This is a genomic window from Paraburkholderia sp. BL21I4N1 (assembly GCF_002973525.1).
GTDB lineage: Bacteria > Pseudomonadota > Gammaproteobacteria > Burkholderiales > Burkholderiaceae > Paraburkholderia.
In genome coordinates, this window is sequence record NZ_PVEN01000005.1 from 115344 (window position 1) to 173014 (window position 57671).

The 57671-nt window shown below is 63.7% G+C and carries 43 protein-coding genes (2 of these 43 cut by a window edge); 15 read left to right on the forward strand and 28 right to left on the reverse strand.

Features of this window, described 5'->3' with window-relative positions:
* The 3 genes from B0G83_RS15160 to aldA form a co-directional block, all read right to left on the reverse strand.
* On the reverse strand, nt 1–1045 hold the 5' portion of the coding sequence (locus B0G83_RS15160) for a mandelate racemase/muconate lactonizing enzyme family protein (RefSeq protein ID WP_105508216.1). It extends 173 nt beyond the left edge of the window; 1045 of the gene's 1218 nt are visible here — the first part of the coding sequence; the start codon lies at nt 1043–1045; its stop codon lies beyond the left edge, outside the window.
* A complete protein-coding gene (locus B0G83_RS15165) occupies nt 1046–2368 on the reverse strand; it encodes a nitrate/nitrite transporter (protein ID WP_374954913.1) in 1323 nt (440 codons plus the stop codon).
* Between the two features lie 134 nt (nt 2369–2502).
* Nucleotides 2503–3939: an aldehyde dehydrogenase gene (gene aldA, locus B0G83_RS15170; protein ID WP_105508217.1), complete on the reverse strand. Its 1437-nt coding sequence runs from the start codon at nt 3937–3939 to the stop codon at nt 2503–2505.
* A 285-nt stretch (nt 3940–4224) separates the two neighbouring features.
* Between aldA and B0G83_RS15175 the strand changes: the two genes are divergently transcribed.
* The 3 genes from B0G83_RS15175 (at nt 4225) to B0G83_RS15185 (ending at nt 7528) form a co-directional block, all read left to right on the forward strand.
* Nucleotides 4225–5400 (forward strand): porin, encoded by a 1176-nt coding sequence (locus tag B0G83_RS15175; protein WP_105508218.1) that lies wholly within the window; start codon nt 4225–4227, stop codon nt 5398–5400.
* 174 nt (nt 5401–5574) lie between these two features.
* On the forward strand, nt 5575–6633 hold the full coding sequence (locus tag B0G83_RS15180) for a type IV toxin-antitoxin system AbiEi family antitoxin (protein WP_105508219.1): 1059 nt from the start codon (nt 5575–5577) through the stop codon (nt 6631–6633).
* Complete coding sequence (locus B0G83_RS15185) at nt 6611–7528, forward strand: nucleotidyl transferase AbiEii/AbiGii toxin family protein (RefSeq protein WP_105508220.1); 918 nt, start codon at nt 6611–6613, stop codon at nt 7526–7528. The genes B0G83_RS15180 and B0G83_RS15185 overlap by 23 nt, the downstream gene beginning before the upstream one ends.
* A gap of 65 nt (nt 7529–7593) precedes the next feature.
* Here the strand turns inward: B0G83_RS15185 and B0G83_RS15190 are convergent, their stop codons facing one another.
* The 5 genes from B0G83_RS15190 to nirB form a co-directional block, all read right to left on the reverse strand.
* Nucleotides 7594–8274, reverse strand: a complete 681-nt coding sequence (locus tag B0G83_RS15190; RefSeq protein WP_105508221.1) for a type IV pili methyl-accepting chemotaxis transducer N-terminal domain-containing protein — start codon at nt 8272–8274, stop codon at nt 7594–7596.
* Between the two features lie 39 nt (nt 8275–8313).
* Complete coding sequence (locus tag B0G83_RS15195) at nt 8314–9681, reverse strand: MFS transporter (RefSeq protein ID WP_105508222.1); 1368 nt, start codon at nt 9679–9681, stop codon at nt 8314–8316.
* 213 nt (nt 9682–9894) lie between these two features.
* Nucleotides 9895–14193 carry a bifunctional nitrate reductase/sulfite reductase flavoprotein subunit alpha gene (locus B0G83_RS15200; protein ID WP_105508223.1) on the reverse strand — a complete coding sequence of 1433 codons (4299 nt, stop codon included), beginning with the start codon at nt 14191–14193 and terminating at the stop codon, nt 9895–9897.
* A 35-nt stretch (nt 14194–14228) separates the two neighbouring features.
* Nucleotides 14229–14582 (reverse strand): nitrite reductase small subunit NirD, encoded by a 354-nt coding sequence (nirD, locus tag B0G83_RS15205; RefSeq protein WP_105508224.1) that lies wholly within the window; start codon nt 14580–14582, stop codon nt 14229–14231.
* Between the two features lie 42 nt (nt 14583–14624).
* Nucleotides 14625–17171: a nitrite reductase large subunit NirB gene (nirB, locus tag B0G83_RS15210; protein WP_105508225.1), complete on the reverse strand. Its 2547-nt coding sequence runs from the start codon at nt 17169–17171 to the stop codon at nt 14625–14627.
* A 705-nt stretch (nt 17172–17876) separates the two neighbouring features.
* On the opposite strand from nirB, the gene B0G83_RS15215 reads away from it, so the two are divergent.
* Complete coding sequence (locus B0G83_RS15215) at nt 17877–18257, forward strand: response regulator (RefSeq protein WP_105508226.1); 381 nt, start codon at nt 17877–17879, stop codon at nt 18255–18257.
* Nucleotides 18258–18287: 30 nt separating this feature from the next.
* On the opposite strand, the gene B0G83_RS15220 is transcribed toward B0G83_RS15215, so the two are convergent.
* A complete protein-coding gene (locus B0G83_RS15220) occupies nt 18288–19175 on the reverse strand; it encodes an MOSC domain-containing protein (RefSeq protein ID WP_105508227.1) in 888 nt (295 codons plus the stop codon).
* Between the two features lie 238 nt (nt 19176–19413).
* On the opposite strand from B0G83_RS15220, the gene B0G83_RS15225 reads away from it, so the two are divergent.
* Together B0G83_RS15225 and B0G83_RS15230 are read left to right on the forward strand one after the other, a co-directional pair.
* Nucleotides 19414–19818 (forward strand): heme-binding protein, encoded by a 405-nt coding sequence (locus tag B0G83_RS15225; RefSeq protein ID WP_105508228.1) that lies wholly within the window; start codon nt 19414–19416, stop codon nt 19816–19818.
* A gap of 68 nt (nt 19819–19886) precedes the next feature.
* A complete protein-coding gene (locus tag B0G83_RS15230; RefSeq protein WP_105508525.1) occupies nt 19887–22058 on the forward strand; it encodes a malate synthase G in 2172 nt (723 codons plus the stop codon).
* A gap of 236 nt (nt 22059–22294) precedes the next feature.
* Here the strand turns inward: B0G83_RS15230 and galU are convergent, their stop codons facing one another.
* A complete protein-coding gene (gene galU / locus B0G83_RS15235) occupies nt 22295–23224 on the reverse strand; it encodes a UTP--glucose-1-phosphate uridylyltransferase GalU (RefSeq protein ID WP_105508229.1) in 930 nt (309 codons plus the stop codon).
* A 307-nt stretch (nt 23225–23531) separates the two neighbouring features.
* Nucleotides 23532–23675: a hypothetical protein gene (locus B0G83_RS38640; RefSeq protein WP_181156884.1), complete on the reverse strand. Its 144-nt coding sequence runs from the start codon at nt 23673–23675 to the stop codon at nt 23532–23534.
* 267 nt (nt 23676–23942) lie between these two features.
* Here B0G83_RS38640 and B0G83_RS15240 point away from each other — a divergent pair, with 267 nt between their 5' ends.
* Entirely contained in the window at nt 23943–25166 is a 1224-nt protein-coding gene (locus tag B0G83_RS15240; protein ID WP_105508230.1) for an acyltransferase, read from the forward strand.
* A 213-nt stretch (nt 25167–25379) separates the two neighbouring features.
* Here B0G83_RS15240 and B0G83_RS15245 read toward each other — a convergent pair whose 3' ends face one another.
* Genes B0G83_RS15245 through B0G83_RS15255 form a run of 3 tightly spaced genes read right to left on the reverse strand, consistent with a single transcriptional unit; the run spans nt 25380 to nt 31550 of the window.
* A complete protein-coding gene (locus tag B0G83_RS15245) occupies nt 25380–27830 on the reverse strand; it encodes a glycosyltransferase family 4 protein (protein WP_105508231.1) in 2451 nt (816 codons plus the stop codon).
* The gene (locus tag B0G83_RS15250; RefSeq protein ID WP_105508232.1) at nt 27827–29293 is read right to left on the reverse strand and encodes a flippase; all 1467 of its coding nucleotides are present in this window, start codon (nt 29291–29293) and stop codon (nt 27827–27829) included. Before B0G83_RS15250 ends, B0G83_RS15245 begins: the two co-directional genes overlap by 4 nt.
* Nucleotides 29294–29348: 55 nt before the next feature.
* Nucleotides 29349–31550 carry a hypothetical protein gene (locus B0G83_RS15255; protein ID WP_105508233.1) on the reverse strand — a complete coding sequence of 734 codons (2202 nt, stop codon included), beginning with the start codon at nt 31548–31550 and terminating at the stop codon, nt 29349–29351.
* Between the two features lie 490 nt (nt 31551–32040).
* Here B0G83_RS15255 and B0G83_RS15260 point away from each other — a divergent pair, with 490 nt between their 5' ends.
* From B0G83_RS15260 to B0G83_RS15275, 4 genes are all read left to right on the forward strand, one after another.
* On the forward strand, nt 32041–33138 hold the full coding sequence (locus tag B0G83_RS15260) for an acyltransferase (protein ID WP_105508234.1): 1098 nt from the start codon (nt 32041–32043) through the stop codon (nt 33136–33138).
* A 44-nt stretch (nt 33139–33182) separates the two neighbouring features.
* Nucleotides 33183–33938: an SGNH/GDSL hydrolase family protein gene (locus tag B0G83_RS15265; RefSeq protein ID WP_374954914.1), complete on the forward strand. Its 756-nt coding sequence runs from the start codon at nt 33183–33185 to the stop codon at nt 33936–33938.
* Nucleotides 33939–34017: 79 nt separating this feature from the next.
* The gene (gene gmd / locus B0G83_RS15270; RefSeq protein WP_105508235.1) at nt 34018–35061 is read left to right on the forward strand and encodes a GDP-mannose 4,6-dehydratase; all 1044 of its coding nucleotides are present in this window, start codon (nt 34018–34020) and stop codon (nt 35059–35061) included.
* A gap of 265 nt (nt 35062–35326) precedes the next feature.
* A complete protein-coding gene (locus B0G83_RS15275; protein ID WP_105508236.1) occupies nt 35327–36829 on the forward strand; it encodes a Fic family protein in 1503 nt (500 codons plus the stop codon).
* A gap of 33 nt (nt 36830–36862) precedes the next feature.
* On the opposite strand, the gene B0G83_RS15280 is transcribed toward B0G83_RS15275, so the two are convergent.
* The 11 genes from B0G83_RS15280 to B0G83_RS38645 all read right to left on the reverse strand — a co-directional run bounded on the left by B0G83_RS15280 (nt 36863) and on the right by B0G83_RS38645 (nt 50034).
* Complete coding sequence (locus B0G83_RS15280; RefSeq protein WP_105508237.1) at nt 36863–38029, reverse strand: glycosyltransferase family 4 protein; 1167 nt, start codon at nt 38027–38029, stop codon at nt 36863–36865.
* Complete coding sequence (locus B0G83_RS15285) at nt 38026–39294, reverse strand: glycosyltransferase family 4 protein (protein WP_105508238.1); 1269 nt, start codon at nt 39292–39294, stop codon at nt 38026–38028. The genes B0G83_RS15280 and B0G83_RS15285 overlap by 4 nt, the downstream gene beginning before the upstream one ends.
* Nucleotides 39291–40763 (reverse strand): glucose-6-phosphate isomerase, encoded by a 1473-nt coding sequence (locus B0G83_RS15290; RefSeq protein WP_105508239.1) that lies wholly within the window; start codon nt 40761–40763, stop codon nt 39291–39293. Before B0G83_RS15290 ends, B0G83_RS15285 begins: the two co-directional genes overlap by 4 nt.
* Before the next feature lie 3 nt (nt 40764–40766).
* Nucleotides 40767–41921 carry a glycosyltransferase gene (locus B0G83_RS15295; protein WP_105508240.1) on the reverse strand — a complete coding sequence of 385 codons (1155 nt, stop codon included), beginning with the start codon at nt 41919–41921 and terminating at the stop codon, nt 40767–40769.
* The gene (locus B0G83_RS15300) at nt 41918–42853 is read right to left on the reverse strand and encodes a glycosyltransferase family 2 protein (protein ID WP_105508241.1); all 936 of its coding nucleotides are present in this window, start codon (nt 42851–42853) and stop codon (nt 41918–41920) included. Before B0G83_RS15300 ends, B0G83_RS15295 begins: the two co-directional genes overlap by 4 nt.
* Before the next feature lie 38 nt (nt 42854–42891).
* Nucleotides 42892–45087: a polysaccharide biosynthesis tyrosine autokinase gene (locus B0G83_RS15305; protein WP_105508242.1), complete on the reverse strand. Its 2196-nt coding sequence runs from the start codon at nt 45085–45087 to the stop codon at nt 42892–42894.
* 121 nt (nt 45088–45208) lie between these two features.
* Nucleotides 45209–46423: a polysaccharide biosynthesis/export family protein gene (locus tag B0G83_RS15310; protein ID WP_105508243.1), complete on the reverse strand. Its 1215-nt coding sequence runs from the start codon at nt 46421–46423 to the stop codon at nt 45209–45211.
* Nucleotides 46417–46872 (reverse strand): exopolysaccharide biosynthesis protein, encoded by a 456-nt coding sequence (locus B0G83_RS15315; RefSeq protein WP_105508244.1) that lies wholly within the window; start codon nt 46870–46872, stop codon nt 46417–46419. The genes B0G83_RS15310 and B0G83_RS15315 overlap by 7 nt, the downstream gene beginning before the upstream one ends.
* Nucleotides 46873–46963: 91 nt before the next feature.
* On the reverse strand, nt 46964–48415 hold the full coding sequence (locus B0G83_RS15320; protein WP_105508245.1) for a UDP-glucose/GDP-mannose dehydrogenase family protein: 1452 nt from the start codon (nt 48413–48415) through the stop codon (nt 46964–46966).
* 50 nt (nt 48416–48465) lie between these two features.
* Nucleotides 48466–49863 carry an undecaprenyl-phosphate glucose phosphotransferase gene (locus B0G83_RS15325; protein ID WP_105508246.1) on the reverse strand — a complete coding sequence of 466 codons (1398 nt, stop codon included), beginning with the start codon at nt 49861–49863 and terminating at the stop codon, nt 48466–48468.
* An 18-nt stretch (nt 49864–49881) separates the two neighbouring features.
* Nucleotides 49882–50034 carry a hypothetical protein gene (locus B0G83_RS38645; protein ID WP_181156887.1) on the reverse strand — a complete coding sequence of 51 codons (153 nt, stop codon included), beginning with the start codon at nt 50032–50034 and terminating at the stop codon, nt 49882–49884.
* A gap of 488 nt (nt 50035–50522) precedes the next feature.
* On the opposite strand from B0G83_RS38645, the gene B0G83_RS15330 reads away from it, so the two are divergent.
* On the forward strand, nt 50523–52091 hold the full coding sequence (locus tag B0G83_RS15330; RefSeq protein ID WP_105508247.1) for a mannose-1-phosphate guanylyltransferase/mannose-6-phosphate isomerase: 1569 nt from the start codon (nt 50523–50525) through the stop codon (nt 52089–52091).
* Nucleotides 52092–52367: 276 nt separating this feature from the next.
* Here the strand turns inward: B0G83_RS15330 and B0G83_RS15335 are convergent, their stop codons facing one another.
* The gene (locus B0G83_RS15335) at nt 52368–53672 is read right to left on the reverse strand and encodes a transposase (protein WP_105508248.1); all 1305 of its coding nucleotides are present in this window, start codon (nt 53670–53672) and stop codon (nt 52368–52370) included.
* Between the two features lie 584 nt (nt 53673–54256).
* Complete coding sequence (locus B0G83_RS15340) at nt 54257–54553, reverse strand: YciI-like protein (RefSeq protein WP_105508249.1); 297 nt, start codon at nt 54551–54553, stop codon at nt 54257–54259.
* A gap of 449 nt (nt 54554–55002) precedes the next feature.
* Here B0G83_RS15340 and B0G83_RS15345 point away from each other — a divergent pair, with 449 nt between their 5' ends.
* The 3 genes from B0G83_RS15345 to B0G83_RS15355 all read left to right on the forward strand — a co-directional run bounded on the left by B0G83_RS15345 (nt 55003) and on the right by B0G83_RS15355 (nt 56991).
* The gene (locus tag B0G83_RS15345) at nt 55003–55299 is read left to right on the forward strand and encodes a PsiF family protein (protein ID WP_105508250.1); all 297 of its coding nucleotides are present in this window, start codon (nt 55003–55005) and stop codon (nt 55297–55299) included.
* Nucleotides 55300–55570: 271 nt separating this feature from the next.
* Nucleotides 55571–56023 (forward strand): hypothetical protein, encoded by a 453-nt coding sequence (locus B0G83_RS15350; RefSeq protein WP_105508251.1) that lies wholly within the window; start codon nt 55571–55573, stop codon nt 56021–56023.
* 374 nt (nt 56024–56397) lie between these two features.
* Entirely contained in the window at nt 56398–56991 is a 594-nt protein-coding gene (locus B0G83_RS15355) for a YSC84-related protein (protein WP_105508252.1), read from the forward strand.
* Nucleotides 56992–57148: 157 nt separating this feature from the next.
* On the opposite strand, the gene B0G83_RS15360 is transcribed toward B0G83_RS15355, so the two are convergent.
* Nucleotides 57149–57671, reverse strand: partial view of a glycosyltransferase family 4 protein gene (locus B0G83_RS15360; protein WP_105508253.1) — the 3' portion only. It continues 545 nt past the right edge of the window; only the last 523 of its 1068 coding nucleotides appear in the window; its start codon lies beyond the right edge, outside the window; the stop codon is at nt 57149–57151.

The window sequence follows — 57671 nt, forward strand, 5'->3', positions numbered from 1 at the left end:
TTTTCAGCACCGCCGCATGGAAGCCGTCCCAAGTGCCGATGCTTTCCTGAATCAGGAAGTTCGGCGTGCAGGTCGCGAGCTGAATGCTGGCCGCCGCGCCGATCGGCCCGTTGTACAGATGCGGTGCGATCTGCGCGTAATACACCTCGGCCAGCGTCGCGACTTTCTTCGCTTCGAGCAGACCGCCCACGCGTGCCACGTTCAGTTGCAGAATCGACGCGGCACCCGCTTCGAGCAGCTTGAAGAACTCGTACTTGGTGGTCAGGCGTTCGCCGGCCGCGATCGGAATGCTGGTGTGCTGGGCGACCTGCGCCATCGCGCCTTCCTGGCCCGGCGGCACCGGTTCTTCGAACCACAACGGGTCGTATTTTTCGAGTCGCCTGGCCAGCCGGATCGCCGACGACGGCACCATCTGCCCATGCGTGCCGAACAGCAGATCGGCCTTGCTGCCCACGGCTTCGCGCACGCGCCGGCAGAACGTCTCGCAACGGTCCAGCACTTCCATCGACAGTTGATGGCCCGAATATGCGGTGTACGGTCCCGCCGGATCGAACTTGACCGCGGTGAAGCCGCGCTTCACGTTCTCGAGCGCGCATTCGGCCGCGAGATCGGGATCGTCGTAGTCGTACTCGCCGCGGCTGTTCTTCGGATACAGATACGTGTACGAGCGCAGACGCTGATTCACCATGCCGCCCAGCAACTCGTACACCGGCTTGTTGGCCGCCTTGCCGATAATGTCCCAGCACGCCATTTCGAGGCCGCTGACCACGCCCATCATCGTCAGATCGGGGCGCTGCGTGAAACCGCTCGAATACGCTTCGCGCCAGAGCCGCTCGATATGATGCGGGTCCTTATCGAGCAGATAGCGGCCGAATACATCGTCGATGATGGCGGTCATCGCCTTCGGATGAAACGTCGCCGAATAGATTTCGCCGACGCCTTCAATCCCGCAATCGGTCTTGAGCTTGACGAAGATCCAGTACATGCCGCCCACGTGCGGCGGCGGGACGGCGACGATATGCGTTTCGAGCGAGACAACTTTCATTTACGCACCCTCTTTTCTGTTAAGCATGTTTCTCAGCGCGAGCCCGGCAAACCCACCGAGCGCCGCCATGGCGGCCACATAGCCGAAATACAGTTGATAGCCGAAGACGCCCGGGAAGTTCTGCGTCAGATAGCCGTTGATGAGCGGCAGAAACACGTCCGGCGAATAACCGAGCACGGAGATCAGGCCGATCGCCAGACCCATCGTGGTGACCGGAATATTGCAGCGGTCCAGCAGCGACCAGTAGAGGCCGCGAATCGCGTACGTCAGAATGCCGATGAACAGCACGAGGAACACCAGCAGCACGTGGCTCGAAATGCGCGGCGCCGCCATCAGGCCGAGCAGCGACAGCGCGGCAAGAAACAGCGCGATCACCAGCACCGACACCTTCGAATAACGGTCGCCGAGAAAGCCGCCGCCAATGCCGCCGATCGGCCGCATCCACAGCTTGAGCGTGGTGATCGTGCCGGCCATCACGACGCTCAGACCGATCTCGCCTTCATGCAGATAAGCGGAAAAACTGTAGGTGGCCCAGAACACCTGATAGCCGCAGAACACGATTGCCGCGACCAGCCACAGCTCGGGGATCTTCGCGAGCGTTTTCAGATCGACCAGCACGTTGCTGCGTTGACGCGACGCGCGATTGGCCGCGGCATCCTCGGCGCCTTGCGGGTCTTTGACCAACGCCAGAATCACGCCCAGTGCGATACACAGAATCGCGTACATATAGACGACCAGCTTGAAACCGGCCGCGACCGGTGCGCCCTTGGTCTGCGTCACCCACGCGAACAGCGAGATCGCAATGGTCGCGAGCATCGCTTCGATCAAACCGCGGCCACCGTCGAGCAAACCGAAGAAACGGCCCTGCTCCTGCGCGCCGGCAATCATCGTCACGCGTTTGATGACGGCGGCCCAGAACGTCAAACCGGTCGACAAGCCCCAGCCGCCGAAGATCAGCATCAGCATCGGGAACGACGGCGCGGTCGAATACCACAAGCCCAGCACGCCGGTTGCGATCAGCGAAAAGCAGATCAACAGACGCGGTGCGATACGGTCGGCCAGCCAGCCGCTCGGCAGATAGCTCAGCAGAAAAATCGTGCCCAGCGACGAATACAGATAGCCCAGCTGGCTATCGGTAATGTGGAACACTTCGAGCATCGTCGGCTGATACACCTGCCGCAGATAGAGAATCGGATAGATCGCGCCGGCGGCGATCACCAGCAGCATGAGCTGGATATAGCGTTGCGTTTTATTGGCTTGCAGGGCGGCTTCGACGTCGCTTGAAGCGAGCGAGGCGGCGTTATGAACGGGTTGCGATGACACGTGAGCGCTCCTCAGAGACACCGTGCCGGCGTGAGCGGCCGCCGGGTCTCCAATTATGTTTTGTTATGGATTTAACTGCGGATGGATAAAACGCGCGCCGCACTTCGAAGCGTGCGGCGCGCGCGGGGTCTGCTTCAGTACTTCATGACCACGAGACGGGTCTGCGTGAATTCGAGCATGCCGTGCTTGCCGTCGTCGCCGCCGAGGCCCGAGCGTTTCCAGCCCGCGTGGAAGCCTTGATACGGATCGGCCGGCGTGCGGTTGACATACAGCTCGCCCGCTTCGATGTCGTTGGCGATCTTCATCGCGGCGCGATAGTTCTCGGTGTACAGCACCGACGACAAACCGAACTGGTGGTCGTTGGCCATTTCCAGCGCTTCGTCGAGCGTGCGGTATTTGACGACCGGCATGATCGGACCGAAGGTTTCTTCCTGGATGATTTCCATGTCCTGACGGCAATTCGTCAGCAACGTGGCCGGATAGAAGAAGCCCGGGCCGGCCGGCAGCTTGCCGCCGGTTTCGAGCGTGGCCCCCGCCGCGACCGCGCGTTCGACCATGGCGTGAATCGACTGACGCGAAGCCTCGTTGACGAGCGGCCCCATCAACGCAGGCTGTTCGCTGCGATCGCCGGTTTCCACCGCGCTCATGTGCTTCTTCAACAGCGCGACGAAGCGGTCATGCACGCTTTCCTGCACGTAGACGCGTTCGATCGCCGTGCACAACTGACCGCAATGCGTGGTCTTGGACGCCACCAGGTCGCGAGCGGCTTTCTCCAGATCGGCGTCGGCTTCGACGATGGCCGGCGTTTTGCCGCCCAGTTCGAGCGACGGCTTGGCAATGTTCGCCTTGCAGTAATCGAGCACCTTGCGGCCCGCGCCGACGCTGCCGGTCAGCGTGATCATGCCGACCTTCGGATGCGTGCAGAGCGCTTCGGCGGTGGCGTGATTCATCGCGAGAATGTTCACGACGCCGGCGGGCAAGCCGGCCTTCTCGACCGCGCGCGCGATTTCGAACGCGGACGTCGGCGTGTTGTTGCTCGGGCGCACCACCACCGTATTACCGGCGATCAACGCGGGCGCCACCTTGCGCATGAACGTGTAGACCGGGTAGTTGAACGGAATCAGGCAGGCCACCACGCCGATCGGCTCGCGATGCAGCACGAGGTTTTCGTCGGGCGTATCGCTCGGAATCACTTCGCCTTCGATACGGCGCGCCCATTCGGCGTGATAGCGGGTGATCTGGCCGGCGTAGACGGCTTCGTTGGTGGCGTCGGCGACGCTCTTGCCGGACTCCAGCGCGAGCGCCGCGCCGATGGCGGGCGCGCATTCGGTCAGCGCGTCGGCAAGCTTGTGCAGATAAGCGCCACGTTCGGCGGAAGGCAGCTTGCGCCAGCCCTTCTGCGCGGCAGCGGCGGCGTCGACCGCGGCAAGGGTTTCGGCCGGCGTGGCGGCCGTGACGTGGGCGATCACGGCGCCGGTGGCCGGGTTGTGGACGGCGATGAGTTCGTCGCTCGCGGCTCCGGTGGCGGGTTCGTTGAACCTGCCGTTAGAAAAATTCCGCTCGATTCGCATGGTCGTCTCCTGAATGGCGTGGTGCAAAAAGCATGGCTTCCGGCTATCGCCTTCATGCCTAAGTTGCATGAACGGAATTTTTCTCCTCGTCAGGTCGCCCCACAAGCGAATAATTTGCGGGACAAACATTCGAAAAAATCATGTTTATCCAGGGATCGACCTTATACGCCGATCCCCATTCCGAATTGCAGAATCCGGGCTTCGCCAAAAAGCAGCGGCCTCGCGGGCGGCGTTCCAGCCGTCCCGGATCGAGGCTCGCTCATTACCAACGTCTGGAGCTCGACAATGAAAAAGAACCGCCTGGCCTCGGCCACCACCGCCACCCTCGCCGGCTTCGCGGCGCTCGCCTCGCTGGCGGCATCGCCGGCTTTCGCGCAAAGCAGCGTGACCCTGTACGGCGTACTCGACGAAGGGATCGACTACACCAACAACGCCGGCCGCGGCGCGGTCTGGGAAATGGCGAGCGGTTACGCGCAAGGCAGCCGCTGGGGCATGAAGGGTTCGGAAGACCTGGGCGGCGGCATGAAGGCGGTGTTCCAGCTGGAAAACGGTTTCGACGTGAGCTCCGGGCGGCTAGGCCAGGGGGGTCGCATGTTTGGCCGCCAGGCCTACGTGGGTCTGAGCGACATCCGTTTCGGCACGGTCACGCTGGGGCGTCAGTACGACTCGGTGGTCGATTACCTCGCGCAGACCACGGCTAACGGCAATTGGGCCGGTTACCTGTTCGCGCATCCGTACGACAACGACAACACCGACAACTCGTTCCGGCTCGGCAATAGCGTGAAGTACGCGAGCCCGGACATTGCGGGCTTCCAGTTCGGCGGCGTGTATAGCTTCAGCAACGACACCAACTTCGCGAACAACCGCGCGTACAGCTTCGGCGGCCAGTATGCGAACGGCGGGCTGCTGATCGCGGCCGCCTACCTGCAGGCGGACAATCCGGGCGTGGGCTCCACGGGCGCGATCACCGCGAACGACGCGAGCTTTATCGCCGGCCGCATGCGGGTGTTTGGCGGCGGCATCAACTACACGTTCGGCTCGGCGACCGCGGGGTTCGCATACACCAACTCGAACTACCAGAACCCGACCGGTAACGGCTACATCGGCATTCCGCTTTCCGCGGCCGGCGTCACGTTGAATACGCTGAAGTACCAGAACTTCGAAGTGAACGGCAAATACCAGTTCACGCCGGCGTTCTTCGTCGGCGCGCAGTATGTCTACACGATGGAGAACTACGACGCGTCGTCCGGCAGCGTGAAGCCGAAGATCCACTCGGTCGGTCTGATGGCGGACTACAACCTCTCCAGACGCACGGACGTCTACGTGCAGGGCGAGTATCAGAAGGTGGCCGGCAGTTCGACCAACTCGATTCTCGACAACGCCTTCATTCCGGGCGTGCAGGCGCCGTCGTCGACGGGCACCCAGGTGGCCGTGCGGGTCGCCTTGCGGCACAAGTTCTAAATGAAGGAAGCCGGCGGGGCGGCGGCATGCCCCGCCGTGTTCAATTTTTTTCGATGTTCACGTTCCGTATACATCGAATTTTTTTGAACATGACGGCGGCGCGGCGGCCGTGTTCAACTTTTGCAAGCTGTTCACGTTACGTATACACTCGAAAAACTTGAACAGAGGTGGACCATGCCACGCCCATCCAGGCAGCCGTTCGTACCCGACCCGACAGTCCAGGCCGCCGCCGAGGCCTTTACCGCCGCGAGCGGCGTGTCCGCCAGAATCCTCCGGCCGCCGGCTCGCACGCATTACACGGCGAAAATCGAATTCCGCGCCACGCCGGGCAAGAGCTGGTCCCGGCCGGTGCTGCTGGTCGAGAATGTCGACCGTTTCGCCACGCTGGCCGCCATCAAGGCCACCGCGCACATTCGCGCCGACCAGCCGTTCGTGGTGGTTGCGCCGCATCTGTCGTCGAATATGCTTCGGCATTGCCGGGAATTGGGACTGGACGCACTGGACACGTCCGGCAACGCCATCCTGCACGCCGACGGCAACCTGATCATGATTTCAGGCGAGAAACGCAGCGGACTCGTGAGCCGCACCAAAGACCGCGCCTGGACCGCCAAAGGCATGAAGGTCGTACTCGCCCTGCTGTGCGAGCGCGAACTCGTCAATGCGGGTCAACGCATCATCGCGCAACGGGCGGGCGTCAGCCTCGGCACCGCGCAATCCACCTTTCGCGACCTGTTCGAGCGGGGCGATATCGTCCAGCGCAAGGCGAATTATGTGTTGGCCGACAGCGGCCGCCTGCTCGACGAATGGGCGGCCCTGTATCCCTCCAGGCTGCGCAACCAATTGCTCGTCAACCGCTATCGCGCCGCGGATCCGGCATGGTGGCGCGACATCGATCCGCAAAGCGGGCAATGCCAGTTTGGCGGCGAGGTGGCCGCCGCACTGCTCACCGGCTATCTCAAACCGGCCACCGTGACGCTGTACTGTCAGCACGATATGCCGCGCAAATGGCTGATCGACGCCCGTCTGCGACTCGATCCGAACGGCGACGTGGAACTGCTGGGCGCTCCGCTTCCCGTCGTCGGCCCGTTTGATTCACCGCAGGTGGCCGCCGTGCCGAAGGTGCCGCCGTCGGTCGTGCATCCCGCGCTCATTTACGCCGATCTGGTCGCCTCCGACGACTCCCGCAACCTCGACACCGCCCGGATGCTCCGTGAGCAATACCTTGCCGCTTGATCTGCGCGGCGACCGGCCGCTACCCGCCATCGTCGTCGAACTGTTGCGGCATGTCGCGGCAACCGCGCACACGGCGGAAGTCGAATGGTTCGTCGGCGGTGCGAGTGCTCGCGACATCGTGCTGACCCACGTGCATGGCATCGTCGCGACGCGCGCCACGGCCGACGTCGATATCGGCGTCAACGTGGAAAGCTGGACGGGTCACGCCGAACTCAAGGCCGCGTTGATCGCCGGTGGCGCGTTCGAGCAGCGCAACGAGGCGCACCGGCTCTATTACCGGGCGCCCGGCAGCGATGAGTTGATGTGGCTCGATATCGTGCCGTTCGGCGGCATCGAAGGTCAGGCAGGTCAAGCGGGCAAGGCAGGTCCGGCGGCCCAGGCGGCGGCGAGCGAAATCGCGTGGCCGCCCGATCACGCCATACGAATGAACGTGGCCGGTTTTGCCGAGGCGCTGAGCGACGCGATCGCCGTGCGGCTCGCCGCGGACCTCGTGATCCCCGTGGCGTCGTTGCCCGGTCAGGCAATACTGAAAATCGTCGCGTGGCACGACCGTCACGCAACGGATAGAAAAGACGCGGCGGACCTGCTGTTCCTGCTCGTCAACTACGCCGCCGCCGGCAATCAGGAACGGCTGTACGACGAGGAATACGAACTCGTCGAGCAGTACGGACATCAGTTGGAACTGGCAGGCGCGGCGCTGCTGGGGCGCGACACCGCCGCGCTCGCGTCGGCGCAAACGCGCGAGTTAATGGCGCAAATACTGGCGTTCGGCACCGACTACCCCCGTCTCCTCGACCATATGATGGCCCTCAGCGCCAGACTTTTCGGACCCACGCCCGAGCTGACCGAGTCTTTGTTCAACGCGTTTCGGGACGGTTTTCGCGGCCCTGGCTGAACAGCGGAGGCCGTATGCCAGCCCGTTGAGAAACGGCGAATCTCACGCGCGAATAAAGCAAACCCTCAACCGCCCGAAGTCTTCTTCACGAACGCGCTGACCACCGCCTCCAGTTCCTTCGTAATCGACGTCATCACCCCAGCCACGACCGCGAATTCGCGACCCGTCACGTCCGTGCGGCTCGCGACGATCTGACCGTTGAAAGAGACGATATGCGCTTCTTTCGCGATCGCCTTGATCCGTTCGATCAGATTCCGCTGCTCCTTCTTCTGCGCGCGCGCGATTCGCCGGCTCTCCTCTTCATACACCGCCGTGACGCCATGCAGTTGCGCGAGCAACGGATCGACCGAACCGATCAACGCGGCGAGCGCGTCTTCCGACTGCGGCGCGGTACGTCCGATCGCGTCGAGCGCCGCCGTGGCCAGCGCGATAAAGTCGGCGATTTTTTGCGCCACCTGACCGTTGCCATGAAACGCGTCGCGTAGTGCCGGCGAAAACAATCCCGGCAAACCGTCGCGCCCCTGCACCAGCGCCGCGTGACTGTCGGCGAACGTGCGCAAGGTGTCGCGCGCAATCGCGAGCGCACCGTCGAATTGCTGGAACGCCAGCATCGCCTTCAACGCAATCCGTTGCGACAGCATCCGCTGACGTCCGGCCATGTTGATCAGCGAGCTCATCACCTCGCTGGAAACGTCCGTGTCGGCCGGTACTGTTATTGCATGAAGCCGTTGTGCGGTAATGCTCATGTTCACTTCGAAGCCATGTTGAGAGAGAGGGTTGTTGCGTCACTCCGTGGCGTGCGCGTGCAATACGCCGGCTCCCATCGACCACGCCATCCACGGACGGCGCAGCGCGACGATCGCCACGAACGCGCAGGCGGCCAGCGCGCCGAAGGTCGCGAAGCCCATCTGATAGCTGCCGGTGCTTTCTTTCGCGATGCCCATCACGACCGGCAGATAGAAACCGCCGATGCCGCCCGCCGCACCGACGATGCCCGACATCAACCCGGTACGCCCCGCCCAGCGATGCGGCACCAGTTGGAAGGTCGCGCCGTTGCCGAGACCGAAGGCCACGTACAGGCACAACAGCAACACGATGCCGCCCGCCATCGAAGGCATCGTGGCGGCGAACACGAAGTCGCACAGCGAGATGATGGCCAGCAGGAAGGTCAGCGCGCGCACGCCGGACACCTTGTCGGCGATCAGGCCGCCGAGCGGACGCACCATCGCGCCGGTCGCGGCGAGCAGCGCCATGAACAGGCCGGCGTCGATCTTCGACAATTGATAGAGGTTGGTCAGCAGCAGCGACACATACGAGGACATACCGACGAAACCGCCGAACGTGATGCTGTACACCAGCATGATCGCCCACGTATCGCGTTCACCGAGCACCGCGCGATAGCGTCTGGGCAGCACCGCGATGGCCAGCAGCGCGCCGATCACCGGCAACAGCAGCACGCCGGTCTTACCCGAGCCGAACAATCCTGCTTCGACGAGCAGCACCAGCACGATCAATCCCACCAGCGTCACCGCGAAACTGCTGAATGCGCGCAGCACGCTGCCGGTCTTGATGCCCGCGTCGTTAGCCCAGAAAAACAGCGTGATCGCGGCAATCGCCAGCAAGGGCAGCGCACCGCCCGCCGCCATCTGCCAGCCGTAGTGCGTGGCCAGTTGCGGGAACAGGAAGCCGTCCAGCACTGCGCCGATATTGCCGGCCGCGGCCAGACCCAGCACCAGCCCTTGCACCTTCGGCGGATAGTTGCTGCCCGCCATCGGCAGCGCCACCGCGAAACTCGCACCGCCGACCCCGAGGAACACGCCGAGCACCAGCAGCGTCGTGTACGACGGCACCGACGCCATCAGCGGCAGCACGATCGTCGGCACCGCGGACAACAACACCCCCATCAAGGCGATGCGTTTGCCGTGCGCGGACTGATACAGATTGCCGAGCGTCACGCGCAGAATCGCCGCCGACAACACCGGCACGGCCACCAGAAAACCCTGCTGAGCCGGTGTCATCGCAATGCTTTTGCTGATGAACGGCGCGAGCGGCCCATACAGCACCCACACCGTGAAGCCAGTGTCGAAATAGAGGAAACACGCCACCAGCGCGCGCCAGTCGCCGCTCTTGAGGGAGTTCATCACGTTTTTCATCAGACATCCTTATAAAACTGATTGTTCGTTGATCCGGTCACGGCGTGTGGCGCGGTGTTCTACGTCATGCACCGGAATGCTCGACAAGGTTGAGAACCGGCCTGAACATGCAACCTCCATGCCATCCGGGTCCATCGTTTGAAACCCGCTTGCGTACTCGTTGAAATCCGACACCGCGACCCCGGCGGGTCACGCTCCCTACCGTCCCGATCTTCAGTAAACGTCGCGTGCGTAGCGCTTTTCGCGCGCGAGGCGGCTCACGTAGTCGAGCGCCTTGTCGTCGCTCATGCCGCCGTGTCGCGCGACGATGTCCTTCAACGCCGCATCGACGTCTTTCGCCATGCGATTGGCGTCGCCGCAAACGTAGAAATGCGCACCGTCTTCGAGCCAGGACCACAGTTGCGCACCCTGCTCGCGCATGCGGTCCTGCACATAGATCTTGTCCGCCTGGTCGCGCGAGAACGCGACGTCGAGCCGGTTGAGCAGACCGTCGTCGCGCATGGCTTCGAGTTCGTCGCGATAGTAGAAATCGGACGACGCATGTTGCTCGCCGAAGAAGAGCCAGTTGCGTCCGGTGTCGCCGCGTGCACGCCGCTCGTGCAGAAAGCCGCGAAACGGTGCGACGCCGGTGCCGGGACCGACCATGATCATCGGCGTGTCCGCGCCGTGCGGCGGCCGGAAGTGCGCGGACTTCTGCACGAACACCGGCACGTCGACGTCGCCGGCGCGGTCGGCGAGAAACGTCGACGACACGCCTTTGCGATGGCGCCGGCCGTTGCTGTAACGCACGGCCGACACCGTCAGATGCACTTCGCCGCGATGCGCGTTCGGACTCGAGGCGATCGAATACAGGCGCGGTTGCAGACGTTTGAGCATGCCGGTCAATTCGGCGGCGGTGAGCTTCACCGGAAACTCGTGCAACACGTCGGCGATCTGCTGCCCCCACAACCATTGCTTGAGATCGGCCTTGCGCTCGGGCGTCAGCAAATCGCGCAGCGCGCCCCTGCCGTTACCGCTACGCGCGGCGATCAGCGCGAGCGCATCCGGATTCGGCCGGGCAATTTCGTAGTGACGGCCGAGCGCGTCGGCCAGACGCATCTCGCCCGCGCCCGCCACCTGCACTAGCGCATCGGCGTTCGTGCCGCTGAGGCCGATCAATTCGTCGACCAGTTCCGGGCAATTGCTTGGCCAGACGCCCAACGCGTCGCCCGTTTCGTATTCAAGGCCGGACTGGTTCGTGCTGAGCGAGAAGTAGCGTGTGTCCTTCGCGGCGCCCTGCTTGTTCAGACGCAGATTCGCGACGAGCCGCGACGCGGCCGGCCGGGTTTTGCTCGGCACGGCACCCGGGATCACCGCGTTGATCATGCCGCCGGGCGGCACCGCGTGCAGCGCGGCATCTTCTTCCTTGATGCGCACGATGATGCGTTCGAGCCACGCGTCGGCGTCCGGCTGATAGTCGCTATCGCAATCGACGCGCTCCATCAGGCGCCGCGCGCCTTGAGCCGCGAGTCGTTCGTCGAGACGACGACCATGACCGCAGAACTGATCGTAGTTGCGGTCGCCGAGCGCGAGCACCGCGAAGCGCACGTCGTCCAGACGTGGCGTGGCGGCTACGTCCACGACTGCGTCCGTGCTCAACTGCGTCCAGAGACTTTGCGCGTTGTCGGGGGGATCGCCATCGCCGAACGTGCTGGTCATCAGCAACACGTATTGCGCTTTGGCCAGCGCCGACATGTCGTAATCCGCCATGCACGACGTGCGGATTTCAAAGCCTGACTCCATCAGACGCGTGGCGTAGCGCTCGGTGAGCGATTCGGTATTGCCGGTTTGCGAGGCCCACAGCAGCGTGACCTTGGGCCGCGCACGCACGATCCGCACGCCCGAGGCTTGCGCCGTGTCTTGCGGCGTGTCTTGCGGCGTGTCTTGCGGCGTGTCTTGCGGCGTGTCTTGCGGCGTATGAGCGAGCGCGGCGGCGGTGCCCGCTGACGTGCCGAGCGGCGCGCCACGACTAAACAGGCCCGCGAGCAAACCGTCCAGGTAGAGACGTTTCGTTGCATCGAACGGCGCGCTGACCGGTAGAACAGGCACGGCGCTAATGTCGCCACTCATGCCCGGCTCCCGCGCGGAGCGCAGGCCGCTCACGAAACCGGCCAGATAAGTCCGCTCGGCATCGGAGAACGACGGCGCGGGCGTCGGCGGCAATGCCAGCAGACGGGTGAGTGCTTCGATATGCGGCATGGACAGATCCTCGGCGCTAGCCGTTACAACCTTCCCCGACGTGGCGCTCGCGCCCACCGCGGACGCATCCGCAGCGGCGAACTCAACCACGTCGTCATTCACAACCGGCTCGCCCATCGCCACGCGCACCGGACTCAGCGCGACCGCGCAAAACTTGAGTTCGGGTTGTTGGGAAACTGGATCGATTGCGTCGCTGGTCACGGCGTTGATGCACAGGTCGTCGCCGAACACGTCGTTCCAGTGCATCGGCGCGAAGCAGTTGCCCGCGCTCACACGTTCGGTCACGACCGCCGGCAACACGGCCCGGCCGCGGCGCGAACGGATCTCGACCGGGTCTTTGGCCTTGATGCCGAGCGTGGCCGCATCTTCGGGATGAATCTCGACGAACGGTCCCGGATTCAGCTTGTTGAGCATCGCGACCTTACCGGTCTTGGTCATGGTGTGCCATTGATGCTGCAAACGGCCGGTGTTCAGCACGATCGGAAATTCGCGGTCAGGCAGTTCGGCCGGCGCCGCATAGCCGCGCGCGAAAAACATCGCGCGTCCGCTGGCGGTCGGAAACACGAGCCGTGGACGGCTGCCGTCCGGCAACGCTTTCAGCGTCTGGCTAACTCCGTCGTTGAGGTAGCGCACGGGATTGCGCCCGCTAGACTCTTGCGACGCCAGCGGCCACTGCAACGGCATGTCCTTAAGGCGCCGATGGCTCGCGCCGCGCAGGTCGTAGCCGGTCTTCGGATTCGACGCCCGCGTAATTTCCGCGAATACTTCCTCGGCGCTCGCATAGCTGAACGCCTCGGCGTAGCCCATTTCACACGCCACGCGCGCAATGATCTGCCAGTCCGGCAACGCCGCGCCCGGCGGTTCGATGCCCTTGCGCATCAGCGTGAGGTTGCGCTCCGAGTTGATCATCACGCCTTCCGCTTCGGCCCATAACGCGCCGGGCAGCAGCACGTCGGCGTAGCGATGCGTCTCGGTGTCGAGAAACGCGTCCTGTGAAATCACCAGCTCCGCGGCGCGCAAACCGGCAATCGCGTTCTGCCGGTTCGCGACGCTCGCCACCGGATTCGTGCAGATAATCCAGCAGGCCTTGATCTCGCCCGCGGCCATGCGCGTGAACATATCGATCGTGCCGCTGCCGACTTCGGTCTTCAACGTGCCAGGCGGAATCTTCCAGAGCGCCTCGATAAACGTACGGTCTTCCTCCACCAGCACCGAGCGCTGTCCCGGCAAACCCGGACCCATGTAGCCCATTTCCCGACCACCCATCGCATTCGGCTGGCCGGTCAGCGAAAACGGCCCGCTGCCGCGGCGGCAGATCTTGCCGGTCGCCAGATGCAGGTTGCAGATCGCGTTGGTGTGCCACGTGCCGTGCGTGCTCTGATTCAGGCCCATGGTCCAGCAACTGATCCACTCTTTTGCCGTGCCGATCATCTGCGCCGCGCGGCGAATATCGTCGGCGGCCAAGCCCGTAATCCGCGCAACGTGCTCGGGCGTGTAATCCGCCAGAAACGCGGGCATCGCGTCCCAGCCTTCGGTGGCCTCGGCGATAAAGGCGGCATCCGTATGGCCGTTTTCGTGCAGCAGATGCAGCAGGCCGTTGAGCAGCGCGAGATCGGTGCCCGGTTTGATCTGCATGAACAGATCGGCTTTGTCGGCGGTCGTGTTGCGGCGTGGATCGACGACGATCAGTTTCGCGCCGGCCTTCACCCGATCCATCATCCGCAGGAACAGAATCGGGTGACAGTCGGCCATATTCGCGCCGATCACGAAGAACACGTCGGCGTGATCGAGGTCGTCATACGAGCCCGGCGGCCCGTCCGCGCCGAGCGACAGTTTGTAACCGCTGCCCGCGCTCGCCATGCACAGACGCGAGTTCGATTCGATATTGTTGGTGCCGACAAAACCCTTGGCGAGCTTGTTGACGAGGTACTGCGCCTCGATCGACATCTGTCCGGACACGTAGAACGACAGTGCATCCGGTCCATGTTCGTCGAGCAGGCCGCGCAAGCGCGAAGCCGTACTGCTGATGGCCTGCGCCATGGGCAGCGGCGCCGGGTCCTGGTCGCGCGCGTGGCGCACGAACGCGCCTTCCAGACGCCCCGACCTGCGCAGCGCGACGTGCGCCGATTGCCCTTTCGTGCAGAGCCGGCCGAAGTTGGCGGGATGCTCCTTATCGCCGGAAATCTTCACGACCTGCCCGTCCTCGACGTGCAGCACCATGCCGCAGCCGACGCCGCAGTAGGGGCACACCGTTTTGACGTTAGCTGAGCACATGGCGGGTAAGGTGGTTCGACACGGTTAGCGGGCGATCAAACGGCCACCCACACCTGGCCGTTTTCCACGCGTGTGTCGAACGCGCCGACGGAATACGCGGGCGTTTCCAGACATTCGCCGGTACGCAGATCGAAGTGATGTTTGTAGATCGGCGACGCGACCACCACGCGTTCGCCGAGACTGCCGATCAGTCCGCGCGACAGCACCGCCGCCTGCGAACCCGGATCGAAGTTCTCGATCGCGTAGACGGCGGTCTGCGCATGGGCGTCGTGCACATGAAATACCGCCACCTGTTCGCCGTTGACGAGCGCGCAGACCCCCGTATTGGGGACGATTTCATCGAGCGGGCAAATGGGCTGCCAGGCGCGCGGCACACGGTCTTGGTTCATGGCGAAGTCCTCGGTTAAATAGCGCAATACGCGGGGCTGGGATCAGACGGTTTCCACGACGACCGGAATCGCCGCGAGCCGGGTTTGCCGCTCGGTCGGTGTGGCCGGCCGGATCTGGCCGCGCTCTTCGACGAACGTCACGGTACGGTCCGGCTCGCCGCTGTTGACGAAGTGACGGAAGCGCTTGCGGGTTTCGGGATCGGTCACGGCCGTCTTCCACTCGCATTCGTACGTGTCGACCACGTGCTGCAGGTCCGCTTCGAGTTCGGCGGCCACGCCGAGACGATCGTTGACGACCACGTCGATCAGATACGCGAGTCCGCCTTCGAGGTTTTCGCGCCACACGCTGGTGCGTTGCAGACGGTCGGCCGTGCGCACGTAGAACATCAGAAAACGGTCGATGTAACGCACCAGCGTTGCTTTATCCAGATCCGTCGCCAGCAGTTCGGCATGGCGCGGCTTCATGCCGCCGTTGCCGCAGACGTAGAGATTCCAGCCCTTTTCGGTCGCGATGATGCCGACGTCCTTGCCCTGCGCTTCGGCGCATTCGCGGGTGCAGCCCGAGACGCCGAACTTGATCTTGTGCGGCGTGCGCAGACCCTTGTAGCGATTCTCGAGTTCGACCGCGAGCCCGACGGAATCGCCGACGCCGTAGCGGCACCACGTCGAACCGACGCACGACTTCACCGTGCGCAGCGACTTGCCGTACGCATGGCCGGATTCGAAACCGGCGGCGATCAGCTCTTCCCAGATGAACGGCAATTGTTCGACGCGCGCGCCGAACAGATCGACCCGCTGACCGCCGGTGATCTTGGTGTAGAGGCCGTATTTCTTCGCGACATGGCCGACGGCGATCAGACCGTCGGGCGTCACCTCGCCGCCCGCCATGCGCGGCACGACCGAATACGTGCCGTCGCGCTGGATATTGGCGAGGTAGTAATCGTTGGTGTCCTGCAGCGACGCGTGCTCTTTCTTCAGCACGAATTCGTTCCAGCACGACGCGAGAATGCTCGCCACCGCCGGCTTGCAGATATCGCAGCCGAGTCCATGACCGTGCCTCGCGAGCAATTCGCCGAAGCTGCGTACTTGCCCCACCCGCACGAGGTGATACAACTCCTGGCGGGAAAACGGAAAGTGTTCGCACAGATGGTTGTTGACCGCGAGCCCCTGCTTCTTCATCTCGGCCTTCATCACCTGCGTGACTAGCGGCACGCAACCGCCGCACGAGGTGCCCGCGCCGGTCGCGCACTTGAGCGCGCCGATATCAGTTGCACCCGCACCCACCGCCGCGCACAACGCGCCCTTCGAGACGTTGTTGCACGAGCAGATCTGGGCGGCGTCCGGCAACGCGTCGACGCCGAGCGCGGGTTTCGCGTTGCCGTCGGCTTGCGGCAGGATCAGGAACTCAGGCGCTTCCGGCAGCTCGATGCGGTTCAACATCATCTGCAACAGCGTGCCGTAGTCGCTCGCGTCGCCGACCATCACGCCGCCCAGCAGATACTTGCCGCATTCGGACACCACCAGCTTCTTGTAGACCTGCTTGCGTTCGTCGCTGAACTGATAGCCGCGGCTGCCCGGCGTGTTGCCGTGCGCGTCGCCGATACTCGCCACGTCGACGCCCATCAGCTTCAGTTTGGTGCTCATGTCGGCGCCGGCGAATTCGGCGCCGGTCGTTTCGCCCAGCAACTGCTTCGCCACCGCGCGCGCCATTTCGTAGCCCGGCGCGACGAGGCCGAACAACTGGCCGTTCCACAGCGCGCACTCGCCGATCGCGTAGATGTTTGAGTCGCTGGTACGGCACGCGTTGTCGATCACGATGCCGCCGCGCGCGCCGAGCGTCAGACCGCTTGCGCGCGCCAGATCGTCGCGCGGACGAATGCCCGCGGAGAACACGATCATGTCGGTGTCGAGGTGACTGCCGTCCGCGAACTGCATGCGGTGCGTGCCGGCTTCGCCGTCCACGATCGCCGTGGTGTTCTTCTGCGTGTGTACCGTCACGCCGAGTTCTTCGATCCTGGTGCGCAGCACGCGGCCGCCGCCGTCGTCGACCTGCACCGCCATCAAACGCGGCGCGAATTCCACCACATGGGTCTGCAGGCCCATATCGCGCAGCGCCTTCGCGCATTCGAGACCGAGCAGGCCGCCGCCCACCACCGTACCCGTGGTCGAGCGTGCGCCGCATTCCCGCATCGCCTCGAGATCGTCGATGGTGCGATACACGAAGCAGTCGGCACGTTCGCGGCCCGGCACCGGCGGCACGAACGGATACGAGCCGGTGGCGAACACGAGCTTGTCGTAAGCCAGGGTCTCGCCGGTCGAGACGGTCACGGTACGTGCGTTGCGATCGATCGCGACCGCCTTCGCGTTCAGCTTGAGCAGCACGTTCTGCCGCTCGAAGAAACCCGGTTCGACCAGCGACAGATCGTCCGCACTCTTGCCCGCGAAGAACGCCGACAGATGCACGCGGTCGTAGGCCGGCCGTGACTCTTCGCACAGCACGGTGAGGTCGAGTCCGTGCGCGGCGTCTTGCGCGAGGCATTCCACCAGTTTGTGGCCGACCATCCCGTGACCGATAACGATGATTTTCATGACCGCGGTGTCCTCAATGTGCTGGGCTTGCTGGGTTTCATGCGCCGCCGCGCGACAGCAGCGAAAAACGCTTCCGGAAACAAAAACGGCGTCCCGCGAATCCAGTCGATGACTGAATCCGGGGGACGCCGTTGTCCTGATCGGTGCTGCGGCGGGCACATTGTGTTGCGCTCGCGACGGACCCACGTTGATCCGATGGCACACCATTATGCAAAGGCCGTGCCAATGCCGTGAAATGGGCGTAGAGAGCCCGTGGTGCGAGGCTTAAAGGGGAATGGCACGCGCGTGCGGCCAGCTATCGGCGCGACGCGTTTTGATGCAGCAAGGCACAGGGATGGTGCGACGCAGCACTGTGCGCGTGCGGCTCTTGTTCCGACGACCGGACCTCCAGCGTGCGGTCGCAGCGCACCGGCGTATTAATCGCGATGTCGTCGGCGAGCTGACGCGGCGGATTGGCCACGCGCGAAGTCCATCACGTCGTCGATCAAACCCGCCATGCGCAACGTGGAAGACTTCCGACGCCGAGCGGTAAATTGGTCATAAACAGGCGGTGCCGGAGGTTGTGCGCGGAGGGCCCGGAAGCAGGACTGGAAGCGGGCCTGGAAACGGGCCTGGAAGCGAAAACATCGCGCCACGATTCTAGCGGGACTTCAAATTGCTCAATACCAGGAATACACATACCAGGCCTATTCATGGGGGAAGCCAATGTTGACTCAGGAAACGGCCCGCCTGCTGATCGCCGACGACGACCCGGATCTGCTGGCCGCCTACACGCTTTATTTCAGCGCCCAGGGTTTCGACATCCGCACCGCCCGCAACGGGCTCGACGCGCTGGCGCACTATTGCGCCTGGCATCCGGGCGCCGCGCTGCTCGATGTCGAGATGCCGCGCCTCGACGGGCGTGCGGTGGCGCGCCGGATCCGTTCCGTTGGCGACGTGCCGGCGCCGATGCTGGTCGCGGTCAGCGGACTCGATCGCGCCGAGGAACGCAGCGAGTCGCTACGCTCGGGCTTCAATCACCATTTCGTCAAACCGGTGCCGATGCCGGTGATTCTTGCCGCATTGAACGGATCGAGGCGGCCTTGAGCGGGGCTTGAGCCGGTTCAAGACGGGGTTTCAATCGCCGAAGCCCAGTTCCGCCTCGACCGTCTGCCCCACTCGCAACCATGTCCCGGCGCCGCTCGCCACGAGCGCGTTATTGCCGAACGTCAGCGCGCCGTTGCGCTGCGGATTCGCGCGGTACGTGCTCATCGTGTCGGTCGGCTCGTTCGGCCAGTCGGGATCGGGTGCGCCCGTTGCCTGGTCGACGGTGGGCATCGGACAGCGCGCACATGTCTTGACGAGTTGCAGTTGCACGGTGGGCATCCCATCCGCCGCCCCGCCGGCGTCGACGCTCAACGTCTCCACATAGTCTTCCTCGTAGGCCTCCAGTCCCGTCAGCACGACGTTCGGGCGGAACCGGTCGATGAGAATGGACGGCGCGCCCTTGCGTGCCAGCCGCGTGTTCAGGTCGTCGAGCGACGCCTGACCCACGACGAGCAACGGAAACCCGTCGGCAAAATAGGTGGTGGCGCCACCGGTGCTCGCGGTGTAATCCGGATCGACGATGCGCTCGCGCTCGGGATCGAAACGCAGCAGCCGCACCGGCACGCCGAGAAACGCGGAAAACCAGGCCGCGCTGGCCTCGCCGGTATCGAGACCATAGGCCGCGTCTCGCCAGACCTGGGTCTGCACTTTGCGCGGCGCGTCGAGCCGCGCGGCGTCGAGCGGCGTGCGCAGTTCGCCCATGCCGGGCGCGCGAATCACGATCTCGGTGTCGCCGAGTTCGACCTTGATCAGCGCCATGCGCGGATAGGCGCGCTGCGTGAGCATCGCGCCGGCCGGGTCGATGACGATCCAGCAGCGGTCGTATTCGAGCCCGGTGGCGAGCAGGCGCGCTTCGCTCAACGCGATGCCCGCGCAGGATTTGATCGGATAGACGAAAAGCTCGCTGATGGTCGGCATGATGTGGTCCGCGCGTGGGGCCGCGCTGATGGGGCTGGTCTTTGAAGCTCGATTGTAAGGCCCGGCAGGCCGGCGCGCCGGATCACCGATAACCGGCATGCGTCATGCAGCGGTTTGTTCGAACCGCGCTTGGACGTAAAATCACCGGGCTGCGCGACGGCCCTCGCTTAGCGTCAAAGCGTCACTGGATTGAATTTATAGAAGCATCCTTACCATAACCCGAGACAGGAAATTCATTATGCTGAGCAAACCCGTGTTGACCGTCGCCGAAACGACCCGCATCCTCGAGGCCGCTCGCGCCGAGGCCGAGAAGCACCAATGGGCCGTCGCAATCGTGGTGGTCGACGATGGCGGCCACCAGTTGGGCATGCTGCGGCTGGACGGCAGCGCGCCGGCCAGTTCGTACATCGCGACGGAAAAGGCCCGCACTTCGGCGGTCGGCCGCCGTGAAACCAAGGTATACGAAGACATGATCAACAACGGCCGCACCGCGTTCCTGAGCGCGCCGTTGCTGGGCACGCTGGAAGGCGGCGTGCCGGTGATCGTCGAAGGCCACGTGATCGGCGCCGTCGGCGTGTCGGGCGTCAAGTCGGATCAGGACGCACAGATCGCCAAAGCCGGTATTCAGGCGCTGGCCGTTTAAACCGCAGTTGTAGCTCAACGCGGGCCGATGCCCCCTCATCGGCCCCATTCAGACAGATGGAGCAGTCGATGACTCAGATGAACCCGCGCGGCGAACTGCAGGTCGCCGCCAACCTCGACCAGTTCGTCGAAACCGAAGCCCTGCCCGGCACCGGAATCGACAGCGCAGCTTTCTGGTCGGGTTTCGACGCCCTCGTGCACGAGCTGGCGCCCAAAAACCGTGCGCTGCTGGCCGAGCGCGACCGCCTGCAAACCGAACTCGACAGCTGGCATCGCGCCCATCCGGGCCCGGTGCGCGACCTGCGTGCGTATCGCGCGTTTCTCGAAGGCATCGGCTATATCGTGCCCGTGCCCGCCAGCGTCAAAGCCACGACCGACCACGTGGACACCGAAATCGCCGAACAGGCCGGCCCGCAACTGGTGGTGCCGTTGTCGAATCAGCGCTATGCGCTGAACGCGGCGAACGCGCGCTGGGGCAGCCTGTACGACGCGCTGTACGGCACCGACGCTATCCCCGAGAGCAACGGCGCCGAGAAGCAGCAAGCCTTCAACCCGGTGCGCGGCGCCGCGGTGATCGCCTATGCCCGCCAATTCCTCGACCAGGCCGCGCCGCTCGCGACCGGCTCGCATGCCGACGCGACCCGCTACGGCGTCGACAGCGGCAAGCTGGTCGTCACGCTGAAGAACGGCACGAGCGAGCTGAAAACGCCGGCGCAGTTCATCGGCTATCAGGGCGAAGAGAGTGCGCCGTCGGCGGTGCTGCTCAAGCACAACGGCCTGCACGTCGAAATTCAGATCGACGCGAACGACTCGATCGGCAAGACCGATCTGGCGCACGTGAAGGACGTGGTGGTCGAAGCGGCGGTGAGCACGATCATCGACTGCGAAGACTCGGTCGCGGCCGTGGATGCGGAAGACAAGGTCCTGCTCTATCGCAACTGGCTCGGCCTGATGAACGGTGAGCTGACCGAAGAGGTCACGAAGAACGGCAAGACCTTCATTCGCCGTCTGAACGCGGATCGCGTGTACGTGGCCGCGAACGGCACGGCGCCAGTGGTGCTGCATGGCCGCTCGTTGCTGTTCATCCGCAACGTCGGTCATTTGATGACCAATCCGGCGGTGCTGACGCAAGACGGCGCGGAGATTCCCGAAGGCATTCTCGACGCGGTGATCACCACGCTGTGCGCGTTGCACGACCGCAAGCATCAACTGAATTCGCGCACCGGTTCGATCTATATCGTCAAACCGAAGATGCACGGTCCGGCCGAAGTCGCGTTCGCGAGCGAGCTGTTCGCGCGCGTGGAAGACCTGCTGAAGCTGCCGCGCAATACGATCAAGATGGGCATCATGGACGAGGAGCGCCGCACCAGCGTGAACCTGCTCGCCTGCATCGCCGAAGCGTCGGAGCGGGTGGCGTTCATCAACACGGGCTTCCTCGACCGTACCGGCGACGAAATGCACTCGGCCATGGAAGCGGGCCCGATGATGCGCAAGGGCGACATGAAGGCAAGCGCCTGGATCGCCGCGTACGAGCGCAGCAACGTGCTGGTCGGTTTGAGCGCGGGGCTGCGGGGCCGCTCGCAGATCGGCAAGGGCATGTGGGCCATGCCCGACCTGATGCACGCCATGCTCGAACAGAAGATCGCACATCCGAAAGCCGGCGCCAATACCGCCTGGGTGCCCTCGCCGACCGCCGCCACGCTGCACGCGCTGCACTATCACCAGGTCGACGTGCAAGCGGTCCAGCAGCAACTGGAACGCACGGATTACGCGCAGGTGCGCGACGAACTGCTCGACGGCCTGCTGACCATTCCGGTCGTCGAAACGGCGCAATGGAGCGACGACGAAATCCGCAGCGAGATCGACAACAACGTGCAGGGCATTCTCGGTTACGTGGTGCGCTGGATCGATCAGGGCGTGGGCTGCTCGAAGGTGCCCGACATTCACAACGTCGGCCTGATGGAAGACCGCGCGACGCTGCGCATTTCGAGCCAGCATATCGCCAACTGGCTGTATCACGGCGTGGTGAAGCGTGAGCTGGTCGAAGAGACGTTCAGGCGCATGGCGAAGGTGGTCGACGAACAGAATGCCGGCGACCCGCATTATCGGCCCATGGCACCCGGCTTCGACACGATCGCGTTCAAGGCTGCGCAAGCGCTGGTGTTCGAAGGACGTCAGCAGCCGAGCGGCTATACGGAACCGTTGCTGCATAAGTTCCGGCTGGAAGTGAAGCAAGGCTGAGCGGGTTTCGGCCTTCTGCGTGGCTTGAACGGTTTCCGAGCGTGCCGTTCGAAGCGCGCAAAAAAAGACGGGTGCCGCTTAAAAACGGCACCCGTTTTAACGTGCGCGGTACTACTGCGCGTTGCTTCTGCGTGATGCGTTGGCAGCGGCCGCCGTTGCGCGAAAAGACCGATTCACCTCGCGTCGATTGCCGGCACCGCCCTGGGGCTCATCAAAGCCCGCGACCGATCAACTCCTCAAGCCGCCTCGGCCGTGTATTGCGTCGCCGTGCTGGCCACGCCGTTGACCTGCCCTTTACCCTGCATATAAGCCTGCAGATACGCTTCGAATTCCGCTTTCACTTCCGGATGGCGCAGCGCGAATTCGACCGTCGCCTTCAGATATCCGAGCTTGCTGCCGCAATCAAAACGCGTACCGAAGTAGCGGTAGGCGAGCACCTGCTCTTCGGTCAGCAGCGACTGCACCGCGTCGGTCAATTGCAGTTCGCCGCCCGCGCCCGGCTTCAGCGCGCGGATATGCTTGAAGATGGTCGGCATCAGCACGTAGCGCCCCACCACGCCGAGATTCGACGGCGCCTTGTCCGGCGCCGGCTTTTCGACGATGCCCGACATCTTGATCACGTTGTCTTCCCACTCGCGGCCGTCCACCACGCCATACGAGCGGCTGTCCTCGCGCGCGATGGTTTCGACGCCGATCACCGAGCTGTGATAGTGATTGAAGGTATCGACCAGTTGGCTCATGACCGGCTTCGAGCTGTGCAGCAGGTCGTCGGCCAGAATCACGGCGAACGGGCTCTCGCCCACCAGTTTCTCGGCGCACAGCACCGCGTGGCCCAGACCGAGCGCTTCGGCCTGCCGCACATAGAAACAGTCGACGTTGGCCGGTTTGATGCTGCGCACCAGATCGAGCAGCTTCTGCTTGTTGCGCGCTTCGAGTTCCGCCTCGATCTCATACGATTTGTCGAAATGGTCTTCGATCGCGCGCTTGCTGCGGCCGGTCACGAAGATCATCTCGGTGATACCGGCGGCAACCGCTTCTTCCACCGCGTACTGAATTAGCGGCTTGTCGACGACCGGCAGCATTTCCTTCGGACTTGCCTTGGTAGCCGGCAGGAATCGTGTCCCGAGGCCCGCTACGGGAAACACGGCTTTGGTGACTTTCAGCATGGTGGGCATTCCATCGGTTAGAAATTAGAGTGTTCGCGGGCCTGGCGGCCAATCGATGTCGCCGGCAAGACTAGCAAAAAAATCAAACGGCTTCATACGTGAAAATTTTCTCGATCTGAATAAATAATTGGATTGGATTTCGATATGTCGCATCGTGATAAACGCCCAGCAACAATTACGTATCTCAATCGAATTATTTTTCGGAAATGCCGAAAATCTTACTTGAGTAGGTTCAGTGGTGCGGGTCGGCGGCGTGCAGGGGATCACGCGACGCCGGGCGCCGTCACTACCCGCCAGATCGGGTGATTCATTCGTTCTCGTCGTGCTGGGGCAGCTTGCCCGAATTCATCCTGTATCGGCGGATCGGCTCGTTGCGCAGCGCTTCCCGGTAGGCGGAGGCGGCGACAAGGAGCAACAGCACGGCAATGCCGGCGAGTAAATGCAGGTTCATGACTTCACCTCGGGTCAAGAGAATCCGTCACTTAAATTAGCATGACAAAAGCAGTAAATAATTCAGTGCCGCATCTGCTGACGCTCAATTACAATTCGTCACAAAATCGCCATCCCATTCAATTCATTCCGCAATTTTTTAGCGATTTTTTTGCCGCCGCGCTGCACTACGATGTAACGCACCGTCGGCGTGCACGGCATGCCCCCTCTGTCCGCATTCAGACGCCTTTGCCCTTTACCCCCATCTCCTTCAGACCAAGGACCGCGCATGAGCGACCCAGCACTGGATGCCGCCGGCTCATCCCTGCCCCATCTGCCCGCCGCGCCGCGAAGCGCCCGTATGGCGCAGGCGCGGAACGAAGCACGCGCCGCGAGCGCCGGCAAGGAGCATGTCATCGACGCAATGCGGGGTTTCGCCGCGTTGCTGGTCGCGTATTTTCATTGCCGGCAGATCGAATGGGTCGGCATGCAGGCGTTTCACCAGAGCGCGGGCCATGCGTTCAGCCTGAATACGCTGGCCGCCTATCTGACCTTGCCGATTGCATGGGGCTCGGCGGGTGTGCCGATTTTCTTTGTGATCAGCGGCTACTGCATTCACCGCGGCGGCGCGCTGCGGCTCGCCGCCAATCCGGCTTACCGGCTCGAGGCGGGTAATTTCTGGGTGCGCCGGTTCGCGCGCATTTATCCGGTGCTGCTCGCGGCGCTGCTGCTGACCTTCGCGCTCGACTGGTTCAGCCTGCAGTTGCCGCCCGTTAGCCACAAGATCCGCGAGATCGGCCTGCAGGCATTCCTCGTCAATCTGTTCTCGCTGCAAGGCGTGGCCGGCAAGACCTATGGCTCGAACGGCGCATTGTGGACGTTGTCGCTCGAAGTGCAGTTCTACGCGATCTATCCGCTGCTGTTCGCGCTGCGCCGCCGGATCGGCATGACCAACGTGCTGGCGCTGGTCGCGGTGGTCAATGTGGTGTCGGCGTATGTGCTCGAACGCCACGATATCCAGTTCTTCACGTCGTACTGGTTTGCGTGGACGCTCGGCGCATGGATCGCCGACGCCAAGGCCTCCGGCACGCAGCGGAACACGCGCTCGCCGGTATGGCTCTACGCGCTGGCGGCCGGGTTTATCGCGTTGGGCTGCGCGGCGTTCCATTTCGGTCAGTACGGCGCCTTCCAGTTCTGGGCGATCGGCTTCGCGTTCTATCTGTACCAGGCGCTGGACCGCCGCCACGCGAACCAGGGCCGTGGTTGGGGCACGCGGGTGCTGTCGCGCCTGGGCGATTTCAGCTTCTCGCTGTATCTGATTCATCTGCCGATCTTCGTGCTGCTGTCGTCGCTGCTGTTCCGCTCGTCGCTGCAAATGACGATCTGGCCGTCGTTCGGCTACATGCTGGTGGCCATTCCGGTCGCCTACTTGTTCTACCGGCTGGTCGAATTGCCGGCCATGAAATGGTCGGCGAGCTTCAAACCGAAAAAAGCCATGGGAAAGCCGGCCTGAAGCCGACACCCGTGCGAAAAAAACGGAGCGAAAGTCCCGAGACTTTCGCTCCGCTGCGCCAACGACAGGAACCGGCCAAGCCCCTGCCTACACCCCCGCGTCAAAACCGTTTCACCGGCCTGTTTCCGGAATCGTCACTGGTCGGCGCCGGTTTGAAAGTCCGAAGCCCCAGGCGGACCTGATGCCACGACCTGAAACCGTCGCCAGACCGCTTTACCGCCCCGCCACGCCCTTCAGAATCCGCGCGACACTGTCCACATAGGTCGTGGTGCCGAAGCGGCTCAACGCCGTCTGATAGCCATTTCTGACCAGCCGGTTGCGCAGTTCGTCGTTCGAGCGGAGTTCGGCGAGCGTATCGGCGAGACCGTGCGCGTCGCCGGGGGTACACAGCACGCCGTTCTCGTAGTCGTGGACGATCTCCAGCACGCCGCCCGCCCGCGCCGCCACCACCGGCCGCTGCGCGAGCATGCCTTCGACGATCACGCGGCCGAACGGCTCCGGCGTGATCGACGTATGAACGACCGCGTCGACCGCGCACATGCAGGCCGCGATATCGTGCTGGAAGCCGAGAAAATGCACCCGCTCGCCGAGGTTGTGAGCCGCCACGAAGGCGTGCAATTCGATCTCGTACTGGTCTTCGCCGAACAGCGCCGCGCCGACCAGCACCGCGTGCATCTGCGGATTCAGAACCATGGCTTCGAGCAGCACGTGCTGGCCTTTCCAGCGCGCGAGGCGGCTGAACGAACCGACCAGAAACGCGTCCTGCGGCAGATTGAGGCGCTGGCGCAGCGTGGCCTGCGGCACCGTGCGCAGCGCGTCGAACGGCGCGGCCGAAATGCCGTTGAACACCACATCGACACGTTTCGCGTCGAACCGCGTGAGCTCGGTGAATGCGCGCGCCGACGCCGCCGAATTGGCGATGACGTGCGCGAGACCGAAGCGCGCGCACCACTTGATGATGGCCAGTTGCTTGCCGCCGAAATGCTCCGGGCTGACGATATCGCGCAGATGCCACACCACCGGACGGCGCGCGAGCTTGCCGGCGAGCGCGCCGATCACCATCGCGCGCTGGGTGTTCGCGTAGATCACGTCGGCCTTGCGCGCGCGTTTCGCGGTCGCGCGCACGAGCGAGACCAGACCCTTCAGCGCCTGGCCCTTCGGCAGCGAGCCGCCCTGCTTGCGGACGTTGCGCAGCGCGCCCGCCTCCAGGACCTCGACACTCGCGCCGGTTCTGGCGAGCGCCGTGCGGAACGGGCCGTCGTCGAACAGCACGACCTCGATGCGCGAGCGCAGCGCCTTGACGATTTCCAGCAGCGACAACTCGGCGCCGCCCAGCACGCCGCTTTGATCGACGGCCAGAATGCGCGGCGCGCCGGCCGCGGCTTCCGCCTTGTACGGCGCGTACCGCGGCAGCGTCGCGTCGCGCAACGCCGGCACGGCCGCGCGCACGTGCGAAAAGAAGCGTTCGCGGAAATGCGCCGCGGAAAATTGCTCGGCGTTGTGGCGGCAGTCCACTGGCGAAAATCGCTTCACGTGCTGGTCGAAACGCTCGACCGCCGCGATGATCGACTCGGCGTCCTGTTCGTCGAAGAACATGCCGGTGGGCCGCGACTCCGACACGTCGCGCACGGTTTCGAGCGCGCCGCCCTTGCCGTAGGCGATCACCGGCGTGCCGCAGGCCTGCGCCTCGACCACCGAGATACCGAAGTCCTCCTCGGCGGCGAACACGAACGCCTTGGCGCGGCTCATCCGGTCCTTCAGCACCTTGAACGGCTGATAACCCATGATCTCCACGTTCGGGCCTGCTTTCGCGCGGATTTTCCGCATGTCGGGGCCGTCGCCGATCACCACCAGCTTGCGCTCGGGCATCCGCGCGAACGCCTCGACGATCAGATCGATCTTCTTGTACGGCACCATCCGCGAGGCGGTCAGATAAAAATCTTCCTTGTCGGTGCACAGCGAAAAAGCTTCCACGTCCACCGGCGGAAAGATCACCTGCGCGTCGCGCTGATACACCTTCCTGATACGCCGCGCGATGAAATCCGAGTTGGCGACAAAACCGTCCACCGAATTCGACGTGCGGATATCCCAGTTGCGGATGTAATGCAGAATCAGCCGCGCCATCGCCGACTTCGGCCCGTTGGTCAGCTTCGACTGCTGCAGATACTGGTGCTGTAAATCCCACGCGTAGCGGATCGGCGAATGCACGTAGCTGATATGCACCTGGTCGGGCCCGGTCAGAATGCCCTTGGCCACCGCGTGGCTGCTCGAAATCACCACGTCGTAGGCGGACACGTCGAGCTGTTCGATCGCGAGCGGCATGAGCGGCAGATAGGTGCGGTACTTGGTGCGTGCAAGCGGCAGTTTCTGGATGAACGAGGTCGTTACTCGCTTGCCGCGCAGAAAGCCGCGGTCGTCGAGAAAATCGACCAGGCTGAACAGATCCGCATCCGGAAAGCACGCGACGATCTGCTCCAGCACCTTCTCGGCGCCCGCATAGGTGACGAGCCAGTCGTGCACGATCGCCACGCGCACGGTTTTATCGGCACGCAGCGCGGCGCGGCGCGGCGGCGCCTGCACGCCCGGCACGCTGGTGAGTTCGGCCAGGGCGCTGCGCGTCGCGGGTCGCAGCACGGCTTCTTCTTCAAGGACTTCGTGGTTCATGCGCTTTTCCTCGGATTCAGTCGCAACAGCAGTGAACGCGCAAGATCGCGCAAAGCGGGAGTCATCGTGAACGACCAGGCGAGATTCGCGCCGACCATCAGCAGGCCGGCCACGATCGCCAGGGCGAGACCCGGCAGAAAGCTGGCGAGCCACAGGCTGGCCAGCAGGAATGCGAGGTGGGCAAGCATGTCGAGCGCGATCTGGCGCGCGCGGATCGCCGCGAAATGCAGCAGCACCGCGTAGTCGAACAGCGCGCGGCCGGCCACCGCCACCGCCGCGCCGGTCAACCCGAAGTGCGAGATGCCGAACCACAACGCCCCTGCAAACAAGGGCAATTCGAACAAGCCGACCCGCGCGGCGGTCGCCGGATGAACCTGCGACTGGATCAGAATCCGCGTCACGTTCGCCTGCCCGACGAGCCACACGGCAATGATCATGATCCGGCCCACCGGCGCGGCCACGGTCGCGATCTCATTGCCCACCCATAGATGCAGAAACGGTTCGAGCACCAGCATCGCGACCAGTGCGACCGGCGTGAACACGCCGTTGAGAAATTCGAGCGACTGCTGCGTGATGGTGTCGGCGTCGGCACGACCCACGGCGGACAAACGCGGAAACAGCGTACGCACCAGCGCCGTCGGCACGATGTTCAGCCGCGTCACGAGGTTCTGCGGCACGGTGTAATACGTGACGAAGCGCGCGCCGAGCGTGGTGCCGAGCATGACGCGGTCGAGCGAGTCGGCGACCATCGTGGTGACGCTCGCAATCAGCATCCAGCCGCCAAAGTTGAACAAGCCCTTCGCGACGCCGAATTGCGGCGCCCGAATGCTGCGGATTTCCAGCACCTTCAGCGCGGAACGGCCCAGCATCAGCGCCGCCAGAATCCGCGCGAATACCGCGGCGGCCAGCACGTTCTGCAAGGTCGCGCCGAGCCACAGCGCGGCGCCCAGCGGCAGCAACTGGAACAGGAAGGTGCCGAGGGTCTGATTGGTGTTGTAGACGCCGAAGCGCTCCGCACCGTTGATGGCACCGGCGAACACCCACGAGACGTTCGCGATCGGAATCGCCACCGCGAGCCACGGCAGCGCCATATACACCTCGTGCTGCAATTCGGGCGACACCTTGGTGAAATACGCGGTGTACAGAAACGCGCCGAAATAGATGATGAGCCCGCCTATCACGCCGGTCGCCAGATTGAGCCACGTCGCGCTCCAGAACACGCGCACGCATTCGTCCTTGTCGCCGGAAGCCCGCGCCTTCGAGATGTGATTCTGCGCGGCCATGCTCATGCCGAGATCGAGAATCCCGAAGTAGCCGATCAGCGTCCACACGAGACTGATCACGCCGTAGCGCTCGACGCCGAGCAGCTTGATATACGACGGCACGGTCACGAGCGAGACGAAAGTCGGCAGGACCAGCCCGAAGAAATTGATCGCTACGTTCTTGAGAATGCCTTTGTCCATCGGATGTCCTGGTTTTGACTGCGGTTACTGAAGCGCGCCTGCAACGGGGTGGGCCTCAAGGTTTCCACCGGTACATCATCACTTTGCCGCGTGCGTCTTCTTCGACGAACACGAGGTACTCGCCATCGGCGCGCTTCGCGGCGCTGATACCATTGGGCACGTCGACCCAGCCCGACGCGCGGCCCACTTCGGGGCCCGGCCGGATCACGCCGACTTCCTTGCCGCTGTCCTTGTCCCACACGTGTACCGCGCCGACCGGCTCGACGCCGAACAGGTATTGCCCTTCGACGGTCAGCCCGATGATCGTGACGATCGGTTTGCTCTGCGTCTGCCACGGCAGCGTGATCGCATAGCGCTGCACCGGCTTGCCGCTCGACCATTTGTCGTAGCGCACCAGCACGCGGCCCACTTCCTTCCAGAAGCCGCGATCGACCGGTGTATCCGGCGTGTAGCCGGTCACGTACATCGTGTCGGTGGCCGGTTCGTAAATCGCGCGATGCAGTTCGGTGAACGGTGCCGGCACCGGGTACTGCGTCAGATTCGAATACGAGTAGATCGGGTTGCCCTTCGCATCGAGCCCGCCGAAACGGAAGCGATAAATGCCCTTGCTGTCGCGCGTGCGCCAGATGTCGCCGGCGCTATCCACCCACCAGCCCCAGCCGCCCGCGAGCTTGGTGCCGCTCGTATTGAGCGTGAATTCGTCGGTGTTGAACCTGCCGTCACCGTTCGTATCGCGCCAGATCCAGTCGCCGCCCGGCGGCGCATTCGGCACTTTCGCGACCGCACGCTCACGCCCGGCGATGAAGCCCGACGGAATCGCCGTCTCGCCGTCGCGCTGCGCATCGAAGCGATAGATCTTCAGATGGTCCGCATACATGTCGGTCAGGTACAGGAACGTGCGGCCCTTCAACTGACGGGCGATCGGCAGGCCCGGATACTGATCCGTATGGAACACCGGATCGTCTGGATACCTGAAGCGGTTCGACAGAAAGCCCGCGTATTTCCAGTCCTGCCCGGCGGGCTTCGACAGATCGAGTTCGAAGCGCTTGTTGCCGGTGTAGACGCTATCGGGGCGCGCCGGATCGATCCACGCACCGTCGACGAACAGCAGCCCCTGCACCTGCCAGTTGCGCTTGCCGTCCGGCGCGTAGCTTTCGAGCGTCGCGCCGAGACCGGCGCCGATCGGGTCGTAGCGCGGCCCGATGCCGTTGGTCGATACGTAGACGTTGCCGCGCGCATCCACGCCCACGCCGGTGAGTCCGTTGAAGCGCTGCGGCCCGGGTTTGCCCGCGACGCCGCTAAAGATGCCGCCGCGCTCGCCGAGCGAACCCGACTCCGCATAGCGGCCGTTGCTTTTGCTGAAGAACAGCACCTGCTGACGTGGGCCGTTGTCGGCGATCAGCAGACGGCCTTGCGCGTCGACGGCGATATCGACGGCCACCGAGTCGGCCGGCAACGTCAGCGTCTCGTCGATGCGCTTGCCCGCCGGGGTGTAGTGCTCGACGTGCGGCGCGCGATCGTTACGCGTGCCGCTCAAGACCCACAGCGTGCCGTCGGGCGCGAGCGCAAGGCGGCCCGGTTCCTGCACGCTCCAGGTGGTTTTCTGCTGCATCGATTCGGCGTCGTAGACCTCGATGCGATCGCGCGCGGTGTTGGCCGCGTAAAGCGTGCTGTCGTTCGCCGCCAGACCGCCGATCTCCGCGCTCGTGCCGGTCGGCACTTCGTTCATCATCAGGAAGCCGGCCGCCAGTTGCGCGTGCGGATCCGCGGCCTTCGCGGCGGGCTGGAACGGCGCGGCGAGCTTCGGATCGGCGATCTGCCGCCGCGAAATGCCGAACCATTGCTTGCCCTTCTCCGGCCACACGCCCTGCTCGACCAGCCGCCCCTTCTCGTTGCCGACAGCGATCGCGACGAACGCATATTTGCGGTTCACCGCGATCGCGCTGCCGCCGCTATTGCCCCAACCGTGCGTGCCGCCCGCAAAGCCGAGCATCTTGCCGTTCTGATAGACGCTCGCTTCGGCGCCGCTTTCGTCCCATGGTGCGTTCGTATAAACCTTGCCGTCGGGCGCGACCGCGATCGCGGTGATGTTGATCTGCGCCCAGCTGCCGTCGCCGAAACCGAAGGTATTGCCGATCCATGAAGTCTTCGCGTTCAACGCGGTTTCCGCGCCGGCCGTGACGCTCAGCGATGCCGCGGCGAATCCGGTGGCGCAGGCGAGCACAGCGAACCAGCTTTTGAACTTGAAACGGGGCAAGGTATTTCCTCCAGTCAGCGCGGCGGTTCGCCGTGAACGGGCTACGTGTGCGGCGCACGCGCCCTCCCTGACCGCCCGATCCGCACGGCTCACATTACGCGGAAAAAACCGTGCGACGAAAATCGAAAATAATTCAAAAATATTCGACGCCTTAAGCCTCGTGAAAGAAATCCATTTAAAAATCGATTAACCGGAAATTAACCACGCGACACCACTTCGCTTGCACGTCGCGATTCATCTTTACCGATGCGAAGGCACCGCCATCCGCACTTATTACGCGCTGCGTCATCGGCGCGACACAAGCATAAAAATCCATTGCGAATGGATAACGAAACACCCTGTTGCAAACTGATTCATTTATCCAATTCATTCCCGTTTTTTCGCGATTTTCTTTTCCCTAGAATCAATTGCACTTTCGTTGCGACGCGAAGCGGGCGCGCCTGCGCTGTTTCGACTCTCGCGCGGCTCCCGCTTCACACATGGACGGTTCATGACAGCTAGCGCACTGCCCTCAGCACCTTCTCACTCCCGCCGCATCGTGCAGCTCGACGGCCTGCGCGCCATCGCGGTGCTCGCCGTGTTCGCGCAACACGCGTTGAAAGCGCCGCTGTGGATGGGCGTGGATCTGTTTTTCGTGCTCAGCGGCTTTCTGATTACCGGCATCCTGCTCGAACGCAAAGCGCGCGGGCAATCGTATTTCGGCTATTTCTATGCACGCCGGGCACGCCGCATCTTGCCGCCGTACCTGCTGCTGATGGTGGTGTCGTCGATCCTGTTCGGCTTCGGCTGGGCGCAGCACTGGCAGTGGTATGCGTTCTTCGCGACCAATATCGGCGACGCGCTCAATCAAAGCGGTCACGACAGCCTCAATGTGCTGTGGTCGCTGGCGGTCGAAGAGCAGTTCTATATTTTCTGGCCGTTCGTGATCCTGCTGCTGCCCGAGCGTGTGCTCGGCTACGTGGCGGCCGCGTTGATCGTGCTGGTGCCGTTGCTGCGCGCGTTCGCCACGCCGTGGTTCGATTCGTTCTGGCCGATCTATTACCTGACGCCGTTCCGCATGGACCTGCTCGCGGCCGGCGCGTTGCTGGCGGTCGCCGTGCGGCGCGATCGCGATGCGCTGGAATCGTACAAGGGTCTCGCCGTGCTGGGATTTTTCGCGGCGCTCGCCGTGCTGGCCTGGCTGCACCTGCATTACCCGCGGTTTCGCGCGGCGAATACGCCGCTGTCCAACGCTGGGCTTTATAGCGTTTCGCTGCTGCTGTGCACTTCCGTCGTGGTGATCGCGTTGCAGAGCAAGGGCATCGTCAAGCGGCTGCTGTGCCATCCCGTGCTGGTCTATATCGGCACGATCAGCTACACGATCTATCTGATTCATCTGAGCGTGCTGTACATGCTGTGGCCGCTGCAGCTCAACCGTTTTGTGACCGCGGCGTTGGCGCTCGCGATCACGCTCGTCTACGCCAGCATCACGTGGTTCGCGTTTGAGAAGCGGCTGATTTTCGGTGCGGCGGGCGGCCACGCGGCGGCTTCGGGTGTCGGTTCCAGCGTATCCGGGGCCGCGCCACGCGCGCCGCAAAGCCGCGCATGAAGCGCCGTGGATCGCTCGCCGCGAGCGCGCGGACCTGGATGCGAATGCCAATACGGCCGCTGTCCGTCGTGGCGACGCTCGCCTGCATGACCTTGATTGCTCACGCCAGGGCCGATGCGACGCCAGCCTCATCCGCGACGCAGCCCGCCAAGGCCGTGCAGACGCAGGTGCTGATCGAAGCCTACGGCGATTCGACCACGCTCGGCATCACCTGCAGCGACGGCCACTGCGGTCCGCAGTCGCGCAACGCGGTCTCGTATCTGCAGGACGATTTGCAGGCGCGTGTCGGCGAGCGGGTTCTGGTCACGAACTACGGCGTGGGCGGCACGATGGCCACCCAGTTGCGCGACGGCACCGGCAATCGCCGCGCCGGTCCGACGGCCGGTCTGCCATGGCAGGCGCGCCTGGCCGCGTCGCCCGCGCAGATCGTGCTGATCAATTACGGCATCAACGAAGTCATGCACAACCAGACGCCCGAGCAGTTCTACGCGGCCGAAACGGCGCTGGTGACCAGCGCCCGCGCGCTCGGCAAGCAGCCGGTGTTGCAGACCTCGAACCCGATGCCCGACGACCGTCTCAATGCGCGGCTCGCCGCGATGGTCGCGATGACGCGCCGCGTCGCCGCCGAGCAGCAGGTACCGCTGGTGGACCAGTACGCGTACGTGAGCAGCTTGCCGGACTGGAAGACGCGGATGTCCGACGGCGCGCATCCGAAGCCGGACCTGTACCGCCTGAAGGCGGAACAGGATTGCCGGGTCGTCGAACCGATGGTGCGGCGCCTGCTGGACGCCGCACGTTGAAGCGCTTTTTTAGGTCGATGCGCCTGACCGGGCGCGAGTGCCGATTGTTTTTTTCTTTTACCAATATTGAAGGCGAGCTATGAGCCAACCACGCAAAGCGATCATCACGGGCGTATCCGGACAGGACGGCGCCTATCTGACCAAGCTGCTGCTCGACAAGGGCTACCACGTGACCGGCACTTACCGGCGCACGAGCTCGGTCAACTTCTGGCGCATCCGCGAACTCGGCGTGCTCGATCATCCGAATCTGCGTCTGGTCGAGCACGACCTGACAGACCTCGGTTCGACGCTGCGTCTGCTCGAAGGCGCGCAGGCCGACGAGCTGTATAACCTCGCGGCGCAAAGCTTCGTGGGCGTGTCGTTCGATCAGCCGGTGACGACCGCCGAAGTCACCGGCGTCGGCGCGCTGAATCTGCTGGAAGGCATCCGCATTCTGAATCCGAAGACCCGTTTCTACCAGGCGTCGACGTCGGAAATGTTCGGCCTCGTGCAAGCCGTGCCGCAACGTGAAGACACGCCGTTCTATCCGCGTAGCCCGTACGGCGTCGCCAAGCTGTTCGCGCACTGGTCGACCATTAATTATCGCGAGTCGTATGGTCTGTTCGCGAGCAGCGGGATTCTGTTCAATCACGAATCGCCGCTGCGTGGCCGCGAATTCGTCACGCGCAAGATCACCGACACCGTCGCCAAGATCAAGCTCGGCAAGCAGGACGTGCTGGAACTCGGCAACCTGAGCGCGAAGCGCGACTGGGGCTTCGCGCTCGAATACGTGGAAGGCATGTGGCGCATGCTGCAGGCCGATCAGCCGGATACCTTCGTGCTCGCCACCGGCCGCACCGAGACGGTTCGCGACTTCGTGCGGATGGCGTTTGCCGCGGCGGGTTATCAGCTGGAGTGGTCGGGCAAGGAAGAGCGCGAAACCGGTATCGATGTCGCCACCGGCAAGACGCTCGTGCGTGTGAATCCGAAGTTCTATCGTCCGGCCGAAGTGGACCTGCTGATCGGCTGCGCCGACAAGGCCCGCGACACACTCGGCTGGCAGCCGGAAACGACGCTGGAGCAGTTGTGCCACATAATGGTTCACGCGGATCTGACGCGAAACGAACAGCACGAGACGTTCTGATTGCCACGAATCCGGGATCGGTGCGGGCTCATTGCGAAAGTAGTGAACCCGTTGATGCATGGGCTGCCCACGCACCAGCGGGCTTCAAAAGCTGGAAAACGACAAAATTGCCTCTTCGTAAGCTGGATTGCGACAAATCGCACCGGTTTGGCGAGCAGATAAGCTGGAAAACGACAGTCGGGATGGCAGCAGCGCTTGCTTTGTTTTAGCTGGAAAACGACAAATGTGCTAAATTGAAAGCTGGAAAACGACAAATTTGCACCGCGTGAGCCTCTCTAAAGCTGGAAAACGACAAACAGACGACTTATTTTTTTCGTCCACCGATCCCGCGCTAAACCGCAGTTTGCAGCGCCGCGCGAAGGAAGGCGCCCTGACGCGCGTCGGACCCGGTGTGTACGTCGAATCGGGCGGCGAAGCGGAGATAATCGGCAAAATCCATCGGAACTGGCAAAGGATCGCGTCGCATGCCGTGCCGGGCGCAGTCGTCTCGCACCTGAGCGCATTTGCGGGTGGCATTACTCCGTCCAACGAAGTCGTGCTGTCCCACCCCACACGCTTTAACCGTCGCATCCGTTATCCTGGCCTTACGCTCGTGCTGACGAAAGGGCCGGCCCCGCAACCAGGCGACCTTCGTCTCGGTTCGCTCGAGCTTTACTGGGCCTCGCAAGAACGGGCGCTTCTGGAAAATCTCAGCCGCGGCTCGGCAACCACCCGCGCAACGCGCGATGCCGTTGAAGAACGGTTGATCACCTGTCTGAACGCGAATAAGGAGTCCGGCCTCAATCAGATCCGGGACCGCGCCCGCGCACTGACCGAGCCGCTTGGCGCAACGGCCAGCTATGCGGCGCTTAACGGGCTGATCGGCGCGTTGCTGAGCACGCATTCAAAGGGCGTGCTCAAAACCAAAGCCGGCCTCGCGATCGCCCAGGGCACGCCCATCGACATGGAGCGTATCTATCTCTTCAACACGCTGGCCACTGCGCTACGCACGGCGATACTGCCCGATATCGCGGACGTAGCGGCACAGGGCAACACGCGAATCTATTTTGCGTTTCTTGAATCGTATTTTTCCAACTACGTCGAAGGCACCCGATTCTCGGTGGAAGAAGCGGAAGGGATTGTGCTACGCAATCAGATCGTGGTTCAACGCCCAAAGGATTCGCACGACATTCTCGGTGTGTTCAATCTCGCCTACAAAACGGAAACACGGGCGGCGGTGCCGCCCGTCGGCGACGACTTCGTCGATGTCCTCCAGGAGCTCCACCGTGTCATGCTCGAGCGCAGGCCGGAAGCCAACCCCGGCCACCTCAAGCTCGAGGCCAACTACGCGGGCACGACCCAGTTTGTCGAACCCTCGCACGTGCGCGGCACCCTCGCGGAAGGGTCCCGCCTTGCGCTGACAATTCCGGAAGGAATGGGGCGAGCCATTTATTACCTGTTTCTCGTGGCCGAAGTGCATCCGTTCGCAGACGGCAACGGCCGGCTATCCAGGCTGGTGATGAACTCAGAGCTGTCGCGATGCGGGCGCTCACGCATCATTATTCCAACGCTATTTCACCCGCAGTTTGTCGATTGTCTGCGGGCGCTCACGCAAGGTGGGCGGCCGCAGCCGCTCATTCAGGCGCTCTCGCGCATGGGTAGCTGGTGCGCAACGTTCGACTACACGGAAATTACGGATGTCGTAGTGGCCATGCGCAACGCCAACGCGTTCGAAGAATCCGCTGCCGACTTCCGTCTGCTCAACGCCGACGGCAGCCGGGCCGCCTAAGCGCCCCGCCATCGCTTCGCTTTACCTCCTCCCTCAATGCACCCCACCCGCCGCGATCGCCTCGGCATACACCGCGGCGACCCGCTTCGCGATCACCGCGTTATCGAAGTTCTCCCGCGCATAGCGTCGGCAAGCATCGGCATCCGGCAGCTTCAACGAACCGTTCAACGCACCGGCCAATCCCGCCGCGATCGCTTTCGCGCCCGTCTCCGGCAACACCAGATCCGGCGACAACCCCGCCACGGCTTCCGGTAGGCCGCCCACCGGCGTTACCAGCACGGGCGTGCCCGACGCCAGCGACTCGACCGTGATCAGCCCGAAGCCTTCCAGCGCCACGGTCGGCACCACGCTGATATTCGCCGCGCGGTACAAGGCCGCCAAATGCTGGTCGGGCACGAAGCCCAGCAGCTTGACGTTATCGTCCAGACCCGCCGCGCTGATCCGCGCCTGCAATTCGCTTTCGAGCCGCCCCTTCCCGGCGATCAGCAACAGCACGTCCGGCGCGCTCTGCTTGAGCAACTGGATCGCGTCGATCAGATCTTCGAGACCCATGCGCCGTACCAGTCGCCGCACCGCCAGCACGATCGGCCGGTCTTGCGGCAACTGCAGTTTCAGACGCGCTTCGGCCGGCGTGATCGGCAGATTGAACTGCTCGACGTCGACGCAACCCGGCACCACGCGCACGCGCTCCGGCGCGATGCCGTAGCGCGACGTCAGGATCTTGCCGAACGCCTCCGACAGCACGATCAGGCGCGACGAGCGCGCGTACACCGATTGCTCCAGATAGCGCTTGGCGCGCTGACCGAGCGAGTCGGCGCCTTCCACGTGGCTCTCGTCGGCCCACGGCCCCTGAAAATGCGAGACCTGCGGAATCCCGCGCGTCACGTCGAGGCCCGGAAAGGTGTACAGCGCGAAGTGCGACGAGATCACGTCGGGCCGCGAGCGGCCGACTTCCTCGCGCAGCGCGCGGCGCGCCGCCATCAGCCGCAACGGCAGCGATTGCGCGGCGGAGCCGAAACCGTTGATCGCGCCGCCGGTGTCCGCGGCGACTTTCGCCGAGCCGGCCACCACGCCGCGCACCGCGACGCCCGCGCCCGGCAGCGCGCCGACCAGCGAGTAATACATGCGGTCGAGGCCGCCCGCGCGCTCGGGAAACCAGTGCATCCCGATCTGCAGCGATTTGATGGAACTCGTCGTCATGATTGATGCCCCTGTGCGTTCTGTGAGTTGTGGTGGTCAAACGATGCCGTCTGTCCCGCCAGCGTGTTCAGCGTCAGCGCGTCGGTCTTCGCGACCGCCGCCGCTTCCGCCTCGCTGCGCCGGCGATTCTGCTGCTGCCCGGCGAGTTGCCGGTACAGCGCGATGTACTGCTCCGCCATCCGCGCCCAGCCGAAGCCGGTGGCGAGTTCGTTGGCGGCGACCCCCATCGCGCGGCGCGCGTCGTGATGCTCGGCGAGGCGCGCGATCGCGCGGGCCAACGCCGTGGGATCGTCGGGATCGTCGAGCACGATCCCGCATTCCGGCGTGATGATTTCCGCGCCGCCCGCGGTGCGCGCCGTGACCACCGGTAAGCCCGCCGCCATCGCCTCGAGCAGCGACAGGCTCATCGCTTCATAGCGCGACGGAAACACGAATGCGTCGACCGAATGCATCAGCACCGGCATGTCCTTCACCAGCCCGAGAAAATGCACGCGATGCGCAATGCCCAACGCCTTCGCCTCGTCCGGATACGGGCTGCCCGGCAGAAAGCCGGCCACCGCGATCTGCACGTAGTCGGGCAGATGCCTGAGCGCGGCGAGCACGGTGCCGAGGTTCTTGCGCGGCGTGCGCAGATCGCCGACGAACAGCAGCAGGAACGCGTCCTTCGGCAAGCCGAACTTTTCGCGGTCGCCGGTCGCGGCGGCGAAGCCTTGCGTATCCACGCCGTTGTAGATCACGTCGACGCGGTTGTCGGGTGTCAGGCCGATCGCGCGGATTTCGTCGGCGACTTTCCGCGACACCGCGGTGATCACTTTCGAGCGCCGGTACGCCCAGCGTTCGAGCAGCGCGTTGCAGCGCGTATAGACCGACTGATACGCGGACCACACGCCCTTGGTCAGCCCGAACGGGTAGTACTTGCTGCCGAACCAGCCGCTATGCACGAAGTGCGAGGTATTGACGTCGGCGGGCATCCACGTGATGAAGCCGTTCACGTGCAGCACGTCGTATTCGCGCCGATGCGCGCGCAGCCACAGCGTGCTCTTCAACGCGAACACCTGCTGGCGCAGCAGATTGGTGGGCCACCAGCGGCCCACCTTGATCTGCGCCCAGCGAACGTTCGGATGCGCGAGCAGATCCGGCGCGACGTGCGAGGCCACCAGCGTGACGCCGATGTTCTCGTCGAGCGCGGCTTCCGCGATCTCGTGGTTGACGCGCCCCTGGCCGTCGTTATGGCGCACGACGTGGGTGACAATGGCGACTCTCAATGGGTGCCTCCGTGAAAAAGTAGCGTGCGTCTGCGGTTGATCTTGTCGTAGTGCACCGCGGAAAGAATCGAGAAAACACTCATGAAGAGCAGCAATCCGCCCGTGCCCACCAGCGAATTGGTGAACACCAGCATCGCGAAGGTCGCGAGACTCAGGCTCAGGCAGGCCGAGACGAATTTGTCGTTGCGCAGCTTGAACGACGCCAGCACCGCGCGCACCACCAGCCAGACGATGCCGGACATGTACAGCAGCGTGCCGGGCCAGCCGAGCACGAACGGGATATTCATCACGCCGCTGTCGAAGTTGCCGTACTGGCCGAGCTGGCCGCCGTCGTTCGAGAGCTTGGTCGAGGTGCCGGTCGCGCCCATGCCTTCGCCGGAGACGTCGGTGAACGCGGTTTTCGCGAAGGTCGCGTAGAACTCGTTACGCGCGGCGTAACTCTGGTCGTCGTTCAGATTGACGATGGTGGTGAGGCGCGCCTGCATCCGTTCGGCGACCGGCCCGACCGCCAGCAGCGGCACGCACAGGCCCGCCAGCAGCACCGCGCTCGCCACGATGCGCACCCGCACCTTGTTGTTCGACTTGACGAGCTGGACCAGCAGCGCGATCACCCAGCCGCCCCAGGTGGAGCGCACGAGACTCAGCGCGAACGCGAAGAAGCCGAGCGCCGCGGCGATCCAGCGCACGCGATGCGAGGCCGCCATCACGTACACCATCGCGCCCATCATCGCGAAGGCGAACGGGCCCGACGAATTCATCGTGCTGAACACGCGCACGCCCATCGGCACCGGATCGCCCTGCGAGTTCATCTGCGAGCCGAGCATCCACAGCGCGTCCCACGGCGGCATGATGAAGAACTGCACGAGGCCGTAGCCGCCCATCGCCAGCATGCCCCAGATGAACGTGTTGACAATGGTGTCGCGATACTGCGGATACTGACGCGTGTGCGCCATGATGTGAAAGCCGATCAGGATCGGATAGAGCCAGTTAGCGAGGTCGTAGGTGGCCGCCAGCGGCCCGCTCGACATCACGCCGACCATGAACGCGTAGATCAGGCCGAGCAGGATCAGCAGCACCGGCAGGCCGCGCCGTTGCGCGAGCAGCCGGTAGTAACGCAGCAGGGAAAGCGCGCTGATCATCGTCACCGCCAGCGGTGCGACCTGGATCAGGCTGGTGGGCGTGAACGCGCCTTTGGACCAGTCGGCGAGACGTCGCACCTCCGGACTCAGAAACCACAGCCACCACATGAAGCCGATGTAGCGCGCCGGGCTCTTGAAGTAGAGCCACAAACCCGTGAGGATCGCCAGCACCGGAAACGCGAGCGTCAGCACCGTGCCCTGATGCGCAATGATCAGCACCGCGGTGATCAGCCACAGCAAGGCTGGCGGCCCCCATTCCTGCGCCCCGCCGGACCTGCTGCGCCCCGCGCGGTTCGTGCCGGACGGGGCGGTTTGCGTGATGGTCGACATCGCTTAGAGACCTCCGCGTGATTCGCGCGCGGCGGTACGCGAGGTTTGCGCCCTCGTCTGCGTCTGCGTTCGGGCGGCGCGTGTGCGCAGCATCTCCTGCGTGATCCGCACGTGCTGCATGGCGTAATGCTGGGTGGTCAGATCGCGCGCCAGCAAACCGGCCGCGGCCGCTTGCGCCTGACGCAGCGCGTCCAGCGGCGACGCGGCGAGCTGGTCGACCGCTTCGCGCAACGCCTGCGGATTGAACGGCGGAATATAGAATGCCTCGCCCACCGGAAAATAGTCCTGCAACGCGCCGACGTTGGTCACCACCATCGGCTTGCCGACGGCGGCCGCTTCGAGCATCACCGTGATCCCCGACGCGTGCGAATTCGGCCGCAGCGGCACGACGATCAGATCGGCCCAGTCGTACAGTTCATGCTGTTTTTTAATGCCCGAAAACAGCGCGATCTCGACGTTCGGCGCGCGCAGCGACGCGGGAATCCGGCGCCGCGTCGCGAGCTTGACGGTGTAGCGCGGATCGTTGCCGAAGGCCTTGATGAGCGTGTCCCAATCGCGGTCGCGATCGTTGCCGATCGCGGCAATGCGGATCGGTGCATGCGGTAGCCATTCGGTCGGCGCCTTGACGGGGAAGTCCTGCGTGTTCAGCCCATACAGCAGCGGGGTCGCGTCGCGATCGAAATAACGCCGGCACAGCGCGGCGTTTTCGCTGGCGAGCGTGGTCAGTTGATCGGCGCGGCTCATCAGCTTGCGATATAGCCAACTGCGCAGAATCCCGTACGAAGGCCACTTATCGAGCAGCCAGACGCTTTGCGCGAGCAGCAAGGGGGACGCCTCGGCCCCGGCCTTGCGGCCGCTCAGCAGCAACATCAGCGCGGCGGACAGCCATTCCTGCTCGGTATGCGTCCAGATCACGTCCGAGCGCAGCATCTCGGCGCGGTTGCGCCACGTGTGGATGAAATCGAACCCCAGCGCCGCCTTCAACGCGCGCCGCAACAGCCGCACCGGTTTGCTCTCGGGCGCGTCCTGCGAATAGCTCAGCGCGAAGCCGTCGGACTGCGCGTGGTGATAGCCGTACAGACAGCCGATGTCGTCGCCCGGCCGGTAAAAGCGCGGGTCCGCGCCGTAAAACAGATGAACGTGGACGTTGGTACTCATGCGGACACTCCGCTTCGCGCGCGGCGCGCCTCATGCGCGCCGCCGCGCACCGCGCGCCAGCGCGACAGCTTCAGCCCAGCCTGCTTCGACAGCAGCGCGAGCGCCGCATGCGTGAGTCCCGGATAGGCGCGCGTGCCGACCAGCGTCCACCACCACCATGCGGTTTCGCGGCGCAGCGGCGGCAACTGGTCGCGCAGGATCAGATGGAAATTGAACGCGGCGTTGCGCAACGCCGTCATGGTTTGCGCGTTGCGCCCGTCTTCGTCGAAACGTTCGGCCGGGAAATGATCGACCGCGACGCGCGGGTCGTACACCAGCTTCCAGCCGGCGCGCTTCACCGCGAGACTGAACCCCATGTCGTTGTGAGCTTGCGCGCCCGCGCCGCGCAGGCGCGCGTCGAAGCGGATCGTGCGTACCGCGTCGCGACGGTAGCTCATGTTGGCGCCCTTCAGAATATCCACCTCGCGCGCGCCGCCGGCGCCGAGGTGATGATTGCCGATGATCTTGCCGGACGCGGTGACCTTGCCTACCCGTTGACGCTCGCCATCCAGCACGCGGCCTCGTTCATGCACCCAGTCGCGGCCGCCGAGCGCGCCGAGGCGCGCATCGCTTTCGAACGCGGCGGCGATCCGCGCGACCCAGTCGACGTGCGGCGCGGCGTCGTCGTCGGTGATGGCGATCACGTCGCCGCTGGCCGCGTCGAGTCCGCGGTTGAGCGCCGCGACCTGGCCGGGCGCCTCGACCAGTGCGACCGACAGCGGCAGCGCACCCGGCACCGCCGGATCGCGCAGACAGGTGTGGGTCGCCGCGTCGTCGGCGCGCGCCACCACGACCACCTGGTCAGGCGCGCGCGACTGGCGTTGCAGCGCCGCGAGGCAGCGCGCCAGATCGGCCGGGCGGCGATAAGTCGGAACCAGTACCGTCACTTTCATCGTGATGTCCTTTTGTATCGTCAAACGCGTCGTGGCGCTCAGGCGCTCAGGTATTCCTGCACCGCCGCGTAACCACGGTCGTAACCGCCGCGCGAACGCGGCATGCCGTTGAAAATGCCGCCCTGCACGTGCACGCCGGCCGCGCGCAGACGCTTCAGCGCGTCCTGAATCTCGCCTTCGCTATGCACGCCCGAGCGCATCACGAAGAAGGTCGAGCCGGCATACGCGCCGATAATCGACGCGTCGGTCACCGCCAGCACCGGCGGCGTGTCGATCAGGATCACGTCGTAGCGTTTGGCGAGCCCGTCGAGGTATTGCGGCAGCCGCGGCGACATCAGCAGTTCCGACGGATTCGGCGGACGGCGGCCGCACGAGATGAAGCTCAGGTTTTCAACGTTCGAACTGCGGATCGCTTCTTCCAGCGAGATCTGGCCGCTCAGCAACTCAGACAAACCGTTGTCCTGCACGCCGCCCAGATAGCGTTCGAGCGCGCCGCGCCGCATGTCGCCGTCGATCATCAGTACGCGCTTGCCCGAATGCGCCAGCAGCACCGCGAGGTTGACCGTCAGGAAGCTCTTGCCGACGCCCGCCATCGGGCCGGTCAGCATGATGATGCGATTGCGCGCGTCCATCATCGTGAACTGCATGGAAGTGCGCAGGCTGCGCAGACTTTCGACCGTGATGTCCTTGGGCCGCGCATTCGCCAGCACCGAACCCAGGCGTTCGCCGCCGCGTTCGAACGCGCTTTCGAGCACCGCCTGTTCGGCGCTCAACGGCACGAGACCGAATACCGGCAAATGGAACGCACGCTCAATGTGATCCGGATCGTCGATCCCCTTGAACATATTGCGGCGCAGGAACACGAAACCGGTGCCCGCGATCAGGCCAAGAATCACCGCCGCCGAGAGAATCAGCATCTTCTTCGGCTTGACCGGCGCACCCGGGCGCAACGCGGCGTCGACGATATGCACGTTGCCGCCCGTGCCCGCTTTCTGCACCGACAACTCCTGCACACGGTTCAGCAGCAGCACGTAGATGTCTTCGGCCACTTTCGCGTCGCGTTGCAACTGCACGGCCTTCACCTCGGTGGCCGGCAGATCGCGGAAACGGTCCGCGTATTTGGCGCGCTGCGCCTCCAGCTCGCCCATCTGTTGACGCGCGGCCACCAGCATCGGGTGGTCGTCGCCGTAACGCTCGCTGAGCTGCGCCATCTGCAGACGCAAACCGGCGATCTGCTGCTCGTACTGCACGCTGCCTTCCAGGTACACCTTGGCTTCGTCGCTCGCGTTGATCGAGCCGGACTGACGCTGATACGCGGTCAAGGCGGCTTCCGCGCGCTCCAGATCGGCCTTCAGGCGCGGCTCTTCGCTTTGCAGGAAATCGAGCATCTTGATCGCATCGGCCTGCTTGTTCGATACGTGCTGGCGCACATACGACTGCGCCAGCGCGTTGGCGACCAGCGCCGCGTGTTCCGGGCTCTTGTCCTCCAGCGAGATCTGGATCACCCCGGTCTGCTTGCCCTGCTCCTGCACGGTGATCGCCGACTGGAACGCGGTGATCGCGTCGAGGTCGTTCGACCGCACCACGGTGAACTGCTCGCCCGGACGCGCGACCAGTTTATTGACCCGCATCGTCACGCCGCCGCCCTGCGCCTGCTGGCCGACCTGGCCGCGCAGCAGCAGCGCGCCGTTTTCGGCGAACAGCTCATAGTGCTGATCGTCGACCACCTTCAGCGCGAGCTTCTGGCCTTCGAGCGCGGGCACCACGTCGATCGAATCGACATCGGCGACATCGCCGCCCCATCCATACGACGACAGGCCGAGCCACGGCTTCGCCAGTTGCCCCGGCGCGGCCAGCTTGGCCGAAATGCTGCCGAGCAGCGGAATCGTCTTCGGCGTGACGCTGAAATTCAGCTTCAGGTCCTGCACGACCGGGCCGACCACGCCGCGGCTCTTGATGATTTCGATTTCGGCGTCGGTCGGCAGCGAGGTCGAGCCGGTGGTGATCGCCGCGCCCGTTTGCGTCTGCGTGAGCGCCTGCGACGTGTTGTCGGATTGCTCGACGCGCACGTGCGCATCGGCCGAATAGATCGGCTTGGCGAGCAGGCAGTACGCACCGGCAATCGCGACGATCACCGCGGCGATCGCGATCAGCCACCAGATGTCGTCGAGGATCACCTGAATCAGTTGCCCGAGGACGACGTCCTCTTCCTCGGTCCTGGTCGGACCGCCCATGTGTGGAGAGAGTTGATTGCTCACAATTCGCTTCCCGTATCGGTTACATCCGCGTTTGCTTCGGTCCCGCGTCACGCCGCCGCTTGACGGCGTGACGAGGGCCTGGCGACGGCGCTGATCTTTAGCGCGTCAGTTGCTTCAGGTAGAACAAGGTCTGCACGCTCGGCAGGACCTGCTGCAACACACGGTTGAAGGTGGTCGAAGCGGCGGTGCCCACATACACGACGTCCAGCGGTTGCAACTGGAACTGCGAGGACAGCATGATCGAGTCCGGCTGCGTCATGTCGAGGCGGTAGACGTCCGGCGTGGTCGGATGATCTTTCATGCCGCGCATCACGTAGATCTGACGCGGATTGGCGTCGGTGTCGAGAATCCCGCCGCCTTGCGTCAGCGCGTCCGCGATCGTCATGCGCCCGCGAATGATCGGCAACTGGATCGGCGTCTTCACTTCGCCCATCACGAACACGCGACTATCGGTGCGGTCCGGCACGTTGATCACGTCGCCGTTCTGCAGCATCACGTTCTGCGTGGTGTCGCCTTTATCGAGCATGCGATCGGCATCGAGCACGTAGAGCTTGTTGTTGCGCGTGAGGCGCACGCGCTGGATGTCGGCGTCCGAATTCGTGCCGCCGGAACGCGTGATCGCGTCGACCAGCGTGAGCGGCACGTCGCTGACCGCGAGCGGGCCCGGCGTCTTGACTTCGCCGGTCACCTGCACCTTCTGGCCGCGATACGACAGCACGCGCACGTCGACCTGCGGATTGCGGATATAGCGCACGAGGCCGCTGCTCAACTGATCGCGCAGTTCGCCGACGGTCTTGCCCGCGGCGCGAATCCGGCCGACGAACGGGAAGAAGATCGTGCCGTCGGCGGCGATGGTCTGGCCGTACGGATCGGCCTGGCCCGGCAGCGCGGCCGTGTACGGCTGCTGCAACGCACCGCCCACCGACTGCGTGGTATTGCCGCCCGCCGACAGCGTGCTGCCCTGCGGCGTGGTCAATTCAGGGTGATCCCACACCGTGATGCCGAGAATGTCTTGCGGCGAGAGCCGGTACACGTACTGCGACGGATCGCTGATCGTCGAGGTCGGCAGCACCTGGGTCTTCGCGGCGGCCTGTTGCGCCTGCTCGGCGACCAGTTGCGAATCGATCAGATGCACCGGATAGGTCTCGGCGGGCTGCGACTGATGCTGGCCGTCGTCTTTCAGACGCGACGTGTCGAGATAATTGCCCGGTGCGGTGGCGCAGGCCGACAGAAAGGACGTCAGCAAAAGTGAGGCGGCGAGTGTCGATCTGAAGTTCGCCGTTGAATGCAGTGTGAGTTTTTTCATCAGCATATTTTTTTCAGCCATCCCATGACCAGATGTTCGATGAGCACGAGACTCTCCCTGTAAGCGGTTTCCGCGCAGCCGTGCGGGTCGGCGACGTCGGAGTCGGCTTCCCACTTGCCGAGCGGATAGACCTTGCCGCGCGCGGCCGGATCGAGCGCTTCGACCGCGCCCACCTGGGCGCGCTCGGTGACCAGCACGAGGTCCGCCGAGCGCACCAGGTTGCGATTCAGACGCCGCGAGTAATGGATCCCGGAGGCGACCCCCTGCTCGGCGAGCAGGCGGCGCATGACCGGGTCCATGCCGTGGCCGTCCATTGCGCGGAGTCCCGCCGAATGAAACGCGATCGGCGCTGATGAGGACCGCGACGCCGCGCGCTGCCGGGACTTGAACAGCATCTCGGCGGCCGGTGAACGGCACACGTTGGCGTGGCAGACGATCAGTACATTGGCGAACATGGCAGGCTCCTTGAGGCGCGAGGTGAATCGGTGGGCCGCTTGCAACGCGGTTGCTTGGCGCAGGCGGCCCGGTTACGGCTCAGTTGCGCATTCAGGCGACGGCGCGGCGACCGGACTCGGCCACGTCCGCCTGCGTGAGCGGCAGGCCGTTCGCGCCGACCTTCGCCGGCGCATTGCGCAGCGCATGCTGACGGCCGATCGCGTGATACTCGATCCCGAGTTCGAGCAGGGCGTCCGGTTCGTACAGATTGCGGCCGTCGAAAATCAGCGGCGTCTTGAGGATCTGCTTCAACGAATCGAAGTCCGGGCTCTTGAAGACCTTCCATTCGGTGAGGATCACCAGCGCGTCGGCCCCCTCCGCCGCTTCCATCTCTTCCTTCACGAACTCGAGGCGCGCGTGCTGCTGCGGCACGTCCTTCAGGTCGAGCGCGAAAACCCGCTTCGATTCGTCGATCGCGACCGGGTCGTACGCTTTCACGCGTGCGCCGCGGCGCAGCAGTTCGGCGATCAGCGGACGGCTCGGCGCCTCGCGCATGTCGTCGGTATTCGGCTTGAACGCGAGGCCCCAGACGCCGAAGGTACGGTCCGACAGGTCCTCGCCCAGACGCGCGACGATCTTGTGCGCGAGCACCTGCTTCTGCGTGTCGTTGACGGCTTCCACGGCTTCGAGAATGCGCAGGTTCGCCTTGTGGTCGGCGGCGATGCGGATCAGCGCCTGCACGTCTTTCGGGAAGCACGAACCGCCGTAGCCGCAACCGGCATACAGGAAGTCGTAGCCGATGCGCGGATCGGAACCGATGCCGCGGCGCACCGCTTCGATATCCGCGCCGACGCGGTCGGCCAGATTGGCCAGCTCGTTCATGTACGAAATGCGCGTGGCGAGCATCGCGTTGGCCGCGTACTTGGTGAATTCGGCGGAACGCACGTCCATGTGCAGTGTGCGTTCGCGATTGCGGTTGAACGGCGCGTAGAGGCGCTTCATCAGCTCACGGGCTTTTTCGCCGGGCACGTCCTCGTCGCAGCCGAGCACGATGCGGTCGGGCCGCGTGAAGTCTTCCACGGCCGCGCCTTCCTTCAGGAACTCGGGGTTCGAGACCACCGAAAACATGTGATTGAGGTTGCGTTCGGCCAGTTCGGCAGCGATCACTTCACGCACGCGCGAGGCCGTGCCGACCGGCACCGTCGATTTGTCGACGATCACCTTGAAGCCCGTCATATGACGGCCGATGTTGCGCGCGGCGGCCAGCACGTATTGCAGGTCGGCGGAGCCGTCTTCGTCCGACGGCGTGCCCACCGCGATGAACTGGATGTCGCCGTGCGCGACCGCCGCTTCGACGTGGGTCGAGAACGTCAGGCGGCCGGCCTTGCGATTGCGCGCGATGATCTCCTGCAGACCCGGTTCATGGATCGGCACGCCGCCGTTGTTGAGCACGTCGATCTTGCGCTGATCGACGTCGAGACAGAACACGTCGTGGCCGATGTCGGCCAGACAGGCGCCCGTCACGAGGCCTACGTAGCCACTACCGATGATCGTCAGGTTCATGTATTACACCTCGCGGAGAATGAAGCAGGTTCAGGAAGGCGGTCGCGGACTCAGTAGGCATTGCTGCCCGCGAAGCCTTTCCACAAAGTCAGCACGACGATCTTGATGTCGAGCCAGAAGGTCCAGTGCTGCATGTAGTACAGATCGAGCTTGACGCGGCCCATCATCTTTTCGATGCGGTCGGTTTCGCCGCGATAGCCGTTGATCTGCGCCCAGCCGGTAATGCCCGGCTTGATCCGGTAGCGGTGCATGTAGCCCTTCACCAGATCCTTGTAGATGTCGTCGTGTTCGAGCGCATGCGGACGCGGACCGACCACCGACATCTCGCCGCGCAGCACGTTGATGAACTGCGGCAGTTCGTCGAGACTGGTGCGCCGCAGGAACGCGCCGACGGCCGTAATGCGCGGATCGCGCCGCGTGGCCTGGGTGATCTTGCCGACCTCTTCCTGGTGCAGCTTCATGGAGCGGAATTTGTAGATCTCGAACTGATTGCCGTCGATACCCTTGCGCTTCTGGCGAAAGAACACCGGGCCCGGCGAACTCACTTTCACCATCACCGCGATCACGAGCATGACCGGCGCGAGCGCGGTCAACGCGGCCAGCGCGAACAGACGATCGAACACGCGCTTGGGCAGCACCCGCAGATCGGTGATCGGCGACGCGGCCAGGTTGATCGCGGGCACGCCGAGCAGATCGACCATCGGCTGGTTGAACAACGTCAGGCTGCGCACGTCCGGGATGAAGCGGATATTCACGAAGTCGTTCTTCAGGTCCATCACGAAGCGGTGAATCGCTTTTTCCTTCGAGATCGGCAGCGCCAGCCACAGTTCGCGAATGCCGCGATGACGCACCAGTTGCAACATGCGCTGATAGTCGCGTTCGACCGGCACGCCTTCGATCGCATTGGCCGCATCCGGGTCTTCGTACGGGTTGATCGTGCCTTCCTCGTCGAACACCACGATCGGCGTAAAGCCCGCCTCCGGACGGCCGCGCATCTGTTCGATCAGAAACCGCCCATACGGCGCGCCGCCGACGATCGCCACCGCGCGCTGGTTGAAGCCTTCGCGGCGCAGACTGCGCAGGACCGAATACACCATCACCTTGGTGACCACCAGCAGCACGATCGTGGCCACCGCCCAATACACGAGCCACAAGCGCGACAGACTGTCCGAACGGTGCAGGCTGAAGCTGATCAGCACGCCGGTGACTTCCACCATCACCCAGCCGCCGGCAACCCGGCACAACAGGTCGTAGAGCGGCTTGCCGCGCCATGACTGATAGATGCCCAACGCCGGGAAAAACACCACCACCAGCAGGCAGTCGAACGCGAGCGACACGCGCTGCATGTCGTCCAGCCACACGAATTTCCCGCTGTGCACGGCCGCCGCCAGCGTCGCGCCGAGCACGACCATGGCGATGTCGATGATTCTCGATAGAACGCTCAGCATGCGCTGCCCCTCAGTTCGTCAGTCAAGTGCCATCCGTTGGTTGATTGAAAATCCGTCGCGCGCTTTTTTCTTCAGCCTGCTCCGGCGCCCGAACACGACGCCGGTCTCCGCGTTCGGCGGATCGATGCGCGACGCAGTAAAAATTTGAGACTCTGCTAATTGCCCCGCCATGCCCAATTCCGAAACCGGCTGAGCAGCCGAACCGGGAAAGGCGAGTCGAAATGAGTGAATACCCTCGTACAGGTATAGATAAAGCTTTATTAAAATTCGCGCTGCAAGACCGCAAAATATCTCAAATTGTATCGGTCAAAGTTTCAGCATTTTTTTCGATTTTTGCTCGGCAATTGTTACCGGATTGCCTGTTCGATAGGCAGCCTGAAGGCCTTTGTGCAGGCCATTTCGATGCGTTCTGCTCATTCGATCCAAAGAGCTTACGAAACGCCTGTTGTGTCCCGCCGGCGTAAGCATCGCGCCGAAAAAATAGCCTAGGGTTTTTTTCGGCTAATTTTTCTTTTTAAAAAATCCATCGGACATTTTTCCTTCATGCAATTCATTATTTTTATACGCCGTTTTATATAGTTTTCTATTTAACGCGCTTTTATTGATTCCACGCTTCATGATAAAACTCGACGCATTCACCCAGCCTCGAGGAGTTCATCATGACAGCTCCGGTTACGGCCACGCCCGCCGACACCCGGTCCACGCAAGCTACGCCCCTGAACGTCAAGCTCAAGATTCATCCCGTGATTCTGGCGGGCGGATCCGGCACGCGTTTGTGGCCGATGTCGCGCGAGCAATACCCCAAACAGTTGATCGGCCTGCTCGGCGACGATTCGCTGCTGCAGTCCACCACGCGGCGGCTCGAAGGACTCGAAGCCGGCTATCCGCTCACCGATCAGCTGGTCGTGGTCGCGAACGAAGAGCAGCGCTTCACCACCGCCGAGCAATTGCGTACGAGCGGCAAGCCGACCCGCCTGATTCTCGAACCCACCGGCCGCGATACCGCGCCGGCGCTCACCGTGGCCGCCCTGTCGATCGCCGCGCAGGACGACGACGGCATCATGGTCGTGATGCCCGCCGACCACGCGGTCACCGACCTCGCCGGCTTCCACGCAGCCGTGGCGGCCGGCGTGGAGCAGGCGGTGGCCGGCCATATCGTGACGATGGGCATCGTGCCGACGCGGCCGGAAACCGGCTTTGGTTATATCCGGGTCGGGGCAGAGACAGGTGCGTCAGGCACATTGCCTGGCATGCCTGATGATGTGGAAAACACCGTTAGCGAGGGCGCAATCCGTGCGCGCAAGCTCGATCGCTTCGTCGAAAAGCCGCACCTCGAACTGGCGCAGCGCTATATCGAGTCGAAGGAATACTGGTGGAACAGCGGCATTTTTATCATGCGCGCGTCGACGTGGCTGAAGGCGATCCGTCACTTCCAGCCCGCCATCCACGAAGCCTGTCATGCGGCCTACGCGGGCGGCAAAGCGGACGGCGACTTCTTCCGCCTGCAGCGCGATGCGTTCAGCGCGTCGCCGTCGAACTCGATCGACTACGCGGTGATGGAACAGCTCGGCAGCGATCAAAGCGCGGCCTCCGGCATGGTCGTGCCGTTGCAGGCCGGCTGGTCGGACGTGGGCTCGTGGGACGCGATCTGGGACATCTCGGAGAAAGACGCCGATCAGAACGTGGGGCGCGGACGCGTGATGTTCGAAGGTGCGGCGTCGACCTTCGCGCATTCGGAAGGACGGCTGATTGCCTGCGTGGGCACGCAGGATCTGGTGGTGGTCGAAACGGCCGACGCCATTCTGGTGGCCGATAAATCGCGCGTGCAGGACGTCAAGAAGATCGTCGGGCGGATTCGCAGCGACGGCGGGCTCGAAGCGGCCAACCATCGCAAGGTGCATCGCCCGTGGGGCAACTACGATTCCGTCGACACCGGCGAGCGCTTCCAGGTTAAACGCATTGTCGTGAAACCGGGTGCGCGGCTCTCGCTGCAAATGCATCATCACCGCGCCGAACACTGGATCGTGGTGCGCGGCACCGCGCTCGTCACGCGCGGCGAAGAACGCTTTATCGTCTCCGAAAACGAGTCGGCTTACATTCCGCTCGGCGTCACGCATCGACTCGAGAATCCGGGCAAGATGCCGCTCGAAATGATCGAGGTGCAGTCCGGCTCCTATCTCGGCGAAGACGATATCGTGCGGTTCGACGATACGTACGGCCGGCAGTAACGCCTTCAACCGTCAAGCCAATCTCGGGTCTGGGCCGTCGCCGAACGGCGGTCCATCTCGGCTCGATCTGGGGTCCGTCTGGGGTCGATCTGGGACTGCGGATACAAGGCTTGAATCACACCGAATGAAGCGGGAACCTGCGGCGGTTGCTCCTACCGGCCGCGGGGTATTGCCAGACTTTCTTCTGTCGCCGCGCTTGTCCATGCGCCAGTCGCCCTACTTGCCAATCTGATACCGCGCTTGCCGCGCTACGGTTCTCGCCGCTCGCCGCCGCGCTTATCCTGCGTGAGAAATGAACTCCGGATAGGACGGATACCGCTCCGCCGACGTGCTTTCCGTCGTCGCGCCGACGACCGCGGTCACGACCGGCTCGCCGGGATAACGGCGCAACGGCCCACGAAACGCATGCAGCGGACCGTGCAACGGCGCGCCGTGATTGATCGTGACGGGCTCCGGCACATGACGCCTGACGGGCAACGGACGCGCCGGCGCAACCGCATGCGCGGGCGCGGGCATCTCTGCCTTCGCGGCGGCACGGTTTTCCGGCACCACGACGTCCTGGACTGAAGGCGCGGTTTGCGCGGCCGCCAGCGTCAGGCATTCGCGTTCGATCCATTGCAAGGCCCAGTTGAGCGCGTACTGCTGCGCTTCGTCGGCCTCGGCGAAGCGCGGACCGACCAGACCGGAACGCTCGACGCGTCTGCCGTCTTTCATGATCTCCGCCCACGCGCGATACATCACGTTGGGTACCGGCTCCGCCGCGACGAAAATCGTATAGCCGCGCGGGTCGTCGATCAGCGTGCCGCGCGGCGCGAGGCTCATCGACAACGGGCTGCGCAGGTCGTCCGGCGGACTCGTGCGGCGAGCCGAAGAAATCGCGGCATCCAGCAGCCCCATGGCTTGTCCCACCGCGGTCGCTTCGTCGACGCGGGGTAATACGGTACGCATCGGCGGATGCATCGCGGGCGCGGATGGGGATGCCCCGGCGGCCCCGCCGTTAGACACACCCGCAGCGGTCAACGAGCGGCCTGGCGCCAGCGGCGCACGCGCGACCGGCTGCTGCGCCTGCTGCACCGTCTGCGGCTGTTGCGCGTTCGCGAGACCCGACAACTGACGCGTGATATCGGCGATCGGATCGGCCGAACGCCAGTTGCTCAGGCGGCTCGACACACCGGGCGCCTGCCACGACTCGGGACTCTTCCAGGAGACGCCACGCAGACTCTCGTCGCGCACGCTCGGGGCGACGACCACCGGCGCGGCCGGTTTGGCCGCGGCGGGAGGCGCCGGTTGCGGAACGTACGCGAAGGTACGCCCGGTTTGCGATAACAGCCGAACCATCTCGAGAAGCGTGCCGTTCAACTGCCATTCCTCGAAACGGCGCCGGCAGGTCGGACCCGACGGATAACGGCCTGGCAGTTTCGACCAGGGCTCACCGGTTGTCAGAATCCAGAGGACCGCATTCGCCACGATACGTGGTTCGGCGCGGGGCCGGCCGCGTCGGTTTAGACGGACGGCCGGCTCATCGGAGACAAGCGCTGCCAGCAGCGCCCATTCGTCATTGCTTAGCTCATCGAAAAACATTGGGTTTTCTCCACGCAGCCTGGCCTGGCCGCGGCTTTGGGCTCGCCACGGATTCAACTTTCACGATCCGTGTGCAGCCCTCGGTTGCACAAAAATGTTCTGTACGTTCTGTTGGCTGGTCAATACCGCCCTGACATGGTGCGGTTTGTCCCTATTGCGAAGCACAAAACGTGGTCTCACTCGTGCATGGGAGAATTTGTGCACGAAGCATACCATTCCCAGGGTTTGCGTGAATATCGTTGAGACAAGTGTTACGGATAGAAACAATCTTGTCCTTTTCGCTGCGTCATTTCACGTATTGCCGTCACAGAGATGCGGGTCGCTTCGGCCCCATACGTCACTATTGCACAGCACAACGCAAGGGTAAATGTGGCGAATAGGCTTTACGAATCCGGCCTTTATGCGGCATTGCATTTCCATGCTTTTTGACGCTCGCGCCTGCGCGTGGACAGGTCGCCGGGCGCGTCGCGTGGAGCGTGCGTATGCGTCATTACACGCAGCGTCGCCATGACGGATTAGCTCACTCGCATGCATGCACATTGCATTGAATGGGACGCGCGCGGCGTGACATCGATCCGTGGTTTCTAGCGCACAGGATGCGTCGCGCCTTCACCCACCACGGTCGTCCATGCCCGTACCCGCCAGTGAGTCACGAGGCCGGCAAGCACATACGGATCGGCTCTGGCAAAGGCTTCCGCGACATCCGGCGAATCGCCCTGAAACAGCAGGACGGCTCCATCGGTAGGGTCGGCCAACGCGCCGGCGAGCAGCAGTTCGCCACGTGCCACTGCAGCCCATGCACATTGCAAGTGGGCGTCCCGGTAGGTGGCGCGTCGTTCGAGGTAGTCGGGCACGAGGTCATACATCAACAGGTAATGCATGGAGAACCTCCTGATACAACGTTGATGCCGGCACGCACGGGCGCTTGCGGTCCGAACTTGCTGGTCAATATTACCAATGCGGCCGACGGCGGAATTTCATGCCGATTTACTATTCAGTTGCATTCGCAGCAATATTTATGCGTCACGCGAATTTTCTTTGATCGATAACGAATGGCGAGCGGTTAATTCATTTCAAATGGCCAGCGTAATTGATCTGGAATGCATAGCATGATTTCTCAATGCCGCCATTCGCCGAATCCCCTCACTGGCGTCGCCTGCGCGCCGTCGCGTACGGGAAAACCAGCGCTCACGTCTGTCAACCAGAATGTCCTTTTGTCCGTTCTGGCAGACAGCATTTGCCATAATGGTTATGCCGAGGGGCCCTGGATGCCGTTGACGCCCACGCGCATGAACGACCAAAAACGTTTTCACCACCGATGGAGTGTCACATGAAAATCCAATCCGCTTTCGCTACGCTGGTACTGGGCGCCGTTCTCGTTTCGCCGGCGTTCGCGCAGAACAGCCAGCAAACCAAAATGGCCGATTGCAACAAGCAGGCCGCCGACAAGAAAGGCGACGACCGCAAGGCGTTCATGAAGACCTGTCTGTCCGCGAAACCGGCCGCCGCCGCGCCGATGAGTCAGCAGGACAAGATGAAGGCCTGCAACACGCAAGCCACCGGCAAGAAAGGCGACGACCGCAAGGCGTTCATGAAGACCTGCCTGTCCAACGCACCGGCTAACTGATCGGGTTGGGTGGCTCGGCGCGGCAACGCGGCGCCGAGTCGTCATTCGCAATGCTTGTGCCCGATGGTCGCGCTTGCACGCGCTTCCATGCCGTTCCGCCGACCACCACGCGTCTCACGCCGCGCGTCGGCTCTCACGTACCCCCATCCCAGTCGCGCGAACGCCCCGTTTTTCTTCTATGATGGCTGCGGAGACGGCCCACCCTCACACACAACATTAGACGGGCCGCCATCTTGTCGTTGGTGCTGCAGAGCATCGATCGGAGGCAAGGATGGTAACGAAGCATAAAAACCGCTGGTTGAGGCGGTGGCTGATCGTCATCATATTCTGGGCGGTGCCCGTGGCGATCGTGGCGGTCAGCGAGATCCGCGAGGAAATGGCGTACAACGCCGTCGACCTCGACCGCGCGCTGACCAGCTGGACATTCACCGACGCACAACGCGCCGCCGGCGCCCCCGCGCGCTGCCACGGCAAGCCCGACGACGCGCAAGCCGCAGGCTGCCCGGCCGACGTGCTGGCCGCCAATGCGCCGCGCCAGCAGGACGCGCGCAACGAATACAGCGTGCGTCGCACCACCTTGATGGCTTATTTGTGGCATGCGTTCGTCGGCTACTGGATCGTGCCGGCCGTGACGCTGTTCCTGATCGGCGTACTGATCGGCATGGTGCGGCGTGCCCTGCGCAGGCCAGCGCCGCCGGTCAAGAGTCCGGCGAATCATGGTTGACGGCGGCCTTGCCGCAACGCCGATCTGAGGCGTAGCGGCAACACTTTCAGTTCAATTGCATCCCTTCTCGTCGAGCCCGGAATCGGTAAAAAGGGACGTTCCGAACCACGGCGAACGGGCGCCGCGTAGCCGTCGTGACGCCTCGAACGATTCGCGAGGCACCCGTTGGAACGCGCCGCCGGGTCCGCTCCAGCCGTCTTTTGCACCAGGTCAAAGTTACTGCACGACGCCTTACGATTACCCGCAAAGCCCCGCCACACAAGGCTTTACGCCTGCCAGCGAGATGCGCCTTTTCCGTTTGCGTGTGATATAACTTATAAGCAACCCGCCAAATCATCCGGCGTTGCGACCCGGAACCATCACGGAGAAAAACGATGCAAAGACGAAACTTCATGTTGAAGACGACCGCTGCGCTCGCTTTCGGAGGCCTTGCACTCGCTGGTTGTACAACCACGTCCAACAGCGACAATAAAAACACTTCGTCCACCGATTCGTCCAAGCGTCAGTCGATCGACGCCAGCGTCGACGGCACCATGTCGCGCCTGTACACCACCGTACAAGGTTCGCGCGAGCTCGTCTCCAAGGCGCGCGGCGTGCTGGTGTTCCCGTCGGTGCTGCAGGCGGGCTTTATCGTGGGCGGTCAGTACGGCGAAGGGTCGCTGCGTGTCGGCGGCGGCACGGTCGGCTACTACAGCACGATTTCCGGCTCGTTCGGCCTGCAGGCAGGCGCACAGTCCAAGGCCATCGTCTTCCTGTTCATGACGCAAGACGCGCTGGACAAATTCCGCAATGCGGACGGCTGGTCGGTCGGCGGCGACGCCTCGGTCGCGCTGGTGAAAATGGGCGCGAACGGCGCCGTCGACACCACCACGGCCACCGCGCCGGTCGAAGTATTCGTGCTGACGAATGCCGGCCTGATGGGCGACCTGTCGCTGCAAGGCACCAAGGTTTCGCGCCTGAAAATCTAAGGCGTACGCGAACGGCCTGCCTCTGATCCGCCCGGTTCCGTGCGCGGCGGTGTGAGGCGGCGCGACGTGGTGCGAGGTGATGCGAAGTGGTGTATCGAACGGCCATGAAAAAACGGCGATGCGTTAAATGCGCATCGCCGTTTTTTTTCGCCGTGCCTCAGCTCCCCGACGTATCGATCACCTTGAAGCGCGAACGCTTCTGCGCCCGAATCACCGACTGATACGCGTCCACGTACTGCTGCGCCATCCGGTGCGACGTAAAGCGTTCCTCGAAGCGTTGGCGCACGCCCGCGCGCGGCATCTTGTGCAGCCGATTCACCGCCGCCACCGCGCCGATTTCGTCTTCGACGATAAAGCCCGTCACGCCCTCTTCGAGCACCTCCGGCACCGAGCCGCGATTGAACGCGATCACCGGCGTGCCGCACGCCATCGCCTCGATCATCACGAGGCCGAACGGCTCCGGCCAGTCGATCGGGAACAGCAACGCATGCGCGCCGGATAAAAATTCGGCCTTCTGATGATCCGCGATCTCGCCGATAAACTCGACATGCGGCAGATCCAGCAACGGACGAATGTCACGCTCGAAATACTCGCGATCGGCGGCATCGACCTTGGCGGCGATGCGGATCGGCATACCGCAGCGGCCGGCAATCCGGATCGCGGTGTCGACGCGCTTTTCC

Bases quoted from the DNA above. Each gene is read 5' to 3' on its own strand.
- aldA (WP_105508217.1), bottom strand. From the start codon at position 3,939: ATGCGAATCGAGCGGAATTTTTCTAACGGCAGGTTCAACGAACCCGCC.
- B0G83_RS15175 (WP_105508218.1), top strand. From the start codon at position 4,225: ATGAAAAAGAACCGCCTGGCCTCGGCCACCACCGCCACCCTCGCCGGC.
- B0G83_RS15180 (WP_105508219.1), top strand. From the start codon at position 5,575: ATGCCACGCCCATCCAGGCAGCCGTTCGTACCCGACCCGACAGTCCAG.
- B0G83_RS15190 (WP_105508221.1), bottom strand. From the start codon at position 8,274: ATGAGCATTACCGCACAACGGCTTCATGCAATAACAGTACCGGCCGAC.
- B0G83_RS15195 (WP_105508222.1), bottom strand. From the start codon at position 9,681: ATGAAAAACGTGATGAACTCCCTCAAGAGCGGCGACTGGCGCGCGCTG.
- B0G83_RS15200 (WP_105508223.1), bottom strand. From the start codon at position 14,193: ATGTGCTCAGCTAACGTCAAAACGGTGTGCCCCTACTGCGGCGTCGGC.
- nirD (WP_105508224.1), bottom strand. From the start codon at position 14,582: ATGAACCAAGACCGTGTGCCGCGCGCCTGGCAGCCCATTTGCCCGCTC.
- nirB (WP_105508225.1), bottom strand. From the start codon at position 17,171: ATGAAAATCATCGTTATCGGTCACGGGATGGTCGGCCACAAACTGGTG.
- B0G83_RS15215 (WP_105508226.1), top strand. From the start codon at position 17,877: ATGTTGACTCAGGAAACGGCCCGCCTGCTGATCGCCGACGACGACCCG.
- B0G83_RS15220 (WP_105508227.1), bottom strand. From the start codon at position 19,175: ATGCCGACCATCAGCGAGCTTTTCGTCTATCCGATCAAATCCTGCGCG.
- B0G83_RS15225 (WP_105508228.1), top strand. From the start codon at position 19,414: ATGCTGAGCAAACCCGTGTTGACCGTCGCCGAAACGACCCGCATCCTC.
- B0G83_RS15230 (WP_105508525.1), top strand. From the start codon at position 19,887: ATGACTCAGATGAACCCGCGCGGCGAACTGCAGGTCGCCGCCAACCTC.
- galU (WP_105508229.1), bottom strand. From the start codon at position 23,224: ATGCTGAAAGTCACCAAAGCCGTGTTTCCCGTAGCGGGCCTCGGGACA.
- B0G83_RS38640 (WP_181156884.1), bottom strand. From the start codon at position 23,675: ATGAACCTGCATTTACTCGCCGGCATTGCCGTGCTGTTGCTCCTTGTC.
- B0G83_RS15240 (WP_105508230.1), top strand. From the start codon at position 23,943: ATGAGCGACCCAGCACTGGATGCCGCCGGCTCATCCCTGCCCCATCTG.
- B0G83_RS15245 (WP_105508231.1), bottom strand. From the start codon at position 27,830: ATGAACCACGAAGTCCTTGAAGAAGAAGCCGTGCTGCGACCCGCGACG.
- B0G83_RS15250 (WP_105508232.1), bottom strand. From the start codon at position 29,293: ATGGACAAAGGCATTCTCAAGAACGTAGCGATCAATTTCTTCGGGCTG.
- B0G83_RS15260 (WP_105508234.1), top strand. From the start codon at position 32,041: ATGACAGCTAGCGCACTGCCCTCAGCACCTTCTCACTCCCGCCGCATC.
- B0G83_RS15265 (WP_374954914.1), top strand. From the start codon at position 33,183: ATGCCAATACGGCCGCTGTCCGTCGTGGCGACGCTCGCCTGCATGACC.
- gmd (WP_105508235.1), top strand. From the start codon at position 34,018: ATGAGCCAACCACGCAAAGCGATCATCACGGGCGTATCCGGACAGGAC.
- B0G83_RS15280 (WP_105508237.1), bottom strand. From the start codon at position 38,029: ATGACGACGAGTTCCATCAAATCGCTGCAGATCGGGATGCACTGGTTT.
- B0G83_RS15290 (WP_105508239.1), bottom strand. From the start codon at position 40,763: ATGTCGACCATCACGCAAACCGCCCCGTCCGGCACGAACCGCGCGGGG.
- B0G83_RS15295 (WP_105508240.1), bottom strand. From the start codon at position 41,921: ATGAGTACCAACGTCCACGTTCATCTGTTTTACGGCGCGGACCCGCGC.
- B0G83_RS15300 (WP_105508241.1), bottom strand. From the start codon at position 42,853: ATGAAAGTGACGGTACTGGTTCCGACTTATCGCCGCCCGGCCGATCTG.
- B0G83_RS15305 (WP_105508242.1), bottom strand. From the start codon at position 45,087: ATGGGCGGTCCGACCAGGACCGAGGAAGAGGACGTCGTCCTCGGGCAA.
- B0G83_RS15310 (WP_105508243.1), bottom strand. From the start codon at position 46,423: ATGCTGATGAAAAAACTCACACTGCATTCAACGGCGAACTTCAGATCG.
- B0G83_RS15315 (WP_105508244.1), bottom strand. From the start codon at position 46,872: ATGTTCGCCAATGTACTGATCGTCTGCCACGCCAACGTGTGCCGTTCA.
- B0G83_RS15320 (WP_105508245.1), bottom strand. From the start codon at position 48,415: ATGAACCTGACGATCATCGGTAGTGGCTACGTAGGCCTCGTGACGGGC.
- B0G83_RS15325 (WP_105508246.1), bottom strand. From the start codon at position 49,863: ATGCTGAGCGTTCTATCGAGAATCATCGACATCGCCATGGTCGTGCTC.
- B0G83_RS38645 (WP_181156887.1), bottom strand. From the start codon at position 50,034: ATGGCGGGGCAATTAGCAGAGTCTCAAATTTTTACTGCGTCGCGCATC.
- B0G83_RS15330 (WP_105508247.1), top strand. From the start codon at position 50,523: ATGACAGCTCCGGTTACGGCCACGCCCGCCGACACCCGGTCCACGCAA.
- B0G83_RS15335 (WP_105508248.1), bottom strand. From the start codon at position 53,672: ATGTTTTTCGATGAGCTAAGCAATGACGAATGGGCGCTGCTGGCAGCG.
- B0G83_RS15340 (WP_105508249.1), bottom strand. From the start codon at position 54,553: ATGCATTACCTGTTGATGTATGACCTCGTGCCCGACTACCTCGAACGA.
- B0G83_RS15345 (WP_105508250.1), top strand. From the start codon at position 55,003: ATGAAAATCCAATCCGCTTTCGCTACGCTGGTACTGGGCGCCGTTCTC.
- B0G83_RS15350 (WP_105508251.1), top strand. From the start codon at position 55,571: ATGGTAACGAAGCATAAAAACCGCTGGTTGAGGCGGTGGCTGATCGTC.
- B0G83_RS15355 (WP_105508252.1), top strand. From the start codon at position 56,398: ATGCAAAGACGAAACTTCATGTTGAAGACGACCGCTGCGCTCGCTTTC.